General features: G+C 72.3%; 43 protein-coding genes, 1 tRNA gene and 1 pseudogene. 23 read left to right on the forward strand and 22 right to left on the reverse strand.

Features of this window, described 5'->3' with window-relative positions:
- The coding region (locus A3IG_RS0116220; protein WP_018384630.1) for an IS5/IS1182 family transposase at positions 1-244 on the forward strand (244 nt) is incomplete at its 5' end.
- A gap of 172 nt (positions 245-416) precedes the next feature.
- Complete coding sequence (locus A3IG_RS0116225) at positions 417-914, forward strand: GNAT family N-acetyltransferase (protein WP_018384631.1); 498 nt, start codon at positions 417-419, stop codon at positions 912-914.
- Here the strand turns inward: A3IG_RS0116225 and A3IG_RS29995 are convergent.
- From A3IG_RS29995 to A3IG_RS0116270, 9 genes are all read right to left on the reverse strand, one after another.
- Positions 812-1,864, reverse strand: coding sequence for a phenylalanine 4-monooxygenase (locus A3IG_RS29995; protein WP_018384632.1), 1,053 nt, complete (start codon positions 1,862-1,864; stop codon positions 812-814). The genes A3IG_RS0116225 and A3IG_RS29995 overlap by 103 nt on opposite strands.
- A 28-nt stretch (positions 1,865-1,892) precedes the next feature.
- A complete protein-coding gene (locus A3IG_RS0116235) occupies positions 1,893-3,287 on the reverse strand; it encodes a nucleotide pyrophosphatase/phosphodiesterase family protein (RefSeq protein ID WP_018384633.1) in 1,395 nt (464 codons plus the stop codon).
- Positions 3,284-4,453, reverse strand: coding sequence for a metabolite traffic protein EboE (eboE, locus tag A3IG_RS0116240; protein WP_018384634.1), 1,170 nt, complete (start codon positions 4,451-4,453; stop codon positions 3,284-3,286). The genes A3IG_RS0116235 and eboE overlap by 4 nt, the downstream gene beginning before the upstream one ends.
- Positions 4,454-4,456: 3 nt before the next feature.
- Positions 4,457-5,308 (reverse strand): TatD family hydrolase, encoded by an 852-nt coding sequence (locus A3IG_RS0116245; RefSeq protein WP_018384635.1) that lies wholly within the window; start codon positions 5,306-5,308, stop codon positions 4,457-4,459.
- On the reverse strand, positions 5,308-5,976 hold the full coding sequence (locus A3IG_RS0116250) for an EboA domain-containing protein (RefSeq protein WP_018384636.1): 669 nt from the start codon (positions 5,974-5,976) through the stop codon (positions 5,308-5,310). The genes A3IG_RS0116245 and A3IG_RS0116250 overlap by 1 nt, the downstream gene beginning before the upstream one ends.
- Positions 5,973-6,815, reverse strand: a complete 843-nt coding sequence (locus A3IG_RS0116255) for a sugar phosphate isomerase/epimerase family protein (RefSeq protein ID WP_018384637.1) — start codon at positions 6,813-6,815, stop codon at positions 5,973-5,975. The genes A3IG_RS0116250 and A3IG_RS0116255 overlap by 4 nt, the downstream gene beginning before the upstream one ends.
- Positions 6,812-7,987, reverse strand: coding sequence for an SCO3242 family prenyltransferase (locus A3IG_RS0116260; RefSeq protein ID WP_018384638.1), 1,176 nt, complete (start codon positions 7,985-7,987; stop codon positions 6,812-6,814). The genes A3IG_RS0116255 and A3IG_RS0116260 overlap by 4 nt, the downstream gene beginning before the upstream one ends.
- Positions 7,984-9,150, reverse strand: coding sequence for an inositol-3-phosphate synthase (locus A3IG_RS0116265; protein WP_018384639.1), 1,167 nt, complete (start codon positions 9,148-9,150; stop codon positions 7,984-7,986). Before A3IG_RS0116265 ends, A3IG_RS0116260 begins: the two co-directional genes overlap by 4 nt.
- Before the next feature lie 321 nt (positions 9,151-9,471).
- The gene (locus A3IG_RS0116270) at positions 9,472-10,563 is read right to left on the reverse strand and encodes a ScyD/ScyE family protein (RefSeq protein WP_104530778.1); all 1,092 of its coding nucleotides are present in this window, start codon (positions 10,561-10,563) and stop codon (positions 9,472-9,474) included.
- 308 nt (positions 10,564-10,871) lie between these two features.
- Between A3IG_RS0116270 and A3IG_RS0116275 the strand changes: the two genes are divergently transcribed.
- Positions 10,872-11,426 (forward strand): DinB family protein, encoded by a 555-nt coding sequence (locus tag A3IG_RS0116275; protein WP_026220320.1) that lies wholly within the window; start codon positions 10,872-10,874, stop codon positions 11,424-11,426.
- 67 nt (positions 11,427-11,493) lie between these two features.
- On the opposite strand, the gene A3IG_RS0116280 is transcribed toward A3IG_RS0116275, so the two are convergent.
- The 3 genes from A3IG_RS0116280 to A3IG_RS0116290 all read right to left on the reverse strand — a co-directional run bounded on the left by A3IG_RS0116280 (position 11,494) and on the right by A3IG_RS0116290 (position 14,254).
- On the reverse strand, positions 11,494-12,699 hold the full coding sequence (locus A3IG_RS0116280) for a cytochrome P450 family protein (protein WP_018384642.1): 1,206 nt from the start codon (positions 12,697-12,699) through the stop codon (positions 11,494-11,496).
- A 195-nt stretch (positions 12,700-12,894) separates the two neighbouring features.
- Positions 12,895-13,308, reverse strand: coding sequence for an SseB family protein (locus tag A3IG_RS0116285; protein WP_018384643.1), 414 nt, complete (start codon positions 13,306-13,308; stop codon positions 12,895-12,897).
- A 127-nt stretch (positions 13,309-13,435) separates the two neighbouring features.
- Complete coding sequence (locus A3IG_RS0116290; protein ID WP_018384644.1) at positions 13,436-14,254, reverse strand: crotonase/enoyl-CoA hydratase family protein; 819 nt, start codon at positions 14,252-14,254, stop codon at positions 13,436-13,438.
- Positions 14,255-14,392: 138 nt separating this feature from the next.
- Here A3IG_RS0116290 and A3IG_RS0116295 point away from each other — a divergent pair, with 138 nt between their 5' ends.
- The gene (locus tag A3IG_RS0116295) at positions 14,393-15,430 is read left to right on the forward strand and encodes a glutathione S-transferase family protein (RefSeq protein WP_018384645.1); all 1,038 of its coding nucleotides are present in this window, start codon (positions 14,393-14,395) and stop codon (positions 15,428-15,430) included.
- A 67-nt stretch (positions 15,431-15,497) separates the two neighbouring features.
- Here the strand turns inward: A3IG_RS0116295 and A3IG_RS0116300 are convergent, their stop codons facing one another.
- Positions 15,498-16,883 carry an FAD-dependent oxidoreductase gene (locus tag A3IG_RS0116300; protein WP_026220321.1) on the reverse strand — a complete coding sequence of 462 codons (1,386 nt, stop codon included), beginning with the start codon at positions 16,881-16,883 and terminating at the stop codon, positions 15,498-15,500.
- Positions 16,884-17,162: 279 nt separating this feature from the next.
- Here A3IG_RS0116300 and A3IG_RS0116305 point away from each other — a divergent pair, with 279 nt between their 5' ends.
- From A3IG_RS0116305 to A3IG_RS0116330, 6 genes are all read left to right on the forward strand, one after another.
- A complete protein-coding gene (locus tag A3IG_RS0116305; protein ID WP_018384647.1) occupies positions 17,163-18,473 on the forward strand; it encodes a MalY/PatB family protein in 1,311 nt (436 codons plus the stop codon).
- A gap of 127 nt (positions 18,474-18,600) precedes the next feature.
- Complete coding sequence (gene egtA / locus A3IG_RS0116310) at positions 18,601-20,169, forward strand: ergothioneine biosynthesis glutamate--cysteine ligase EgtA (protein ID WP_078500575.1); 1,569 nt, start codon at positions 18,601-18,603, stop codon at positions 20,167-20,169.
- 32 nt (positions 20,170-20,201) lie between these two features.
- Entirely contained in the window at positions 20,202-21,491 is a 1,290-nt protein-coding gene (gene egtB, locus A3IG_RS0116315) for an ergothioneine biosynthesis protein EgtB (protein ID WP_051087525.1), read from the forward strand.
- Positions 21,491-22,399: an ergothioneine biosynthesis protein EgtC gene (gene egtC, locus A3IG_RS0116320; RefSeq protein ID WP_018384650.1), complete on the forward strand. Its 909-nt coding sequence runs from the start codon at positions 21,491-21,493 to the stop codon at positions 22,397-22,399. The genes egtB and egtC overlap by 1 nt, the downstream gene beginning before the upstream one ends.
- Positions 22,396-23,367 carry an L-histidine N(alpha)-methyltransferase gene (gene egtD / locus A3IG_RS0116325; protein WP_018384651.1) on the forward strand — a complete coding sequence of 324 codons (972 nt, stop codon included), beginning with the start codon at positions 22,396-22,398 and terminating at the stop codon, positions 23,365-23,367. Before egtC ends, egtD begins: the two co-directional genes overlap by 4 nt.
- A gap of 164 nt (positions 23,368-23,531) precedes the next feature.
- Positions 23,532-23,605: transfer RNA gene (locus A3IG_RS0116330), tRNA-Pro, on the forward strand.
- 274 nt (positions 23,606-23,879) lie between these two features.
- Here the strand turns inward: A3IG_RS0116330 and A3IG_RS31970 are convergent.
- Positions 23,880-24,578: pseudogene (locus A3IG_RS31970) on the reverse strand (class I SAM-dependent methyltransferase); the annotation flags it as partial.
- A 117-nt stretch (positions 24,579-24,695) separates the two neighbouring features.
- Positions 24,696-25,154 carry a glycine-rich domain-containing protein gene (locus A3IG_RS0116340; RefSeq protein WP_026220322.1) on the reverse strand — a complete coding sequence of 153 codons (459 nt, stop codon included), beginning with the start codon at positions 25,152-25,154 and terminating at the stop codon, positions 24,696-24,698.
- Between the two features lie 183 nt (positions 25,155-25,337).
- On the opposite strand from A3IG_RS0116340, the gene A3IG_RS30000 reads away from it, so the two are divergent.
- From A3IG_RS30000 to A3IG_RS30010, 5 genes are all read left to right on the forward strand, one after another.
- Complete coding sequence (locus tag A3IG_RS30000; protein ID WP_051087526.1) at positions 25,338-26,699, forward strand: helix-turn-helix domain-containing protein; 1,362 nt, start codon at positions 25,338-25,340, stop codon at positions 26,697-26,699.
- Between the two features lie 552 nt (positions 26,700-27,251).
- Positions 27,252-28,697, forward strand: a complete 1,446-nt coding sequence (locus tag A3IG_RS30005) for an IPT/TIG domain-containing protein (RefSeq protein ID WP_078500579.1) — start codon at positions 27,252-27,254, stop codon at positions 28,695-28,697.
- 209 nt (positions 28,698-28,906) lie between these two features.
- Positions 28,907-29,404 carry an NUDIX hydrolase gene (locus A3IG_RS0116360; protein ID WP_026220323.1) on the forward strand — a complete coding sequence of 166 codons (498 nt, stop codon included), beginning with the start codon at positions 28,907-28,909 and terminating at the stop codon, positions 29,402-29,404.
- Between the two features lie 173 nt (positions 29,405-29,577).
- Positions 29,578-30,516: a hypothetical protein gene (locus tag A3IG_RS0116365; RefSeq protein WP_018384658.1), complete on the forward strand. Its 939-nt coding sequence runs from the start codon at positions 29,578-29,580 to the stop codon at positions 30,514-30,516.
- A gap of 235 nt (positions 30,517-30,751) precedes the next feature.
- Positions 30,752-31,564, forward strand: a complete 813-nt coding sequence (locus A3IG_RS30010; protein WP_018384659.1) for a phosphotransferase — start codon at positions 30,752-30,754, stop codon at positions 31,562-31,564.
- 77 nt (positions 31,565-31,641) lie between these two features.
- On the opposite strand, the gene A3IG_RS0116375 is transcribed toward A3IG_RS30010, so the two are convergent.
- The 3 genes from A3IG_RS0116375 to A3IG_RS0116385 form a co-directional block, all read right to left on the reverse strand.
- A complete protein-coding gene (locus tag A3IG_RS0116375) occupies positions 31,642-32,574 on the reverse strand; it encodes an NEW3 domain-containing protein (protein WP_040911687.1) in 933 nt (310 codons plus the stop codon).
- A 97-nt stretch (positions 32,575-32,671) separates the two neighbouring features.
- Positions 32,672-34,096: a Gfo/Idh/MocA family protein gene (locus A3IG_RS0116380; RefSeq protein WP_026220325.1), complete on the reverse strand. Its 1,425-nt coding sequence runs from the start codon at positions 34,094-34,096 to the stop codon at positions 32,672-32,674.
- A gap of 223 nt (positions 34,097-34,319) precedes the next feature.
- The gene (locus A3IG_RS0116385; protein ID WP_018384662.1) at positions 34,320-35,120 is read right to left on the reverse strand and encodes a DeoR/GlpR family DNA-binding transcription regulator; all 801 of its coding nucleotides are present in this window, start codon (positions 35,118-35,120) and stop codon (positions 34,320-34,322) included.
- A gap of 439 nt (positions 35,121-35,559) precedes the next feature.
- Here A3IG_RS0116385 and A3IG_RS0116390 point away from each other — a divergent pair, with 439 nt between their 5' ends.
- The 7 genes from A3IG_RS0116390 to A3IG_RS0116420 all read left to right on the forward strand — a co-directional run bounded on the left by A3IG_RS0116390 (position 35,560) and on the right by A3IG_RS0116420 (position 42,484).
- On the forward strand, positions 35,560-36,822 hold the full coding sequence (locus A3IG_RS0116390) for an extracellular solute-binding protein (RefSeq protein ID WP_018384663.1): 1,263 nt from the start codon (positions 35,560-35,562) through the stop codon (positions 36,820-36,822).
- 41 nt (positions 36,823-36,863) lie between these two features.
- Entirely contained in the window at positions 36,864-37,817 is a 954-nt protein-coding gene (locus tag A3IG_RS0116395) for a carbohydrate ABC transporter permease (RefSeq protein WP_018384664.1), read from the forward strand.
- Positions 37,817-38,734, forward strand: a complete 918-nt coding sequence (locus tag A3IG_RS0116400) for a carbohydrate ABC transporter permease (protein WP_018384665.1) — start codon at positions 37,817-37,819, stop codon at positions 38,732-38,734. Before A3IG_RS0116395 ends, A3IG_RS0116400 begins: the two co-directional genes overlap by 1 nt.
- A gap of 86 nt (positions 38,735-38,820) precedes the next feature.
- Positions 38,821-39,771 (forward strand): SIS domain-containing protein, encoded by a 951-nt coding sequence (locus tag A3IG_RS0116405; RefSeq protein WP_018384666.1) that lies wholly within the window; start codon positions 38,821-38,823, stop codon positions 39,769-39,771.
- Positions 39,764-40,735, forward strand: coding sequence for an ROK family protein (locus tag A3IG_RS30015; protein WP_018384667.1), 972 nt, complete (start codon positions 39,764-39,766; stop codon positions 40,733-40,735). Before A3IG_RS0116405 ends, A3IG_RS30015 begins: the two co-directional genes overlap by 8 nt.
- The gene (locus A3IG_RS0116415; RefSeq protein ID WP_018384668.1) at positions 40,732-41,670 is read left to right on the forward strand and encodes a 1-phosphofructokinase family hexose kinase; all 939 of its coding nucleotides are present in this window, start codon (positions 40,732-40,734) and stop codon (positions 41,668-41,670) included. The genes A3IG_RS30015 and A3IG_RS0116415 overlap by 4 nt, the downstream gene beginning before the upstream one ends.
- A complete protein-coding gene (locus A3IG_RS0116420; protein ID WP_018384669.1) occupies positions 41,648-42,484 on the forward strand; it encodes a class II fructose-bisphosphate aldolase in 837 nt (278 codons plus the stop codon). Before A3IG_RS0116415 ends, A3IG_RS0116420 begins: the two co-directional genes overlap by 23 nt.
- Before the next feature lie 72 nt (positions 42,485-42,556).
- Here the strand turns inward: A3IG_RS0116420 and A3IG_RS0116425 are convergent, their stop codons facing one another.
- The 3 genes from A3IG_RS0116425 to A3IG_RS0116435 form a co-directional block, all read right to left on the reverse strand.
- Positions 42,557-43,591, reverse strand: coding sequence for an ABC transporter permease (locus A3IG_RS0116425; protein WP_018384670.1), 1,035 nt, complete (start codon positions 43,589-43,591; stop codon positions 42,557-42,559).
- Complete coding sequence (locus A3IG_RS0116430) at positions 43,588-45,168, reverse strand: sugar ABC transporter ATP-binding protein (protein ID WP_018384671.1); 1,581 nt, start codon at positions 45,166-45,168, stop codon at positions 43,588-43,590. The genes A3IG_RS0116425 and A3IG_RS0116430 overlap by 4 nt, the downstream gene beginning before the upstream one ends.
- An 83-nt stretch (positions 45,169-45,251) precedes the next feature.
- Positions 45,252-46,295 (reverse strand): substrate-binding domain-containing protein, encoded by a 1,044-nt coding sequence (locus A3IG_RS0116435; RefSeq protein WP_018384672.1) that lies wholly within the window; start codon positions 46,293-46,295, stop codon positions 45,252-45,254.
- Positions 46,296-47,019: 724 nt separating this feature from the next.
- On the opposite strand from A3IG_RS0116435, the gene A3IG_RS0116440 reads away from it, so the two are divergent.
- Entirely contained in the window at positions 47,020-50,229 is a 3,210-nt protein-coding gene (locus A3IG_RS0116440; RefSeq protein ID WP_040911670.1) for a glycosyl hydrolase family 95 catalytic domain-containing protein, read from the forward strand.
- Between the two features lie 121 nt (positions 50,230-50,350).
- Here A3IG_RS0116440 and A3IG_RS0116445 read toward each other — a convergent pair.
- The coding region (locus tag A3IG_RS0116445) for an RNA-guided endonuclease InsQ/TnpB family protein (RefSeq protein ID WP_018384674.1) at positions 50,351-51,365 on the reverse strand (1,015 nt) is incomplete at its 5' end.

The following is a 51,365-nucleotide window of genomic DNA, read 5'->3' on the forward strand; positions in this document are numbered from 1 at the left end:
CTATCTCCGCGGCCGAGGCATCAAAGCAGCGATCCCTGAACGGATCGACCAGATCAACGGCCGCATCCGGCGAGGCGAGAGCAGGTGCCGACTCAACCGCGCGGCCTACCGCCGCCGCAACGTCGTCGAACGCTGCTTCAACCGGCTCAAGCACAACAAAGCCCTGGCCACCCGCTACGACAAACGCGCCCGCCACTACCAAGCCCTGGTCACCCTCGCCTGCCTGCGACTCTGGCTGCCCTGACTTTGCGGACACGACCTAGGACGTACGGGGCGGGGCGCCGGGGGACGCGGAGTGGCCGGCACCGCCGTGGCCGACGCCGCGGGCGCGACCGGAAGAACCCCACGGGAGCCGGAACCCCACGGGAGCCGGGAAACCAGTTGCCGATCCCCCGGACCACGGGCACCCTGCGGGCATGACCGAACTGCGGGTGCTGGGGCCGGACGACTGGCGGGTGTGGCGGGAACTGCGGCTGGCCGCGCTCGCCGAGGCGCCGCACGCCTTCGGCTCGACGTTGGCCGAGTGGCAGGGCGAGGGCGACCGGGCGGAGCGCTGGCGGAGCCGGCTGGACATCCCCGGCTCGCACAACACCGTCGCCGTTCTCGGTGGTCAACCGGTCGGGATGGCCAGTGGCGTGCCCGCCGACATGCCCCACACCGTGGAGTTGATCTCGATGTGGGTCAGTCCGAAGGTTCGGGGGCGGGGCGTGGGCGGCTCCCTGGTCGGAGAGGTCGAGCGGTGGGCCGGGCGCCTTCGGGCCACGACGCTGCGCCTGTCGGTGATGCCGGACAACGACGCGGCCATCGCCTTCTACGCGCGCCTGGGCTTCGAGGACACCGGGGAGCCGGGCGACCTGGCGCCGGACGGCGTGCGCCGGGAACTGGTCATGGCGAAGGTCGTGGACGCCGCGTGACGTCCGGGTCGCGGAGAGTGTTCCGCGGCGGCGCCCGCCACGGGTGACGCCGGTGCGCGCCACAGCTCGGTCCGCAGCACCTCCGGCTCGAGGCCGAGCCGGTCCGGCGTCCCGTCGTCGAAACCGTCGAGGAACCCCCGCAGGACGTCCTGGAGGTGCTCGGTGGAACGGACGGCGAACCGGACCGGTTGGTAACCGGTGACCTGGTAGGAGGCCCGGCCCATCGCCGCCGGGTCGAAGGGGCGGAGCTCCGCCTCGTGCAGCCGGGCCAGCTCCCCGTAGGAGGACAGCAGTGCGGCCCCGTAGGCCCGCACCGCCCCGCGCTCGTGCACCACGCCGTGCTCCAGGGTGAACCAGTACACCCGGCTGAGCAGTTCGAGCGCCTCCTCGGTCCGCACCCGGGTGGCGGCCTCGCCCACGGCCCGGTACAGCCCGGCGAACCAGGGGGAGGCCAGGTGGATGCCGTGGCCGCACACGTCGTGGATGATGTCGGGTTCCGGCGTGTACAGCGGCACTGCGGGGTGCCGGACGTACTGCACGGCGTGGAACCAGCCGTCCGCCAGCGACCGCAGGAACCGGTCGTTGGGCACCATCCCCCCGGCCAGGGTGAACCCGAACCCGGTCCGCTGCCGCAGCCCGTCCGCCACCTCCCGGTGCTGCGGAACGTGGTCGGCCGGCAGCGGGGCGTCCTCCCTCGCCTCCAGGACCAGGGAGCAGGCACGGGCCTCCTGCGCCGGCCACAACGCGGCGCGCACCGTGCGCCACAGCCGGTGCTCCGCGTCACGGTAGGTGACGTGTGGCGAGGGGCGTCCGACCTGGTGTCCGTCGGCGAGGGCGACCAGCGCGTCCCTGCGCCGCAGGTACTCCGGGTCCACCAGCCCGGGGTGGTCCCCGGCCGGGCCCAGGTCACCCCGGCCGGAGATCGGTGTGCGGTGACGGTTGCCGACCATGCGCAGCCGAGTACCCGCTGTCCGACGATTACCCCACGCCGAGCCCGGCGAGGCCGAGCAGCATCTCCTTGACCTCGGTGGCCTCCACGGGGCCGGTGACCGCGTCCGCGGCGGAGCACAGGATCACCGGCCCGTCGTCGGGGTCGTCCGGGAGACGGCCGTGGCTGCCCTGGATGGGTGACGGGTCCAGCGGCACCACCGCCATCCGGTAGCGCATGCCGAGTTTCTTGCGGGCCAGCGCGGTCGCCGCCCTCACCTTCACGTAGGGGTCGTGGGGGTCGAGGAAGAGTTCGACCGGGTCGTACCCCGGCTTGCGGTGGATCTCCACGAGCTGGGCGAAGTCGGGCGCGTGCGCGTCGTCCAGCCAGTAGTAGTAGGTGAACCAGGCGTCCGGCTCGGCGACCGCGACCAGCTCCCCGGACCGGGGGTGGTCCAGGCCGTGCTTCTTCTTGCCCTCGTCGTCCAGGAGGGTCTCGATCCCGTCCAGGCCGGCCAGTGCCGCGCGGGTGGCGGCCAGGTCCTCCGGACGGCGGACGTAGACGTGGGCGATCTGGTGGTCGGCGACCGCGAACGCCCGCGAGGCCATCGGGTCCAGGTACTCCATGCCGTCCTGGGTGTGCACCTCCAGCAGCCGCGCCCGGCGCAGCGCCCGGTTGATGTCCACCGCACGGGTGACGCGGGTGATCCCGTACTCGGAGAGCGCCACCACGGTGCGGCCCTCGGCCTGCGCGTCGTCGAGCAGGGGGGCGAGGGCGTCGTCCAGTTCGGTGGCCGCCCGGTGGGAACGCGGGTCGTCCGGGCCGTAGCGCTGGAGGTCGTAGTCGAGGTGGGGGAGGTAGCACAGGGCGAGGTCGGGGCGGCGGGTGGCGACGACGTGCCGGGTGGCGTCCACGATCCACCGGGAGGAGACGATGTCCGCCCCGGGCCCCCAGAAGTGGAACAGCGGGAAGGTCCCGAGCTTGGCGGTGAGCTCGTCGTGCAGCTCCACCGGCCGGGTGTAGCAGTCGGGTTCCTTGCGCCCGTCGGCGTAGTAGATCGGGCGGGGCGTGACGGTGACGTCGGTGTCCGCGCCCATCGCGTACCACCAGCAGATGTTGGCCACGGTGTAGCCGGGGTGGATCCGGCGGGCGGCGTCCCACAGCTTGTCGCCGGACACCAGGCCGTTGTGCTGGCGCCACAGCAGCACCTCGCCGAGGTCGCGGAAGTACCAGCCGTTGCCGACGATGCCGTGTTCCGCGGGCAGGGTGCCGGTGAGGAACGTGGACTGGGCCGCGCAGGTCACCGCGGGCAGCACGGTGCCCAGGGGGGCGCTCGAGCCCTCGCGGGCCAGGCGGGACAGCCGCGGCATGTGCTCGAGCAGCCGCGGGGTGAGGCCGACGACGTCCAGGACGAGGAGCGGTCGGGGGGTCGGTCCTTCGGTCATGGCGACTCCTTCAGGCCCAGCTCGGTCAGCAGGTCCCGGGCGAGGCCGAGTTCGGCGGCGATGCCGTCGGCGAGTTCGGCCGGGGTGCGGGGGCGCAGCGCGGGCGGCAGCGCCTGCCAGGTGTAGGTCTCCACCTCCAGGTGCCTGGTGCGCGGGACGGGTCCGGTGAGCAGCCGGGTCAGCGTGTCCCTGAGCACGGGCAGCGTGGAGGTGAGCGGGGCGGCCGGCGAGGCGTGCAGCGGGACGTGGACGTGGGTGCGCCACGGGCCGGTGTCCGGGAGGGCGTCGCCGGCCACGGCCTGGTCCAGGTCGTCGGTGCCGCACAGGCCGGAACCGGTCAGGGTGCGGGTCTGGTGGAGGAAGCGGGGCTCGTGGAACGCGGCCAGCGCGCGGCGCACCTCGGGCCGGTCGGGGTGTTCCGCGTGCAGGGCCGCGGACGCCTGGACCTTGACCACCGGGACACCAGCGGCGTCCAGCGCGGCGAGGGCGGCGCCGGGGTCCTCGAAGGACGTGGCCAGGTGGCAGGTGTCCACGCAGATCCCGATCTTCGGGTGGGCCACCGCGGTCAGCGGGGCGATGGCGTCCCCGGTGGTCTCCACCACGCAGCCCGGCTCGGGTTCGAGGCCGATCCGGACGCTGCGGCCGGTCCGCTGTTCCAGGTCGTCGAGGCGCTCCCCCAGGGTGGTCAGCGCGGCCCTGGCCGCGTCGCTCCGATCCTGGTCGAAGGGGGTGCGCCAGGCGATGGGCAGGGTGGAGACGGTGCCCTCGGTGACGTCGTCGGGGAGCAGTTCGACCAGCAGGTGCGCCAGGTCGGTGGTGTACCGCAGGCGCTCGGGTTCGGTCCAGTCCGGGCGGTAGACCCGGTGCTTGACCTCGGCGGCACCGAATCCCCGGTAGGGGAAGCCGTTGAGGGTGACGACCTCGAGTCCGCGCCGGTCGAGTTCGCCGCGCAGCGCGGCCAGGGCCGCGGGGTCCGCCCTGAGGGTGCGGGCCGCGGTGTCGGCGAGCCACAGGCCGACGCCCAGGCGTTCGACGCCCAGGCGCAGGCGCACCGGTTCGCAGTGCTCGGCGAGCTGGGCCAGCACCCCGTCGAGGGTCTCCGCCGGGTGGACGTTGGTGCAGTACGCCAGGTGCACGGTGGAGCCGTCGGCGTGGGTGAACCGCATGGTTCACTCCCCGCCGCGGAGTATGGAGTTGCCCTCGTGCTGGACGTCGGCGGGCTCGGCGCGCTCCAGGTCGAGCCGTCCGCTGAGCCCGTAGAACGCGACCGGGTTGCGCCACAGCACCTGGTCCACCACGTCCTCGTCGAAGCCGGCCCTGAGCATGGCGTCGCCGACCTTCCGGGTCTTGAGCGGGTCGCTCTTCCCCCAGTCCGCCGCGGAGTTCACCAGTACCCGCTCCGGGCCGTGGCTCTTCAGGATGGCGACCATGCGGTCCTCGTCCATCTTGGTGTCGGGGTAGACGGAGAAGCCCATCCAGCAGCCGGCGTCCTTGGCCTCGCCCACCGTGGTCTCGTTGAGGTGGTCGAGCAGCACGTGTTCCACCGGGAGCGCGGACTCGGCGACCACGTCCAGGGTGCGGCGGAGGCCGGCGAGCTTGTCCCGGTGCGGGGTGTGCACCAGGGCCGGCAGGCCGTGGTCGGCGGCGAGCTGCAACTGGGTGGCGAGGGCGGTGTCCTCGGCGGGGGTCATCGAGTCGTAGCCGATCTCTCCGACGGCCACCACGGAGTCCTTCACCAGGTACCTCGGCAGTTCGTCCAGGACGGGCACGCAGCGCGGGTCGTTGGCCTCCTTGGGGTTCAGCGCGATGGTGCAGTGGTGGACGATCCCGTACTGCGCGGCCCGGAACGGCTCCCAGCCCAGCAGCGCGTCGAAGTAGTCCACGAACGACTCCGGGGAGGTGCGGGGCTGGCCCAGCCAGAACGCCGGTTCGACCACGGCGCGGACCCCGGCGTCGTACATCGCCTGGTAGTCGTCGGTGGTCCGGGACGTCATGTGGATGTGCGGGTCGAAGATGCGCATCAGGACTCCTCGGCCTTCCCGGCCACGGCCAGGACGCGGGACAGGTCATCGGGGACGGGGCGGCCGGCGGCGGTGCGCTCGCTGGCGTAGTCGCCCAGCATGCGGGCGAGTTCGCCGTCGCCGTGGGCGCGTTCCTCGAGGGCGGCGACGGCGTCCACCGGGACGCCGGTGAACAGGCACTTCAGCACCGCGTGCCGCCAGGCGTGGGCGTCGAGGTGACGTCCGGCGTAGGGGCCCACGGCGGCGGCGACCAGGCGGGTGTCGTTGGTCCGCAGCGCGTCCTCGACCAGCGCGAGCCCGTCGGCGGGCGCGAGGTCGAGGTGGTCGAGGGCCAGCAGCACCGCACGGCGCTCCGCGGCGGTGCCCTGCCGGTAGAGGCGGGCGACCGCGGTGGCGTCCGGGCGGGCGGTGCGCAGCAGCAGCACGCGGGCCTGGTCGGCGGCGTCCTCGGCGCCGCAACGCCGCCCGGCCTCGGCGAAGCGCAGCTCCCACGCGGGCAGTGCCCGACCGGGTGGGGCGCCGGCTGGCGCGGCGGCGGCTTCGGCGGCGTCGGTCAGGGCGCCGTCCAGCCAGGCGTTCGCCGGCGGCGCGAGACACGCCAGGAGGGCGGCGCGCAGCTCGTCCACGGTGGGGGGCGGGGAGCTGGGTGATGCGGTGGTGTGGGTCACCTGGTGCCTCCGTTTCGCAGGAACCGCAGGGAGCGTTCGGCGAGTTCGGGGCCGGCGTGGGAGTGCCGGGGCAGTTCGACGACGGCCAGCCCCCGGTACCCGACGTCGGTCAGCGCCTCGAGCACCGGCGGGAAGTCGATCTCTCCGTCACCGAACGGGAGGTGCTCGTGGACACCTCGGCGCATGTCCTCGAGTTGGACGTGGCGCAGCCACGGCGCGGCGGACCGCACGCACTCGGCCGGCGGCTCGGGCTCCAGGCACTGGCAGTGGCCGATGTCCAGGGTGAGTCCGAGCGGGTCGGGGTCGCCGAGGTCGGCGCGGAGCCGGTGGAAGTCGGCGACGGTGGCCAGCAGGTGGCCGGGTTCGGGTTCGACCGCGACGGGGATGCCCGCCGCGTCGGCCGCCTCCAGGACGGGGGGCAGCGCCTCGCCGAGGCGTTTCCACCCGGTGCCCGGGTCGGTGCCTTCGGGCAGGACACCGCTGAAGCAGTGCACCGCGTGCGCCCCGAGGTCGGCGGCGACCTGCACGGCCCTCAGCAGCAGCCGGACGCGGGCCGCCCTGGCGTCCGGGTCCGGGTCGAGCAGGGAGGGCCCGTGCTTGCGCCGGGGGTCCAGGACGTAGCGGGCCCCGGTCTCCACGGTGACCTCGAGGCCCAGGTCGGCCAGCCGTCCGGCGACGACCCGGGTGCGGTCGGCGAGCCCGGGCGCCATCGGGTCCAGGTGCATGTGGTCGAGCGTCAGGCCGACCCCGTCGTAGCCGAGGTCGGCGAGGAGCGCCAGGGCGTCGTCGAGTCGCAGGTCGGTGAGCCCGTTGGTGCCGTACCCCAGCCGCGGGCTCATGTGGGGCTCACCTTCCGGGACAGCCGCCGGGCCAGCGGCACCAGCCCGGCGACGGCGACGGCGGTCCCGGCGGCTCCTGACCGGGCGGCGAGCGCGGCCTGGAGCGGGATCATCGCCCGGATGCCGCCGCCGACCGCCCGCTGGGTGAGCGGCGGCGAGGGGTTGAGCACGGCGTGGAACAGCGGTTTGGCGGCGGTGGCCGCGTAGCCCAGGGCCAGCGCCGCCCGGGCCAGGTCCGGGACGGAACGTGGCCGGCCTGGCGACCGCCGGACCGTGGCCGGGACGGTGTGGGCGCCGGGTGGTGCCGCGTGGTCACGGGCCGACGTGCGGGGGCGGTGCCGGCTGGTCCACGCCCCGAGGCCGGCGGTCACCCCCAGCGCGGCGAGCGGCGTCACCGGGGAGCCCCCCTGGGTTTCCCGGCGGGACACCAGGGTCACCGCGGCGGTGTGCGCGCCCAGGGCCGCCGCCGGGCCGAGCGCGCCGCGCCATCCCGCGGTGCCGGCCGGCGTTGCGCTGCTCCGCGCGGGGCGCGCGGTGGCCGCGGCACCCAGCAGGAGGTCGAGCGAACGGGCCGTGGCCATCACCGCCGGACCCGCGGGGGTGTGCTTCAACCGCAGGTCGTAGGCCCAGACCGTGCCGGCGAGCGCGGTGGCGAGGACCGTGGCGGAACGCCCGGCCCGGGAGGCGAGGGCCAGTCCGGCGACGGTCAGGCCCACTCCGGCGGCGAGCGCCGCCCGCGGGGCGATCCGGCCGGAGGGGATGGGACGGTGGGGACGTTCCGCGGCGTCCTCGTCCCGGTCCGCCCAGTCGTTGAGGGCCATCCCCGCCTGGTAGAGACACAGGGAGGCGGCGACGGCCAGCCCGGTGCGCCGGTTCGGTCGGCGCCCGGCGGCGGCCGCCCCGGCGAGGGCGTCGCCGGGCACCGTGAACAGCGCGGGCAGCCTGAGCAGTTCGGCCCAGTCCCGGAGCCTGACGGCGCGGGAACGGGACGCGGTGCCCGGCGCCGGCCCGCTCGCGGCGGTGGCGGGCCGCCCGGGCTCACGCCCGGGGGGTCTGGCCGGCGAGGCGTGGGCGATCAGGGGGCGCTGGGGCCTGGTGGCGGCCGGGGCCACCCAGGTGGGGCGGCGGCTCCGCCGCGCCGCCGCGTTCAGGGCGTCACGGACCCGGTTCACCGCGCCTCCTCCGTGTCGTTGCCGGCGGGCCGGTCGTCGCCGAGCCGTCCGGCGAAGTCCAGCAGGGCGCCGTACTGCTCGGCCAGGGCGGAGGGGCCGCCGTCCGGGTCCTTGAAGTAGAAGCCCAACTCGGGACGCGGTCCGGTCAGTCCCACCTCGTGGGCGCGGGCCACCAGCCGGACCAGGTCCAGGACCAGGGGCGCGGCCAGCGCGGAGTCGCAGCCCTGCCAGATGGTCTGCAGGACCATCCGGGTGCCGAGGAAGCCCTCGAAGGCGACGTGGTCCCAGGCGGTCTTCCAGTCGCCCAGGGCGGGGACGTCGTCGATGTGCACCTCGCCCTGCGGCACCGAACCGAGGTTGTCGTGCAGCACCCGGTCCTTGCCGGCGTTCTTGGCCGCGGCGGCTCCCGGGTCGGCCAGCGCCGCGCCGTCCCCGCCGCCCAGCAGGTTCGTCCCCGACCAGGCCCGTACGGCGAGCGCCCGCTGCGCGAACATCGGCGCGAGCACCGCCCGCAGCAGCGTCTGCCCGGTCTTGCCGTCCCTGCCGGCGTACGGCACTCCGCTGGCGGCGGCGGTGTCGGCCAGTCCCGGGTGGTGCAGGCCGGTGGACGGGGTGAAGTTGACGTAGCCGCAGCCGGCGCGGAGCGCGGCCGCGGCGTACAGGGAGCTGGCCGGCAGCCGCGGGTCGGTGGCGGCGGGCGCCGGCTCCGTTGACGCGACGTTGACCACGACGGCGCGGGCGAGGCGGTGCCGTCGGACGAAGTCCTCGATGTCGGCTGAGAGCGCGGCGACGAGTTCGGGCTCACCACGGGTGTCGTCGCCCGGGCGGACACCGGGGCGTATCTCGGCGTCGGCAGCGCGGAGTTCGTCCCGCACCGCGGACGGGAGGTCGTGCGGGAGCACACCGGCGCCGGCGAGCTCCTCGGCGCGCTTGGGCAGTGGACCGTTGGCGGTGTCGTGCCCCCCGAAGACCAGTGAGGACAGGGCCGGCAGTCCGCTGCCGGCGAAGGGCGGGGTCTCGGTCACGAGACCGGTGGGCGGGTGCAGGCCCGAGGCCGTCGCGGCGCATCCGGTGACCACCGTGGTGGCGACCGAGCCGCGGGCCCCGATGAGCCAGACACCGGTCCGGTGTTCGCTGTCGGGTGTGTCGGCGGGAAGAGACACGACCAGCCTCCTGGGTACGTCACTTCACGGGCGGATCCATCGTCAGGGGACGCTGAGCACCCCGCCCGGACGCCCGGCCGAGGGGTGCACGACCCCTGGAGCCGCTAATCGAGTCGTTTGCTGACTGGGTAGGGTATAGCGGTCACCACGACTCGGGATACGGCGGTTTCTGTAACCATCCGCGTACCGGGCGTGACAGTTTCCTGGTGGGGGTCGCCCGGCCGCGGGGGGCGGGACGGCCCCGCCGGGCACGGGTCCTGGCGGGGCCTTCGTCGCTGGACGGTGCGTCACCGCGGGAACGTCACCGCGGCGGACAGGCCGTCAGGGCGTGACCCGCAGCAGCTCACCGCCGAGACCGGCGCCCTTGTTGGAGACGTAGACGGCGCCGTCGGGCCCGAGGTCCATGCCCGTGGGGCCCTGGAGCTGGTCCCCGGTGGCGAGCTCGGTGGTCTGCCGGGTGAACAGGTTGATCTTGTAGATCGCCCCGGGCAGCGGCGGGCCCTGTACGAAGCCCTTGGTGTGGGACAGCGCGTACAGGTTGCCCGTGCCGTCCAGCTCGATGTCGATGATGTTGGACAGCCCGTCCACCAGCACCTGCGGTTTCTGACCCGGGACCACCTTCCAGATGCGGCTGGCGCCGGTCCGCAGACCGCTCATGTCGGCGACGTAGACGGTGCCGAACACGCTGCGGGCGATGCCGCTCGGCACGGCCTCCACCGACTCACCGGACGGCAGGGTGTGCTTCGGCAGCGCGAACGCCGTGCTGGTGCCGCTGTTGGAACCGCGCACCACCGTGTTGGCGCCCGCGTCGGTGACCAGGTAGTCGCCCGTCCAGGTCTTCTCGAACTGCCAGGGGTTGCTGAAGACCTCACCCCCGTCGGGGTTGTTGCGGGTCTCGTGGTCGGCGAGGTCGGCGATGACCTTCCCGTCCCTGGTGTCGTACAGCGTGCCCAGCCTGGCCGCGTCCGGGCCGAGCTGCGCCCGCTGGTCCGTGGTGCCGCCGAAGCCGGTCAGCACGGTGTAGCCACCGGCCGGGTTCGGCACCACCTGGCTGGGTCCTGACACCTCGACGGTGCCGCCGGAGCTGTCCGGCAGTTTGATGACGGACGGCAGGCCCTCGAGCACGCGCCCCTTCTGGTCGCCCCTGACCCGGTAGATGGCACCGGTCGGACCGGCGCAGGCGCGGCCGGGCTCGCACCCGGTGGGGCTGCCCGCCCCCGCCTCGGCGACCAGCACCGTCCCGTCGCCCAACGCGGTCACGTCCCGCGGGTTCTGCAGACCGCTCGCGACGACCTCGACGCTCACGCCCCGCTGGTCCGCCTGTGCCTGACCGGTGAGCAGCGGCGCCGTAACGCTTCCCACGGCGAGCGCCGCCACCGCGGCCCCCCTGAAGGACCTGCCTGATCTCGACATGGATCTCCCCCATCGTTGCGCTCCCCCGTCAGGAGAGCGGTACGAAACCCGGCAAACGATAGGAGCCGTCGGGCCATTCGTCCCGTGTGTTCAGGCGCCACCACCACTGGCCTAGGTGTTCTTGCACTCGTCTGACGTGGCGGCGACCGCACGCGGCCCGGCCGTTCCCCCACCGGACGGACCGGGGGAGCGGGCGGGCGCGGGGACGGTGTGCGACTGCGGTCCGCCCGCGGTTGCACGGCGGCGCCGCGTCACCGGGGCCGGGAGGCCACCTGGTGGACCGCTTGCCGACCCACCATCATCTCTCCATGAGCGATTCGCCCCGCAGGGCCCACATGTTCGTCAGCCCCCAGGACGACCCCCGCGAGAACGGCCCCCGCCTGGGGGACGAGCGGACCACGCTCCAGGAGTTCCTGCGCTGCCAGCGCCTCACCCTGGAGCTGAAGTGCTCCGGCCTCGGCCCCGCGGACCTCGCCAGACGTTCCGTCGAGCCGTCCACGATGTCGCTGCTGGGTCTGGTGCGGCACATGGCGGAGGTGGAGCGCATCTGGTTCCGGGTGCGTCTGTCCGGACAGGACGCCCCTCGGCTGTTCCAGTCCGAGGCCCAGCCCGACGGGGACTTCGACGGCGCGGTGCCGGACCCGGAGGTAGTCGCCGAGGCCTGGCGGGTGTGGCGGGAGGAGGTCGCGTTCGCCGACCGGTTCGTGGCGGAGGCACCGAACCTCGACGTCACCGGCCTGACCCCGAACGACGGGCCGGTCTCGCTGCGGGAGGTGCTGGTGCACATGGTGGAGGAGTACGCCCGGCACAACGGACACGCCGACCTGCTGCGCGAACGGATCGACGGGCGAGTGGGGCGGTGAACGCCCGCCCCGGGTCCTCTCCGCGTCCGCGGGGCTGCGGTCGGACCGCAGGGGGCGCGCCGGGCGGCTAGACCGTCACCGGCAGCGCCCGCACGCCGTTGCTCACCAGGGAGGCCACCGGGACCAGGTTCTCCGCCGGCTCGGCGAGGGCCAGCCGGGAAAAGCGTTCGAACAGCGCCTGGAGCGCGGTCTCCGCCTCGAGACGGGCGAGCGGCGCCCCGAGGCAGTAGTGGACGCCGTGGCTGAACGCCAGGTGCCGCGGGGCGGGGCGGGTGATGTCGAACTCGTCGGCGTCCGGGCCGTGGGCCCGGGGATCTCGGCCGGCAGCGGCGATGGAGGTGAGGATGGCGTCGCCCTTGCGGATCACCGTGCCGTCGATCTCGATGTCCTCCAGGGCGTAACGCATGGGGAACTGGTTGACCGGGCCGTTCCAGCGCAGGGTCTCCTCCACCGCGGCGCTCCAGGGCACCGTGGAGTCCAGGACCAGGGCGAGCTGGTCCGGATGGGTGAGCAGGGCCACCACGGCATTGGTGATCAGGTTGGCGGTGGTGGTGTGCCCGGCCACGAGCATCAGCAGCAGCGTCCCGACGAGTTCGTCACCGGTGAGCCGGTCGCCGTCCTCCTCGTGCGCGGCGATCAGCGCGGTGGTCAGGTCATCGGCCGGTGTCCTGCGTTTGGCCGCGACCAGGTCGGCCAGCAGCCCGTAGACCGCCCGCTGGTTGGCCAACGTCTCCTCGTGGTCCGTGGTGCTCGAGGTCAAGCTGGCCACACAGCCGCGCAGTTCCTCCCTGCGGTGGGCGGGAACGCCGATCAGCTCGCAGATCACGGTCATCGGCAACCGGTAGGCAAATCGTTCCCGCAGGTCGATGGGGCCCGGCGCCCCCTCGGCCACGGAGTCGAGCAGCTCGTGGACGACCTCGCGCACCCGGGGGCGCATCCGCTCCACCCGACGCGCGGTGAACCCCTGGGAGACCAGCCCGCGCTGCCGCCGGTGGGCCTCGCCGTCCGCGGTGATCATGCTGCGCACCGCGACGAAGTCGATCAGCGGCCAGCCCGGCGGGACCTCGCCCCGGGCCATCGCGGCCCAGTGCTCGATCCCCTTGGCGACGCGGGCGTCGCCAAGGAGGCGCTGCATGGCGTCGAAGCGGGTGATGGCCCACGCCGTCACACCGTCGGGTAACTCCACCTCGACCGCGGTGCCCAGCTCCCGGAGCTGCGCGTTCTCCCGGTGCTGGTTGCGCCCGTCGGGCTGGAGGCGAAAGGGGCAGCCCACGTGTGACCTCCTCGGGGGTGGCGACACCGGGCTACATGGTGAACGGGCACCGGTCGCGGGGGAAGACCGCGGCGGTCCCGTCCGCGTCACACCGCGGGAGGACGAGCGGCGCCCGACCCGGCCTCGACCGGGGGCCGGTCGCCGCCACCGGGCGCGACGACGCCGGCCGGTCGTCAGGCAGCGGGTCGAGGGGGTTCAGCCGCCTCCCAGACCAGGCAGCGTCCGCACCCCCTGGGCGGTGAGGGTCACCGCCTCGGGCGCGCCGGCGTCGATGGTCAGCGACAGGTCGTCCGACGGCCAACTGCCGGCCAGCACCGCCAGCGGGACCCGGTGGTACCGCTCGATCTGCGGCAGCGCCTGGGCCATGCGCACCTCCGAGGTGAACACCGGCACCAGCCGAGCGCCGTCCTGCTGTTCGAACACCGGGAGGCTCACGATGTGCTGCTCGCCCTCGGGCGGTTCGTGGCCCTCGGGGTCGCCCGGGTCGGGCAACAGCACCTCGCTGGTCGCCAGGGTGAACAGCGCCTCCTCGTCCGCGCCGTTCTCCGCGAGGGCCCGCAGCGCCTGCTGGGCCGAAGGAGGGGTGTCGCCGGTGGGGGAATCCGTCATGGCATGTCCAATCGTCGGGGCGCCGAGCGGCGGTTCCGCTCCGCGCCGGAGCGGCCCGCCTACCCGCGATGCCCTCAGCCATGCACCCGACGGCGGACCTCACGGCCCCGGCCGCCCACCCGGCGGGTCAGTCGGACGCCCCGGCCCGGCCCTGGGGCGGACCCTGGGTGAACGAGCCGTGACGCCCGGCCCCCGCGTTGAACCTCGCCACGCCCCGGTCCATCCCGGCCGCCAGCGACACCTGTCCGTGGCGCGCCTCCGCGGCGAGCGCCCGCGGCTCGTCCATGCCCCACTGACCGAGCAGCGACAGCCGGTCCTGCCGCATGCAGGTCTGCGGGAACGCGGCGAGCTCGGCGGCCAGCTCCTGTGCCGCGGCCAGCGCCCGACCCGCCGGGACCAGCCGGTTGGCCAGCCCCATCGCGTACGCCTCCGTCGCCTCGACCGGCCGGCCGGTCAGCACCATGTCCATCGCCCGGCTCTGGCCGATCAACCGGGGCAGCCGGACCGTGCCGCCGTCCACCAGGGGCACCCCCCAGCGACGGCAGAGCACCCCGAAGACGGCGGTGGCGTCCGCCACCCGCAGGTCGCACCAGAGCGCCAGTTCCAGGCCGCCGGCGACGGCGTGGCCGCTGACGGCGGCGATCACGGGTTTCCCCAGCCGCATCCGGGTGGGCCCCAGCGGGCCGTCGCCGTCCAACCGCACCCGGTCCCCGTCCGGTGCTCCCAGCGCCTTGAGGTCGAAACCGGCGCAGAAGGTGCCGCCCGCCCCGTACAGCACCGCCACGCTCGCCCCGTCGTCCTCGTCGAAGGCACGGAAGGCGTCGGCGAGCGCCCGCGCGGTGGGGACGTCCACCGCGTTGCGCACCCGACGGCGGTCGAGCACCACGGTGGTCACGGGACCGGCCCGACGCACGGTGACCGCCTCGTCGTTCACCTCGTCGTCCATCCCGGCACGGTAGCGTCTGGAGGGGTGGGTCACCATGGGTGCGCCGCCGAGGCCGAGGGCTGGCCCGCCACGATGTGTGTCGAACACGATGTGTGTAGGACCGTCATCACCACGGGTTCCAACGCAAGGGGAGCGCACATGGCCACCGAGGAACGGGACCGTTCGGAACGCGGTACCGCCGGGCAGGACCGGGGCGGGGCGAAGGCCGACGGCGAGTTCGTCCGGGCCGGCAACGCCTTCAAGGACCGCATCACCGACGAGGAGGGCGCCCGCTGGCCGGTCGAGCCGGGGCGTTACCGCCTGGTGGTGAGCCTGGCCTGCCCCTGGGCCAGTCGGGCGGTGCTGGTCCGCCGGCTGCTCGGTCTCGAGGACGTCATCTCGCTCGCCGTCACGGACCCCGTCCAGGACGAGCGGAGCTGGCGGTTCACCCTGGACCCGGGGGACGTCGACCCGGTCCTCGGCATCGCGTTCCTCTCCGAGGCGTACCACGCCGCCGACCCCGACTACGACGGCGGCATCAGCGTGCCCGCCGTGGTGGACGTGCCCAGCGGCAAGGTCGTGACCAACGACTACCCCCAGATCACCCTGGACCTGAGCACCCAGTGGACCAGCTACCACCGGGACGGCGCGCCGGACCTGTACCCCGAGCACCTGCGGGACGAGATCGACGAGGTGAACGAGCAGGTGTTCAGGGACGTCAACAACGGTGTCTACCGCGCCGGGTTCGCCAGCACGCAGACCGCCTACGACCAGGCGTTCCAACGGTTGTTCCGGCGCCTGGACGAGTTGTCGGAACGGCTGGGGCGACAGCGTTACCTGGTGGGCGACACCGTCACCGAGGCGGACGTCCGGCTGTTCACCACCCTGGTGCGGTTCGACGCGGTGTACCACGGCCACTTCAAGTGCAACCGGCACAAGCTGACGGAGATGCCCGTCCTGTGGGCCTACGCCCGCGACCTCTACCAGACCCCCGGGTTCGCGGACACCGTCAACTTCGACCACATCAAGCGCCACTACTACCAGGTGCACCGCGACATCAACCCGACCGGGATCGTGCCCCTCGGCCCCGACCTGTCCGCCTGGCGGACGCCGCACCGGCGCGAGGAGCTCGGCGGTCGCCCGTTCGGCGACGGGACCCCGCCCCCGGCCCGGACCCGCGGCCGGCTCGAGGCGTAGACCGACACCGCGCCGGCGCGCCGGGGGCGGACCCCCGGCGGCCGGCGACGAGCGCCGGGACGGCGCCCTACCCGTTGGCCCTCATGTCCTCGGCGACGGCACGCGTCGCCCTGCGCGCGGCCAGCAGCACCGGGTCCCACACCGGGGAGAACGGCGGGGCGTAGCCGAGGTCCAGCCCGGTCATCTGCTCCACCGTCATCCCCGCGGTGAGCGCGACCGCGCCGATGTCCACCCGTTTGCCGGCGTTCTCCCGGCCGACGATCTGCACGCCGAGCAACCGCCCGGTGCGCAGCTCGGCGAGCACCTTCACGGTCATCGGCGCCGTCGGGGGGTAGTAGCCGGCCCGGCTGGTGGACTCGATGGTGGCGGTGACGAAACGGAACCCGACCGCCCGCGCCTCCTCCTCGAGCAGCCCCGTCCGGCCGATCTCCAGGTCGCACACCTTGCTGATGGCGGTTCCCACCACACCGGGGAACGTGGCGTACCCGCCGCCCACGTTGGCACCGATGACCTGGCCGTGCTTGTTGGCGTGGGTGCCGAGCGGGATGTGCTGGGTGGCCCCGGAGACCAGGTTCAGGACCTCGACGCAGTCGCCGCCGGCCCACACCCCCTCGGTGCCGCGGACCCGCATCGACACGTCGGTCAGCAGCCCCCCGGACTCCCCGAGGGGCAGCCCGGCGGCCTCGGCGAGCGCGGTGTTCGGGCGGGAGCCGAGGCCCAGGACCACGATGTCCGCGGGGTACTCGCTCCCGTCGGAGGTCAGCACCGTTGTGGCCCGGCCGTCGCCGTCGGTGCGCAGCTCGGTGACGGCCGCGCCGTTGACCACCTGGATGCCGAACTCGGTCATCGCTTCCCGCACCAGGGCGCCCATGTCCGGGTCGAGCGTGGTCATGGGCTGGGGGGCGCGTTCCAGCACCGTCACCTCCAGGCCACGACGCAGCAACGCCTCGGCCATCTCCACCCCGATGTACCCGGCGCCGACCACCACCGCCCGGCGTGGGTTGCCGGCCAGGGACCGCAGCACGGCCTCACCGTCGTCCAGGGTCTGCACCCCGTGGACGTTCGACGCGTCGATGCCGGGCAGCGGTGGCCGGACCGGCACGGCGCCGGTGGCGATGACCAGGTGGTCGAACTCCGTCCAGGCGGTGTCGCCGCGTTCGAGGTCACGGCTGCGCACCCGGCGGCGGTCGAGGTCGATCTCGGTCACCTCGGTGCGCATCCGGACGTCGATGCCGCGACGCCGGTGCTGTTCGGGGCTGCGGGCGATGAGTCGTTCGGCGTCGTCCACCACCCCGCCGAGCCAGTAGGGGATGCCGCAGGCGGAGTAGGAGGTGCGGTTCCCGCGTTCGAACGCGACGATCTCCAGTTCTCCGGGGCCCCGGTGTCTGCGTGCCTGGGAGGCGGCCGACATCCCCGCGGCGTCGCCCCCGATCACCACCAGTCGTTCCGTCATCACCCAAGCCCTCCGCTCCAGAGTTCAGCCGATCGCCTCCTGGGTGTCACCCGTCCCAAGGGTGCCAGGAGGTTTCCTGCGTCAACGTCTCACCGATCGCGCCACTTCCCCGGCCGCGCCACGTCCCCGACCGGGGGGTGTCGCCGCCTGGTCGGCGCAGTTGGGGAGGGCACTGTCGGACCGACGGACTACCGTCGTCACACGGGAGCCACCTCCCTCGCACACCGGGCCCGGCTGGGTCCCCGTTGGAGCAGGGCACCACGACGGAAGGGGCACACGGTGCCGGAACCCCTCGATGTCCCCCACCACCCCGGGCCGGCGGCCGGCCTCGGACCGCCACCTGCCGCCCCGGTGCCGGCCCCGCTCCTCCCCGGCTTCCCCGAGGTGTTCGACCGTTCGGGTACCGGCAGCGTCAAATGGGCGCAGGCCGGCGCCGAGCAGGACCCGGGCCGCATACCGATGGGCGTCGCCGACATGGACCTCCCGGGCTTCCCCGGCGTCTTCCGGGCGCTGCGGGAGCGGGCGGCCCACCCCGTCCTCGGCTACACCCTGCCGGCCCCGGACGGCGACGCGCTCGTGGTGGCCTGGTACCGGGAGCGGTTCGGGGCCCGGATCGACCCCCGGTGGGTGGTGCGGCTGCCGTTCGGCCCGCGGAGCGCCATCCGCTTCGTGCTGGACGCGCTCCCGGGCGGCGGTCCGGTGCTCGCCCCCGCGCCGGAGTACCCGGGCTTCGAGCAGGTCGTCACGGCGGCCGGCGCGGAGTACCAGGCCGTCCCCCTGGAGCGTCACTCGAGCGGCCGTGGCTACCGGCTGCCGGTGGAGGAGTTCGAGGCGCGGGCAGCGGGCACGGGTGCCCGCGCCATCGTGCTCAGCAGTCCGCACAACCCCACCGGTCGGGTGTGGTCGGCCCCGGAGGTGCGCCGGCTGGCCGCCGCGGCGGCCGGCGCGGGCGCGGTGCTGATAGCCGACGAGGTCCACAGCGACCTGGTCCACCCGGGGCACGAGCACCCGGTGGCGGTGGACGCGGCGGGGCCCGAGCTGGCCGAGCACACCGTCACGGTGCACTCCGTCGGCAAGACGTTCAACGTCAGCGGCCTGGCCGACACCGTGGTCCTGGTGCCCTCCGCGGAGCTGCGGGGCAGGCTGGTGCGGGCGGTCGAGGGGCACGGCTTCTTCGCGGGCAGCCGGGTCCTGGCCGCGCTCGCCCAGGACGTGGCGCTGGCCCACGGCCTGGGCTGGCGCGACCAGTTGGTGGAGTACCTGGTGGGCAACCGGGACCTCGCCCTGGAGGTCCTCTCCGTGGTGCCGGGCCTGGTCGCCAGCGAGCCCCAGGCGTCCTACCTGCTGTGGCTGGACGGCTCGGCGCTCCCGGCCGACCCCGAGCACCGCCCCCTGCCGGGCAGGTTGCTCGACGCCTGTGGGATCGACCTCCAGGACGGCGCCAGGTTCGGCCCCGAAGGGGCCGGGTTCCTGCGGCTGAACTTCGCCCTGCCGCGCCCCCGACTCCGGGAAGCTGTGGAGCGTTTGGCTCGTTATGCCAGCCAGCGCTCCGGGCAGCACACGGTTCCCCGGCGCCAGCGGCAGGCATGACCGGCGAGGCACCGGGCAGAGAGCTTCGGGACGCGACAGGAGGCACCGACCGCACCGCAGACCGTACCGAGTCCTGCGTCCACGGACCGCCGTGGGCGCCCGGCGACATCGAAAGGACCGCAACGACATGCGCGCACTACCTCCACGACATCCGGCGCCGCCCCGGTCATCTCCCTCGGAGGTGCCGGGCTGGCTCCCGCCGCCCGAGCCGCTGACCGTCACCGACGCCGAAGCGTACGTCCGCGGCATCTGTTTCAAGACCGGGCCGCCCCGGCGTCTCGGTGTCGAGCTGGAGTGGATCGTCCAGGACCTGGCCGACCCGACGCTCCCCGTACCACCCGGCCGTCTCGCGGCGGCCCTCGCGTCCCTCCCCGGCAGCCCCGACCGACCCCCCGGGTCACCCCCCGGTCCGGGTCCCGGCACCACCCCCCGGTCCGGCCCCCCGGGCTCCGGGAGCTCGCTGCTCCCCCAGGGCTCGGTGCTCACCCGGGAGCCCGGCGGGCAGGTCGAGCTCAGCTCCCTCCCCGCCACCTCCCTTCCCGCCTGTGTGACGGCCACCGCCCACGACCTGCACACCCTGCGCGGTGCGCTGCACCGGCACGGTCTGGGTCTCGCCGGCCACGGCCACGATCCGTGGCGGCCCCCCAGACGCGTCCTCACCCTCCCGCGGTACACCGCCATGGAGCAGTTCTTCGACCGGACCGGGCCGGCGGGGCGCAGCATGATGTCGGCGACCGCGTCGGTCCAGGTCTGTGTGGACGCGGGCACCGAGGAGGCGGGGCCGTGGGGCTTCGCCCGTCGGTGGCGGCTGGCGCACCTGCTGGGTCCCGTGCTGGTGGCCGCGTTCGCCAACTCCCCGCTGTCCCGGGGGCGGCCCAGTGGCTGGCGGTCCACCCGGCAGGCCGTGTGGTCCCGGATGGACCCGAGCCGCACCCTGGCCCCGGCCTGGGACGGCGCCGAGGACCCCCGTTCGGCCTGGGCCTCTTACGCGCTGGACGCGGCGGTGATGTGTGTGCGCCAGGACGGCCCCGGTCCCTGGCCGGTTCCGGTGGGGCTCACCTTCCGCCAGTGGCTGACCGGCGGCCCGCGCGGGTGCGGCGGGGTGTCGCGCCCGCCCACCCTGGCCGACCTCGAGTACCACCTGACCACGCTGTTCCCGCCGGTGCGCCCCCGGGGGCACCTTGAGCTGCGCATGATCGACGCCCAGCCGGGCGAGCACGGCTGGACGGTGCCGGTGGCGGTGGTCGCCGCGCTGTTCGCCGATCCGGCGGCGGCACTGGTCGCCGAGCGGGCCGCCGAGGAACTGGTGGTGCCGGGCCCCACCGGCCCGCGGAACCGGCTCTGGCTGCGGGCCGCCCGGCACGGCCTCACCGATCCGGCACTGCACGGAGCTGCCCTGGCCTGCTTCGACGCGGCGGTGGGCGCGCTGCCGGGGCTCGGGGCCGACGACGCCGTCATGGCCGCGGTGACCGGTTTCCGGGAGCGGCACGTCGTTCCGGGGCGTTGCCCGGCCGAGGACCTCCTCGAGGCCGTGCGCCCCTCCCGGCCCTGTTCCGGGGCCCGCCCGCGGCCAGGTCCCGCGGTCGCCGACGGCCACCCGCCGGCTCCGGCGACCGCCGTGGCCCCCTCCTCCCCCTCCGCGCCCGCCGGGGCGCCGACCTCAGCCCGCACCGCGAAGGAGACACCCTCGTGCTGACCCCGGACCGCCCCGAACAGCTTCGGCAGCGGATGGCCGACGTGCTCGCGGCCTCCCGCCGTCGCACCGACCACCTGACCAGTTGCGTGGACGACCTGGACCTCACCGCCCAGCACTCACCGCTGATGTCCCCACTGGTGTGGGACCTGGCGCACATCGCCAACCAGGAGGAGCTGTGGCTGCTGCGCAACGTCGGCGGCCGTGACCCGATGCACCCGGAGATCGACTCGTTGTACGACGCGTTCCAGCACCCCCGGGCCAGCCGGCCGAGCCTGCCGTTGCTGCGTCCCACCGAGGCCCGCCACTACGGCGCGGAGGTGCGGGGCCGTGTCCTCGACCTGTTGGAGAAGGTGCCCCTGGAGGGCGGTCCGCTGCTCAGCGGCGGGTTCGCCTTCGGGATGATCGCCCAGCACGAGCAGCAGCACGACGAGACCATGCTCATCACCCACCAGCTCCGCCGGGGCCAGGCCGCGCTCACCGCCCCGCCGCCGGCTCCCGCCCACCGGCCTGCTGAAACGTTTACTCAGGTCGAAACGTTCGTTCCTGGCGGCCCGTTCACCATGGGCACGTCCACCGAGCCCTGGGCCCTGGACAACGAGCGCCCCGCACACACCGTGCGGGTCGAACCGTTCCACATCGACACCTTCCCGGTGACCAACGCCGCGTACCAGGAGTTCATCGAGGACGGCGGCTACACCGACCCCCGCTGGTGGACCGAACGCGGTTGGCAGCACCGCAACCGCGCCGACCTGCGCGCCCCCCTGTTCTGGACCCGGGAGGGCGGCCAGTGGCTGCGCCGCAGGTTCGGCGTCGTGGAACCGGTACCCCCCACCGAGCCCGTGCTCCACGTGAGCTGGTTCGAGGCCGACGCCTACGCCCGGTGGGCCGGGCGCAGGCTGCCCACCGAGGCCGAGTGGGAGAAGGCCGCCCGGCACGACCCCGCCACCGGCCGCTCCCTGCGTTACCCATGGGGCGACACCGACCCCGAACCCCGGCACGCCAACCTCGGCCAGCGCCACCTGCAACCGGCACCGGTCGGCAGCTACCCCGACGGCGTCTCCCCACTCGGGGTCCACCAGCTCATCGGCGACGTCTGGGAGTGGACGTCCAGCGACTTCCTGCCCTATCCCGGCTTCGCCGCGTTCCCCTACCAGGAGTACTCCGAGGTGTTCTTCGGCGGTGACTACAAGGTGCTGCGAGGCGGCTCGTTCGCCGTGGACCCCGTGGCCTGCCGTGGCACCTTCCGCAACTGGGACCACCCGGTGCGCCGGCAGATCTTCTCCGGCTTCCGCACCGCCCGCTCCGACCGGGGGGACGCCTGATGTGCCGGCACCTGGCCTACCTGGGCCCGCACACCCCGATCGGGGACATCCTGATCACTCCGCCCCACAGCCTCTACCGACAGTCATGGGCCCCCCGCATGCAACGCCACGGGACGGTCAACGCCGACGGCTACGGCATCGGCTGGTACGCGGCGGACGACCCCGTCCCGGCCCGCTACCGCAGGGCCATCCCCATCTGGTCCGATCCGTCGCTGCCCGACCTGGCCCGGGTCGTGCGCACCACGGCGCTGCTCGCCGCCGTCCGCTCGGCCACCGAGGGAACCGCGGCCGGCGAGGACTGCGCGGCGCCCTTCGCCGCCGACCGCTGGCTGTTCAGTCACAACGGCGCGCTGCCCGGGTGGCCGGCCGCCCACGCCGCGGTCGCCGCAACCCTGCCGCCCGAGGACCTGCTGGCCCTCGCGGCCCGTTGCGACTCGGCCCTGGTCTGGGCAGTGGTCCTGCGCCACCTGCGTGCGGGCGCCCCACCCGGCGACGCGCTGGCCCACGCGGTGGCGCTGATGCCGGAGGGCAGACTGAACCTGCTGCTCACCGACGGCACCACCATCGCCGCCACCACCTGGGGCGACACCCTCTTCCACCACCACGAGCCGGGCCACCACACCCTCGTCGCGTCGGAACCCACCGACGACGACCCGCGCTGGCAGCCCGTTCCCGACCACTCCCTGCTGCTGGCCACCACCGACTCGGTCACCCTGATCCCGCTGCGCCGACCCGGCCCCCCCGTCTCCGACACGGGTCGTCCCCTTCCCGGAGCGGTCCGCGCGCACCCGGCCCCCGGCCCGGCCACCTCTCCCGACCCCACCGCCACCCCCGACCCGATCCCCCACGGCGGCCCCGGTCCGACCACCGCCCCCGCACCCGTCGTCGAGAGGACGCCGAGCCCGTGAGCACGTACACCATCACCCGCAGACTCCCCGACGACGCCCAGGCCGCCGCCCTGCGCGACGACGCCCTGAACGGGTTGACCAGCACCCCCAAGTGGCTCCCGCCCAAGTGGTTCTACGACGCCCAGGGCAGCGAGCTCTTCGAGGAGATCACCCGTCTGCCGGAGTACTACCCGACCCGGGCCGAGCGGGAGATCCTCGACGCCCGCGCCAAGGAGATCGCCGACCAGACCAGAGCCCACACCCTGATCGAGCTCGGCTCGGGCTCGTCGGAGAAGACCCGCCTGTTGATCGACGCCCTCCGCGCCACCGGGACCCTGCGCCAGTACACCCCGGTGGACGTCAGTGAGTCCGCGCTCCGCCAGGCCGGCGAGGCCCTGGTGGCCACCTACCCCGAGCTCGACGTCCACGCCCTGGTCGCCGACTTCTCCACCCCGCTGGGCCTGGCGGAGACCCCTGGCCCCGCCCTGCTGGCCTTCCTCGGCGGCACCCTGGGCAACCTCCTGCCCGCCGAGCGCGCGGGCTTCCTCGCCTCCCTGCGCGGGCAGCTCCGCCCGGGCGACGCCCTGCTGCTCGGCACCGACCTGGTCAAGGACGAACCCACCCTGGTCGCGGCCTACGACGACGGCGCCGGCGTCACGGCCGCGTTCAACAAGAACGTCCTTTCGGTCCTCAACCGCGAACTCGGCGCCGACTTCGACCCCGACGCCTTCGACCACGTCGCGCTCTGGGACCCCGTGCACGACTGGATCGAGATGCGGCTGCGCGCCCGGCACTCGCACACCGTGAAGATCCCGGCCCTCGACCTCGCCGTCTCGTTCGACAGCGGCGAGGACCTGCGCACCGAGGTCTCCGCCAAGTTCCGCCGCCCCACCATCACCGAGGAGCTCACCCGCGCCGGCTTCACCCTCCGCCACTGGTGGACCGACACCGCCGGCCGTTACGCCCTGTCCCTTTCCACCCCGACCTGACCCCCTGACGGGCGGCCCGCCCCGGCGGGCCGCCCCGGTGAACACGTACCGTGACCGTCGCGTCACCCTACGGTCCCCAACCCCTGGTCGGCAGCACGCACCCCCCGAGATGCGGTACTGTTCTCTTGCTCGGCCAGCCAGCGGAAAGCAGGAAGCCCGAGCACCGGGACGTGGCGCAGCTTGGTAGCGCACTTGACTGGGGGTCAAGGGGTCGTGGGTTCAAATCCCGCCGTCCCGACAAACGAAGGGCTCGCTGATTTCTGGGAGAAATCCCAGGTCAGTAGCCCTTTCTTTGTGTTCACCTCGCAAGACGCAGACGTCGTCGTCTGCCGTCTTGGCAACCACGTGGGGACCGGACGTCGCCACGCTCCCCGTTCCGTCGTACCGACGCAGATGCTCACACCCCCGTCGGTGCCTCCTGGTGAGTGGCGTCGATGATCCGAGCCACACCTCGAGCGCGTCCGATAGCGGAGCAGTCGCACCCCGGACGGCCCGCCCGGGTGACCGGATAACGGCCGGCGGGCGCACAGCAGCAGCGTCTCGGCTGCACGAGGGCCGTCCGTCGCCGGGGGGAGCGTGTCCACGGTGATGTCTCCGAGCCCGGCGTCGGCGAGCAGCTTGGTCCACACCTGCTCCTGGAGGACCCACCTGCGCATCGTGGTGGGTGCCCCGGCGGGTGTCTTCGTGGCGATGTCCGCGTGGATGACGTCTGCCTCCGCGGGGTTGCCGTTGAGGTAGTGGCCGAGGGTGGAGATCACCAGGCGTCCTCCTCGGCGGAGGGCTTCGGCCGCGGCGGGGAGCACCGTGCGGGGGTCGGTGAAGTCCGCTGCCCCGAAGAGGCTGTACAGCACGTCGTAGGCGCCCGGCGTGGTGCGCAGGTGCCTCACCACATCGGCGTGGACCAAGCGCAGGCGCGGGGCCAGATGGCCGTACAGGTCGGTGGCCATCGCGTGCTGGGCGGGAGAGGAGTCGACGGCGTCCACCCGTTCCGGCTGGTGATGGACGGTGAGGTGAGCGGCGTGCCGGGCACTGCCCGCGCCGAGGTCGGCGACGCACCGGCCGGTCAGCTCTCCGAGGAGTTCCGCACCGGGACCGGTTCCCTGGTCCCAGGCCCAGCGGAAGCGGTCGGGGACTGTTCGGTCAGTGGTGGCCCTGGTGCGGCCGTAGTGGTGCCAGAGGTCTGTGGGTGTGGGGGTCGTCACGTGCCTCATCCTGGCGCGTGGGTCGCCACGATGATGGCAGGCGGAGGAAAGTCACTCCGTCGTGCCGGTGTGGACGTGCCGGTGTGGGCCCGGCCTGTCGGCCGGACCCACAGGTTCGGTCCGTGCTCAGTGCGAGTCGTTGCCGGGGTGGCAGGGGCCGCAGTCGGCGGCGTCGGTCCACAGCGGCAGGTCGATCTCCCAACCGTCAGCGGCGATCCGGTAGGCCGTTTTCATGACGGACCCGTCGTTCTTGAAGGCGACCTTGGGTACGTGGTGCAGGAAGTGACCCCCGTTGTGCCGGGTGCACAGATCGGCGTAGGCGACGGTGTCGAGGATGATCGTGTGGACGCCGATGTCGACGAGGCTGCTGGGCGCCAGGCCGAGGTGCTCGCCGCGGTGGGCCATCGCGGTCAACAGGTAGGCGTAGCCCTGGCCGAGGACCCGGGCGGCCATCACCGAGTCATACGGGTAGTCCCGCATCAGCAGCGCTACCTGCTTGTCCCACAGCTCGCCGGGGACGACGTCGCGCACCGAGCGGGTGCCAGTGACTGGAGCGGTGGTCAGGGGTGCGACAGCAGTTGCCATGATCCCTCCCAGTGGAACGCCCCGCGGTTCGGGGCGATGCTTCCATGACACCGTGGCGCCAGTACGTTTGGTGATCACTTGTCGCGGTGTGCATGGGGTTTGCACGTCGTGCAAGAGACCTCGACGGCCCCAGGACGGCCCCGTACCGTGGACAGCCCCCGGCTGTGCGGCGTGGGAGGGTCCATGCGTGTCGACCCGGTCTGGAGTTCCCCAAGAGCCCGCGAGTTAGCCGCCCGGCGGCATCTCGGGGCCTTGATCCGACTTGGCCGCGAGCACCACGACTGGACGCTGGCCCTGCTCAGCTCGCGGCTCGGCTGCTCGGCGTCCACCCTGTCCCGGCTGGAGCGGAGCCCGCGCGTTGTGGATCTGGCGCTGGTTCAGCGGGCCGCCCTTGAAGTCGGAGTTCCGCATCATATCCTGGTTTCCTCCCTTGCGCCGCCCGTCACGACAGCACCGGCGGTCACCGGAGGAACGGCAGGTCCACGCGCCGACGCCGAGGAGGCCCCGATGCGCCGCCGGACACTGATCGCCGCCACGGCAGCCGCCGGACCCACCTCACTGCTCCAGGGGCTCGACGAGGCGCTCGCCGCCACACCCGGACCCACCGCGGAGCCGGCGTCTCTGGACCACAGACTTGCCGAGGCCCGCGCCCTGTTCGACACCGGCTCGCACCAGGGTCTGCTGAGTACGCTGCCGGGGCTCATCGGCGACGCGCACGCCGCTGCGGCGTCCCGCCGCCCCCTCGACCAGGCACGCCTGTCCACGGTCTACAGCCTCGCCTCCGCTGTGTTGGTCAAGGTCGGCGGCTACGACCGCGCTCGCCTCACCGCTGACCGGGCCCGCACCTGGGCTGAGGTTTCCGGCTCCCCCCTGGCCTCCGCGGCAGCCTCCCGGGAGCTGGCGATCGTACTGCGCCACCAGGACCAGGGCGCCGCCGCGCACCGGCTGATGCACCTTGCCGCAATCGACATGGAGGCCACCGGGCTGCGCACCGACGCCTCGGCCGCGGCCTATGCCCAGGTGCTGTGCACCCTGGCCTACACCGCCGCCCGTGGCGGCCAGCGAACCGAGGCCCTGGCGATGACCGATGAAGCCCGCCGAGCCGCCCGCCGGCTCTCGGCCGCCGCACCCCCCGGGCGCCTGTTCACCATCACCCCGGCCGGCGTCGACCTGTACGCCGTTGGCGTGCACTGGGCACTCGGTGACGCCGGAGCAGCACTCGAGGCAGGCAAGTCCCTGAGACCCGACCAGTTCCCCACCCCGGAGCGTCGCGCCCGGATGAGTACGGACTTGGCCCGCGCCTGGTGGGCATGGGGACGCCCCGAACAGACCACCCGCGAGTTGCTAGCCGCCTACCGGGCCAGCCCGGGCGAGGTCCGCGACCGGCCGAGCATCCGCAGCATCGTCCATGAGCTGGCCGAACGACACCCACGTGTCGCCGGCGTGCGGGAACTGACGAACGCGGTAACGCGCCCGCGACAGCGAGATGCCGCCGGGACGGTGGGGAGGCTTCCCTTTCCGGCTTCGCGTGCCAGTCGGACCTGACTCACCGTCGCTGTCATTCTGGCTGGCTGAGTGGCGCTCAGCCAGCGGAGGGCACAAACGGTGGCTGGCCAAAGCGGCCCGTCCCCGCCTGCGACGCGTGCGGACCGCCCCCCTCGCCCGCTCAGTGACGAGCCCGCTCAGCGACGAGGGGACCTCATGACCGTGACCACATCCCCGACCCACCAGGCACCCCGGGCACGGCGCCCTGCCCCGCAACGGCTCCCATCGCTGTGAGCCCCGCGCACGCCCGCTGTGAGGATGCCGTGGGTTGGCTGTGACACCGGATTCGACAGAAGTCATGATTGCCCGACTGGGCTCGAATTCTCACCTACGAGGCGATTTGACAGGTTCGCCTAGGGTCGTCACCGAGTGCGCCGATCGGAATTCCGGGTACGCCGTGGTGAAGAAGCGGCCGGGAATGCGCCAGTTCACCCGATGACGGCAGCGGGGTGAGCTGCTGTACTGCTTGACATCTGTTCTGGGGTTGCCCCGGCCCAGCGGGTTCCCCTGCGCGGTCCGGACGCATCCTGGCTCGCGCGGAAGGAGTTCCTCATGTCCGCATCCGCGATTGTTGAGCGTCCTGTCGAGCCACCGGCCGAGCAAGCGATCCACATCTCCAAGGATTCCGCCTTCGTCAATGCCATGGTCGAGATCCCCGTGGGCAACGGGCCGATCGGTATCGCCCTGACTCCCGACGGGACGCGCGGTTACGTCACCAACTTCGGCGCCAGCTCGGTCAGCGTCATCGACACCGTTACCAAGACGACGATCGCCACGATCTCCACCGGCGCCGGCCCCTGGGGGGTCGCGGTGTCCCCGGACGGGACGAAGGCGTACGTGAGCAACTTCGGTCCCGACACCGTCAGTGTCATCGACACCGCCACGAACACGGTTTCCGCCACCATCACCGGCTTCAACAATCCCATCGACGTCGCGTTCGCCCCCGGCGGGGCGTTCGCCTACATCGTCAGCCAGGGCACGGACTCGGTGGTGAGGGTGAACGTGGCCACCGGTGCCGTCGTGGGGACGATCCCGGTCGGCTCCCGCCCGTACAACGTCTCGATCACGAACGACGGGGCCCGGGCCTACGTGACCAACTTCGGGTCCAACACCGTCAGCGTCATCGACACCGCCACGGACACGGTCGTCGCCACCATCACCGGGGGCTTCAACCTGCCCCGGGGGATCGGGATCAGTCCGGACGACACGCGCCTGTACGTCGCCAACTACGGGGGAGACACGGTCTCCGTCATCGACACGGCCACCAACAGCACCATCGCAACGATCCCCAGCCAGTCGATCCCGTACTTCCTCGCCGTCGACCCCCACGGCGCGCGGGCCTATCTGACCGCGAACGGGAACAGTTCCGTGGAGGTCATCAGCCTCAGCACCAACACCGTCGTGGGGACCGTGCTGGGCTTCAACGTCCCGCAGTGGGTCACCATCAGCCCGGACGGCCAGACCCTGTACGTGGTCAACAACGGCGGCAACTCGGTCAGCGTCCTGCGGCCACCCACCAGCATCAGCCCCAACCAGGGCCCCCTCGGCGGCGGCACCACCGTCACCATCAACGGCCGCTACCTCACCGGCGCGACCGCCGTGTACTTCGGCTCCCGCAAGGCCCGAGGCTTCACCGTCCTGGACGACAACACCATCACCGCGGTCACCCCCGCGGGGAGCGGCGCCGTGCGGATCACGGTCACGACCCCTGGAGGCACCGGCGTCCTGGGCTACTTCTACTACATCCCGCCACCCACGATCACCGACCTGTCCCCGCCGGGCGGTCCGACCTCAGGGGGCAACGCGGTCGTGATCAGCGGGAAGTACTTCACCACGGCGACGCGGGTGGTGTTCGGCGCCACCACCATCCTCCCCACACCGGACTCCGACCTCCAGATCACCGTGACCGCCCCGCCGGCAGCGGGACCGGGGGCCGTGGAGGTCCAGGTGGTGACGCCGGGGGGAACCTCGAACGCGGCGACGTACACCTACGCCTGAGGCGGGGCCCGCAAGGTCACCGCGTCACCGGGCACCGCGCGGCATGGGTCCGTACACCTGGTTCCAGGCCGCGGCCGGGCACGGGCCGGGGTCCTCCCGGTGCGGACCGGAGGGCCCGGGTGGTCCCCACGGGACCGTGGTCGGCGCCGGCCCCGTCAACGACCCGGTCGGTGGCGAGCAGTGTCCGGCCGTTCTGGCATGGTGAGCAGGTGCGCACACCCAGAGAAGCGGCCAGGGTCGCCGTGCTGGACCCGTCAGGGTCGGTCTTCATGCTCCGGTACGACAACGAGGAAGTCGGGGTCCACTGGGCGATGCCCGGTGGCGGCATCGACCCTGGTGAGACGCCGCTGCGGGCGGCCGTGCGCGAGCTGCGCGAGGAGACCGGGTGGACTGACATCGAGCTCGACGGCACCGTGCTGTGCGTGTGGGAACACGACTTCACCAGGGCCGGCGTCCCCGTGCGACAACACGAACAGATCTTCCTCGCCCACGGCCCCCGCCGTGAACCGGCCGGTGACCTCGTGGCAGCCCATGCCGCGGACAAGATCCTCGCCTGGCGGTGGTGGTCACCGGACGACCTGGCCGGTGCTGCTGAACCGCTGTGGCCGCCGCAGTTGCCGGAACTGCTCACCGGCACGCGGAGGGACCCGCCGCCCGCACCGATCGAACTCGGCTACGTCCCGAACGGAAGCCGGGGTTCGAGCTGACCCACCCGTGTCCGCGGCGCCGGCTCCCTGGCGGGCCCCAGCGGCGGAGAGCCCCGTCCGTGGGCGCACCGCCGAGCGGGGCCGTGTGGCGCGGCAAAGGTGAGCGTCGGTCACCACAGCAGCATGCCGACATGTGCTCCGCTGCCCCGGAGCGCCACCCAGTGAGGAGAATCGTGGTCGAGACGGCACCCGACGGTCAGACATGGACCCTGCGGCCCGGCGATCGCATTGAGCGCAAGGTGCTGCACCGTCGGTACGGAGGGCGTACCCAAGGTGGCATCGGGCCGTCGGCGAAGACCCCCAACGTCTTCGTCTTCACCGACCCCGTCGCTGGTGAGAAGCACGGTTACTACGACGACTGGATGCCCGACGGCTGCTTCCACTACAGCGGGGAGGGCCAGCACGGGGACCAGCGGATGGTCTCAGGCAACGCCAGCATCCTCGATCACCGGGCCGAAGGGCGGGCGCTGCGCGTCTTCCAGGGGGCGCGTGGGACCGTGACCTACCGCGGCGAGTTCGTCGTGGACCAGGACGACCCCTGGTACGAGGCCGACGCGCCCGAGACCGATGACGGACCTCTCCGGAGGGTCATCGTCTTCCGGCTCAGGCCCGTGGACACCGAGCCACAGGAGCCGGCCACCAGGCTTGGACGTCTGCTCGGCAGCCACCCGGGGCGCGTCGAGGAACGGCCCCTGGAGCGGAACGAGACGGAAAGGGCGTTCGTCGAGCCGAACCGGGAGGCCCGTGCAGCCGAGCGTCGGGAGGCCGCACTGGTCCTGGCGTTCGCGGACTACCTGCTGGGGAAGGGACAGCGGTCCTGCCGGCACCGGATACTCCCGCCCGGCGAATCCCGCCCCCTCTTCACCGACCTGTACGCCGAGCGGCTCGGGCTGCTGGTCGAGGCGAAGGGGAGCGTCACGAGGGAGAACGTGCGCATGGCCATCGGCCAGCTCGCCGACTACGGCAGGTTCGTGGACCACACGACCCGCGCCATCCTCGTTCCGTCGAGGCCGCGAGAGGACCTGCTGTCACTCGCCATCAGCCAGGGGTGCGCCGTGATCTGGCCCGAGGGCGGGGGGTACGCGAGCACCGGTTCCGGCGTCATGCCGTAACGCGCGGGGGCCCGCGACGGCCGGGGCGCGCGCCGTCCGCCCCTGGCCCCTGCTCCGGCGCACCCGCGGGGCGCCGCCGCGGGTGCCGGAGGCGATCCCGTGGGGTCGCGCGGCTCCGTGCGGTGCCACCATGGAGCCGCGACACGACGGAGGAGAGCGCCATGGCCGAATGCGATCACGACTGGGTCGGGTGGAGCGGCAAGACCCGCTGCCGGAAATGCGGAGTGACCCAGGGATGACCCACACGTCCTGGGCCCACCTCCCCGAGACCGTCCGCGCCGCCGTGACCGCCCGCACCGGGCCCGTCGCGGCGACGCGCCACATCCCGGACGGACTCAGCAGCGACCACGCCTCCATCCTCGCGACGGCGGCGGGCGCGGTGTTCGTCAAGGCCACGCGGAGCCCTGCCGACCACGTGCGGGAGGCCTCCGTGGCCCCGCACGTGATCGGGGTGGGCCCCCCGATGCGTTGGCACGCGCGGGCCGGCGAGTGGGACGTCATCGGGTTCGACGCCCTCACCGACGCACGCCACACCCGCCTCGCCCCCGGCTCCGCGGACTTACCCCTCCTCGCCGACCTGCTGGCCCGCAGCACCACGCTGACCGCCCCGGTGCCCCTGCCGCCCCTGGCCGAGCAGTGGGCCAGGTACGCCTCCCCCGCCGAACTCGCCCATCTGGACGGGGACGCCCTGGTCCACGGGGACATCAACCAGCACAACGTCCTGGTCTGCCGCTCCGGCGGACGGTCCTGGCTCGTGGACTGGGCCATGGCCCGCCGGGGCCCCGTCTGGGCCGACGTCGCCGAGGCCGCGGTGCGGCTCATCGAGGACGGGCACACGGCGGACGACGCCCACGCCTGGGCCTGCCGCATCCCGGCCTGGCGTGTCGCCGACCCGGCGGCCGTGGCCGCCTGGGCGGCCGTCCGCTGCCGCCCGATCACCGCGGCCCTCGGTGAGCACGGTGCCCGACACACCACCGCGCGCCACCGGGCGCTGGTCTCCTGCGTCACCGGCGCGGCACGCCGGCGGTCCGCCGGTCGGCGCGCCTGACCGGCCCGCGACCGCTGGCGCGCGGGTGCCCCCGGGCCGCTGGCCGGCCCGGGGGCACCTCTGCGGGTGTCCAGCCGTCAGGGGGCGATGGCCACGTCGAAGACGTGGACGGTCCCGTTGGCGGGCAGGACGACCAGCTCGACGGTCTTGGCGGGGTCGAGCGGGATGGAGTTGGCGAAGATGCGGTACGCGATGCCGGCGTTGCCGTACCCGTCGGGGCGGTTCCGGCCGTCGGTGGACTTGATGAGCGTCGCGCCGTGGGCGTCGGCCGGGGCGAACGACCAGTTGGGGAAGCCGAACCAGCCCGTGGTGGTGGTGCCGTCGGTGTAGTAGACGGTGGCGTTGCCGGCCGCGCCGCTGCCGACACCGGACCCGAGGAACACCAGCTTGCTCCCGTTGCCGTTCAGCGCGATGGCCTGTCCGGCGCTCGACACGTTGTTCTTGGTGCCGGCGGGCACGTTCGGCCAGGTCAGCTTGGCACCGAGGGCGTCGACCTGGGCCCCGGGGGTCAGGCCGACGTCGGCGAGCTTCTGCGCCGAGAAGCTGTTGCCCTCACCGTCGTAGTTGCCCGGCAGCGTGTTCGACTCGTCGGTGATCGCCACGTTGTTGAACGCGGCCTGGATGTTGGGCAGCGGCTCCCCGGTCTTCTGGACCCGGGTCGCGGTCGCCGTTCCCAGGCCGTCGCCGCCCTGGTAGGTCGCGGTCGCGGTGAAGGTGCGCGTCATGAAGCCAGGACGCATCTCCGGGACCTGAATCCGGAACGTCGTCGCGGCCTCCGCACCGGTCCCCAGGGTGCCCTTCACCTCGCGGACGGGCGGCTCCACCGCCCATCCGGTGGGCCCGGCGAAGGTGACCTTGAGGTGGTGCAGGCGCTGTTCGTCGGTGTTCTTGACGGTGACCTCCACCGTCGAGATGGTCGGACCGTCGAGGTCCACGGGGGAGATGGTCACCTCGGTCCCGGGCTGCGGTTCCTCCGTGGTGGCGGCGACCGACTGGGTGGGGACGAGCATGATCATCCCCACCGCTACTCCCGCCATGACTCTGAGGCGGTTGACCAGCCGTTGTGATCTCACTTGCTTCCTCCGGGAAGGGTCGAAGGGGCCGTGCTCAGGCGACGGGGGGCATGTCGGTGGGACGCGAGTCGAGGCCCTGCCGCAGGGTGGCCCAGTCGCCGCGGGTGAAGTCGGGTATCTCGACCGGGCGCCCGTTCTTGGCCAGGGAGGCGACGCTCAGGGGGACCGGCGAGCACCAGGCCGCCGAGTCGTAGACGTCGATGTCGGGCACCAGGCCGGCGCGGATGAGCTGGACCGTGCGCCACTGCAGGACGTAGTCCATGCCGCCGTGACCCCCGTTGTTCGCGGCGTCGTCGCCGACCTTCTTCCACAGCCAGTGGTCGAACTCGTCGCGGTAGGTGCTGAAGTCGCGCCAGGCGTGGCCGCTGTGGTCCGGTTCGAGGTAGATGCGCCCGCCGGTCGGCGCGGGCCCCGCGTAGTCCTCGAAGATGCCCCGGCTGCCGGCGAGGGTGTTGATCCGGCTGTACGGCCGGGGCGAACTCACGTCGTGCTCCGCCCGGATGACTCTCCCCTTCGCCGTGTCGATCATGCAGGTGACCAGGTCCCCGTTGATGTACGTCTCCTTCCAACTGGGGTGGTCCTTGGGCATGAAGCGCGCACGGTAGTCGGCCAGTCCCCTCGGTGCCGTCGCGGTGGCGCGCAGCAGGGTCATCCGGTCACCGCGGTTGATGTCCATGGCGGCTGCGATGGGAGCCAGTCCGTGCATGGGGTAGAACGACGCCGTGCTGCGGGTGTGCCAGAGCCGACGCCAGGAGTCGGTGTAGTACGTGTCGGAGAAGAGCAGTTCACGCAGGTCGTGCAGGTAGCCGCCGTGCCCGTTGGTGACGTCTCCGAACATGCCCTCGTGGGCCATCTTGAGCATGGCCAGCTCGTTGCGGCCGTAGCTGCAGTTCTCCGCCAGCATCAGGTGCTTGCGGGTCAGCTCGGAGGTGTCGACGAGGTCCCACAGCTCGTGGAGTTCGGTGGCGATGGGGAGTTCGACCATGACGTGCTTGCCGCTCAGCAGCGACGCCTTGCCGTGCTCGTAGTGGAACTCCCACGGGGTGGCGATGTACACCAGGTCGATGTCGTCGCGCTTGAGCATCTGGGCGTACGAGTCGGCGGAGCCTCCGAACTCGGCGGGGCGCGGGTAGCCCTTGGCCTCCAGCCGGTCGGCTGCGCTCTTCACCCGGTTGGCACGGATGTCGCAGACGGCGGCCACGACGCAGCCGGGGACGGCGGACCATCCCATGATCATGCCGCCGCCCCGGTTGCCCAGCCCGATCACGCCGACGCGGACGGTCCTGCGGACGTCGAAGGGGACGCCGATCATCGACTTCTGACCGGGCCTGCGGCTGGGCTCCTGCCCGGACGACGCCACGGCGTTCTGGGCCGAACCGATGAGCCCGGCCGCGAGCGCCCCTGTGGCGACGGCTCCGCCCAACAGCATTCGTCGGGAGACAGCGGGGATTTCGGACATGGCGGCAACGCTCCTTGATGGGGGGCCTGCATCACTGTCGGGGACGACTCTGCGGGCTCCCCCAATGCCATGTCAATACATGTTCACACTGAAGGAACTTCGCACAAGAACACACATAGCCTTCTCGGTCGCCGTGCCCGGGCCCGTCCGTGCACGTCCGCGGCCCGACGCCCGCCCCACCCGCCCGTTCCCGCCCGCACGTGGTCGGCGGGTGGGCGGGGCCTCAGACGGTGATCACCTTGATGCCGGCGTCGGCCAGGCGGTCGGCGGCCTGCGCGGAGATCCCCGAGTCGGTCACCACGACGTCGATGCCGTCGAGGCCGCAGATCCTGGCGAACGCGCGCTTGCCCATCTTGGAGGAGTCGGTGACCACGATCACGCGCTGCGCACGCTCGGCGAACAGCCGGCTGATGCTCGCCTCGTCCTCCTGGTGGGTCATCACCCCCAGCTTGGGATCGACCCCGTCGACACCGAGGACGGCCACGTCCAGGACGACCTGGTTCAGCACGCCCACGGTCAGGGGGCCCACCAGCTCGTAGGTCTGGGAGCGGATCACCCCACCGGTGACCACGATCTTGATCTGTGGACGCACGGCCAGTTCGCTCGCGATGTTGAGGGCGTTGGTGACGACCGTCAGGGTGGGAGCGGCCGGGGCCACTGACGGTTCCCGCTGGTCACCGCCCGCCCGCAGCGCCAGGGCCCGCGCCACCTCGGTCGTGGTGGTACCCCCGTTGAGCCCCACCACTTCCCCCCGGCCGATCAGGTTGGCCACCGCCGCGGCGATCCGCTGCTTCTCCGCCGCGTGGCGGGAGGACTTGTACCGCAGCGGCAGCTCGTAGGAGACGCCGTGCGCGATGGCCCCGCCCCTGGTCCGCACCAGCAACTGCTGCTCGGCGAGCTCGTCGAGGTCCCTGCGGATGGTCGCGGCGGAGACCTCGAGTGCCGTGGCGGCGTCCTCGACCTCCACCCTGCCATCGGCGGCCAGCAGCTCCAGCAGCTTGCTCCACCGCTCATGTTTGGACATGCGTCGGACTCCTCACAGTGCTGGTGTTCTCACGTTCTCGCCACGCTAAGGGAGGCCGGCGCCGCGTGACCCCCTTTCCCACCGTGACAGGGACGTCATCCGGGCCGCGCTGCGCCTCCGAGCCGGGAGACCGAGTGCTCGGCAACGGTCCCATAACGGTGCCTGGACCGCGAACCCAGCCTCGTAGATACTTCACGACACCCGCAAGAAGATGCTTAAAAATGTTTGCGCTACGAATGTTGTAATCATCTTCGATCATCTGTAATGCTCGGCGTGCACGCGCTGTCGACGACAGCCGACCGGTCCGCCGACGTCCAGTCACGGTGCCCGTCAACGGTGCTGTCACTTTCACAACAGCGACCCGAGGCCGCCCCCGGCTCCCCGACACAGGTGCGGGAGCGACCGGGACGCGCCCTCCCAGGCAAAGGTGGTAACGGCAGTGAACAAGCGGAAGCTCGCACTCTCAGCAGCCTGTGCGCTCGGCGCGCTCGTCCTGACCGCGTGCGGTGGCGGTGGAGGAGAGTCCGGCGACGGGTCCGTGACCCTCAAGCTCGTCGCGGCCGACTACGGTGACAAGGCCTCCAACAGCTCCAACGTCTACTGGAAGGACGTGGCGAAGAGGTTCGAGGACGCCAACCCCGAGATCAAGGTGGACGTCCAGGTCATCAACTGGAACGAGATCGACGCCCAGGTCAAGACGATGATCCAGAGCGGCAACATGCCGGACGTCCTGCAGACGGGCGGCTACGCGGACAAGGTCGCCGACGACCTCCTCTACAAGGCCGAGGACGTCCTCTCGCCCGAGACCAGGCAGAACCTGGTGGACAGCTTCGCGCAGGCGGGCGAGGTGGATGGGGTGCAGTACGGCATCCCGTTCGTCTCCTCCGCCCGCGTCATGTTCTACAACAAGGAGCACTTCGCCAAGGCCGGGATCACCGCGCCGCCGAAGACCTGGGACGAGGTCCGGCAGGCCGCCGAAACCCTCAAGAAGAAGGTGCCCGGCGTCACCCCGTACGCGCTGCCCCTCGGCCCGGAGGAGGCCCAGGGCGAGTCGCTGATCTGGGAGCTGGGCAACGGCGGCGGCTACACGGACGCCGAGGGCAAGTACACCATCGACAGCGACGCCAACGTCGAGACGTTCCAGTGGCTGAAGACCAACCTGGTCGAGCCGGGACTCACCTACGCCAACCCCGCCACCACCGACCGCAAGACCGCCTTCGCCGACTTCGCCGCCGGCAAGGTCGGCATGCTCAACGGGCACCCCTCCCTCCTCCAGATGTCCAAGACGGGCAAGGTCGAGTACGGCGTGGCACCCATCCCCGGCAAGGCCGGGCCGCTCGACTCCACGCTCGGCGTCGCCGACTGGACGATGGCCTTCAAGGACAACGGCCACCAGGAAGAGATCAAGAAGTTCCTGGACTTCGCGTACTCCAAGGAGAACACGCTGAAGTTCACCACGATGTACAACCTCATGCCGGTCACCAAGGACACGCTGGAGGAGACGAAGGCCAGCGCGGACGACGACATGAAGCTCTTCTACGACCTGCTGCCGAAGGCCCGCTTCTACCCGCTGGGCGACACCTCCTGGGACGCGGTCTCCGCACAGATCAAGCAGAGCGGCGGCACCGCGGTCAGCGACGACCCCGCCAAGGTGCTGGGTGAGCTGCAGAAGACGGCCGAAGAGATCCTGGCCGACCAGTAGGCCCTCCGACAGCCCCACCGCAGACACCCGGAAGGCACCCCGTGTCCACCAACACCGCCCACACGCCGCAGGAGCGGCCCGCGCACCCCGCGCGGGCCGCCCGGGGCAAGGGCCGCGGCAGGAGGTTCCGGCTCGACAGGCTGGGCCCCCTGCCCTGGATCGGCCCGGCCGTGGCGCTCATCGTGCTCGTCGTGCTCTGGCCCGTCTACGAGATGGTCCGCACCTCGTTCCTGAAGATCAGCGTCAGCGGTTTCGTCCGTGGCTCCGCCGGACTGGACAAGTACCGGCAGCTCTTCGACGACCCTGACCTCGGCTCCGTCCTGCTCGCCACGGTGGTCTGGACCGTGGCCGTGGTCACCTGCACGATGGTGGTCTCCCTGGCCCTGGCCCAGCTCTTCCACCAGCAGTTCCCCGGAAGGCGGCTGACGCGCTGGGCGCTGATCGCCCCCTGGGCGGCGTCCGTCCTGATGACCGCCGTCGCCTTCCGGTGGATGCTCGACCGCACCGCCGGCGTCCTCAACACCCTCATGGCCGACCTCGGTCTGATCGACGAGCCCAAGGACTGGCTCGGCGACCCCTCCACCGCCTGGCCCTGGATGATGGCCGTCGCGGTGTTCGTGTCGCTGCCCTTCACCACCTACACGCTGCTGGCGGGGCTGGGAACGGTGCCCGACGAGGTGTACGAGGCGGCCCGCGTGGACGGCACCGGCACCTGGCAGACGTACCGGCTGATCACACTGCCCCTGCTGCGCCCGGCCTTCCTGGTCGGCGTGGTGATCAACCTGATCAACGTCTTCAACTCCTTCCCCATCATCTGGGCCATGACCCGTGGCGGCCCCGACAGTCAGACCGCGACCACGACCGTCTTCATGTACCAGCTCAAGAACAACGACATCGGCCAGTCCGCCGCCATGTCCGTGGTGAACTTCGCGCTGGTGGTCGTCCTCGTGGTGGTCTTCCTCTGGGTCAGTCGCTGGAACAAGGAAGAGGCATGATGTCCACGCACACCACGACGACAGCCGGGGCCAGCCCCGCCACCGTCCGGCCGGTGGGCGGGAAGGCGTCCCCCCGGCGTCGGTCGGCGCGTGCCGAGCGCCGGCTCCGACCCCGGACCCTGGCCCTCGCGGCCGTGGCGTGGCTGCTGGCGATCACCTTCCTGCTGCCGTACGTCGAGATGGTGATCACCGCGCTGCGCCCCGCGGGCGAGCTCCGCGACGCCACCTACCTCCCCGACGAGTTCGTCTGGTCGAACTTCGTCAACGTGTGGCGGGACTCCAACCTCGCCGACAACCTGAAGGTGAGCCTGCTGGTGGCCGGCGGGTCGACCGTGCTGGTGCTCCTGGTGGCACTGCCCGCCGCCTACTACACGGCCCGCATCCGCTTCCGCGGCAGGAAGCTGTTCCTGCTGCTCGTGCTCGTCACCCAGATGTTCCAACCGACCTCGCTGCTGGTCGGCCTCTACCGGCAGTTCTACCAGTTGGACATGCTCAACTCGGTCTGGACGCTGATCCTGTGCAACGCCGCCTTCAACCTCGCGTTCGCCGTGTGGATCCTCACCGCCTACATCGGTTCCATACCGGTGCAGTTGGAGGAGGCCGCGATGATCGACGGGCTCAGCAGGTTCGGCGCCCTGCTGCGCGTGACCCTGCCGCTGGCGATGCCCGGCGTCGTCACGGCGGTGGTGTTCACCTTCATCGCCGCGTGGAACGAGTTCGTCATGGGCCTCACCCTTTCCACGCTTCCGGAGAGCCAGCCGCTGACGGTGGGCATCAACAACTTCATCGGTAACTACAGCGTCCAGTGGAACTACCTGTTCGCCGCCTCCGTGATCGCGATCGTGCCCGTCATCGTGCTGTTCGCCTTCATCGAGCGTCACGTGGTGTCCGGTCTGACCGCCGGATCGGTGAAGTGACGCCCACGGCCGCGGCAGGTGGCGGCCTCCGGCCCCGGGGTGCCCCACCGACGCCCGTCCCCTCCCACGTCTCCCAAGGAGTTCCGATGTCCGGCACCGGTCCCTCGCGCACTGCGGTCGAGATCACCTCCCAGCCCGAGTGCTGGCGGCGGGCGGCCCAACTGCTCCCGACCCGGGCCTCGGCCCTGCCGCGCCGCGGTGAGCGCGTCGCCGTCGTCGGCTGCGGAACGTCGTGGTTCATGGCCCAGGCCTACGCGGCGCTGCGGGAGACCGGCGGCCACGGGGAGACCGACGCCTTCGCCGCCTCCGAGTTCCCCACCGGGCGGGTCTACGACCGGGTCCTGGCCATCACCCGCTCCGGCACCACCACCGAGGTCCTGGAGCTGCTGGGGCACCTGCGGGGCACGACGCGAACCTGCGCGGTCACCGCCGACCCGGGCACGCCGGTGATGGGCACGGCCGACGACGTCGTGGTCCTGGACTTCGCGGACGAGGAGTCCGTCGTCCAGACCCGTTTCGCCACCACCACCCTGGCGCTGCTGCGGGCCCACCTGGAAGCCGAAGGGGCCATGCCGCCGGGTGTGCGCACCCTCGCCGCCGCCGCGGACGACGCCGGGGCGGCGATCGCAGCCCCGCTGCCCGCCGCGGCGCTGGCCGCCGAGCAGTTCACGTTCCTCGGAACCGGCTGGACCTACGCGCTGGCGCTCGAAGCGGCGCTGAAGATGCGGGAGGCCGCCGGCGCCTGGACCGAGGCGTACCCGGCGATGGAGTACCGGCACGGCCCGATCAGCATCGCCGGCCCCGGCCGGGTGACGTGGATCTTCGGGACGGCGCCGCGGGGCCTGGCCGGTGAGGTCGGCCGCGTCGGCGGCTCACTCGTCACCGACGCCCTGGCGGACGGCGACACCCTCGACCCGATGGCCGACCTCGTTCGGGCCCAACGTCTCGCCGTCGCCGTCGCGCAGGCGCGCGGCTGTGACCCGGACCGCCCCGCGAACCTCACCAGGTCCGTCGTCCTGGACGGCTCCCGTGCCTGACCGTCCGTGGGCCTCCGCCTGCGTGGCGGCGCTCGACGTGGGGGGCACCGGAATGAAGGGGGCGCTGTTCGACGGGGACCTGCGCCCGCTGGCCGTCCTGCACGAGCCGACGCCCGCGGCGGCCGGGCCCCAGGCCGTCGTGGACACCGCCGCGCAGGCCCTGCTCCGACTCACCGGGCAGGCCGCCGACCATGGCCTGCGGGTCCACGGGGCGGGCGTGGTCGTGCCCGGCATCGTCCGTGAGGACGCACAGCTCGCGGTCCGTTCGGTCAACCTCGGCTGGCGGGACCTGCCGCTCGCCGAGGTCCTCAGCGAACGCACCGGGCTGCCGGTCGTCCTCGGCCACGACGTGCGCGCCGGCGGTCTTGCCGAGTCCGTCCTGGGTGCCGCCCGCGGCGTGCGGAACGTCCTCTTCGTCGCCATCGGCACCGGTATCGCCGGGGCCCTCGTGTGCGACGGGGAGCCCACGCAGGGCCAGGGGTACGCGGGCGAGCTCGGTCACCTCGTCGTCGACCCTGGTGGCGCGCGCTGCGCGTGCGGCGGTCGCGGCTGCCTGGAGACGGTCGCTTCCGCGTCCGCTGTCGCCGCCGCGTTCACCGCGCGGACCGGTAGGTCCGTGGAGGGCGCCGCCGGGGTCGCGGCCCTCGTGGCGCGCGGGGACGCCGACGCGGTCAGCGTGTGGCAGCGGGCCGTGGACGCGCTGGCCACCGCGCTCGCCACGACCGTCACGCTGTTCGGCTGTGAACGCGTGGTGCTCGGTGGGGGGCTCGCCGAGGCGGGCGAACTGCTCCTCGGGCCCGTCCGGCAGCGTCTGGACGAGAAGCTGACGTTCCAGCGGCGTCCCTCCGTGGTCGCCGCGGAGCTGGGCGACCGGGCGGGCTGCCTGGGGGCCGGGCTCCTGGCCCGGCGGGCGGCGGCACGGGCGCCGGGGACGTTCGCGACGGCCGAGGGTGTGCGCCGGTGATCCTCACCGTCACCCTCAACGCGGCGCTCGACGTCACCTACGTCGTCGACGACCTGACTCCCCACGCCTCGCACCGGGTGCTGACCACGCACGAGCGCGCCGGGGGGAAGGGCGTCAACGTCTCCCGTGTGCTGGCCTCGCTGGGGCGTCCCACCGTGGTGACCGGACTGTGTGGCGGCCCCACCGGCGACGCCATCCGCCGTGACCTGGCCGACGCCGGGCTCCCCGACCAGTTCGTGCCCGTCGCCGGGGACTCCCGCCGCACGCTCACCGTGGTGTGCCGGGACGACGGCGACGCCACCGTGTTCAACCCGGCCGGGCCGCACGTCGGCACCGACGAGTGGGAGGCCTTCACCGCGCGTTTCCAGCGCCTGGCCGAGCGGGCGGCGGTGGTCGTCCTCAGCGGGAGCCTGCCGCCCGGGCTGCCCACCGACGCGTACGCGCGGCTCGTCCGGCTGGCCGCCCGGGCCGGGGCCGCAACCGTCCTTGACACCAGTGGCCCGCCGCTGCTGGCGGGGGTGGGTGCCCGTCCCGACGTCGTCAAACCGAACGCCGTCGAACTCGCCGCCGCCACCGGTCTGTCGGACCCCGCTGCCGCCTCCGCCGAGCTGCGGGAACGCGGCGCGGGAGCCGTGGTCGTCTCCCGCGGTCCCGAGGGGCTGCGCGCGACCACCCCCCTCGGGAGCTGGCGCGCGGTCCCGGCGGAGAACCTGACCGGGAACCCCACCGGCGCCGGGGACGCCTGTGTCGCGGCCCTCGCCGCCGGGATCGCCTCGGGCGCCGCCTGGCCCGACCTGCTGCGCGAGGCGGTCGCCCTGTCGGCCGCCGCCGTCCCCCGCCCGGTCGCCGGTGAGTTCGACCCCGCGACCTACCACCGCCTTCGCACGTCAACCCTCGTGGAGGAGATACCCGATGCCCCTGGTGCCGAGCGATGAGCTCTTCCGCCGCGACCTCCAGCAGGGCGCGGCGGTGGGCGCGTTCAACGTCCTGCAGATCGAGCACGCCGAGGCGATCGTCACCGGCGCGGAGGCCGCGGAACGCCCGGTGATCCTGCAGATCAGCGAGAACACGGTCCGGTACCACGGTGCGCTGGCGCCGATCGGTCTCGCCAGCCTCGCCATCGCGCGGGCCGCGCAGGTGCCGGTCGTCGTCCACCTGGACCACGCCGAGTCCGCGGACCTGGTGCGTGAGGCCGTCGAGCTCGGCCTGAACTCGGTGATGTTCGACGCGGCCGTCCTCCCGTACGGGGAGAACGTGGCCGCCACCCGGGACGTCACCGCCCACTGCCACGCACGCGGCGTGTGGGTCGAGGCCGAGCTCGGCGAGGTGGGCGGCAAGGACGGCGCGCACGCCCCCGGTGTCCGCACCGACCCCGACGAGGCGCGCGCCTTCGTGGCGGCGACCGGCGTGGACGCCCTCGCGGTGGCCGTGGGCAGCTCCCACGCCATGCACACCCGCACCGCCCGCCTCGACTTCGACCTCGTCGCCCGGCTGCGCCAGGCCGTGCCGGTGCCCCTGGTCCTGCACGGCTCGTCCGGTGTGGCGGACGCGGACCTGGCCCGTGCGGTGGCGGCGGGCATGCGGAAGGTGAACGTCTCCACGCACCTGAACCGGATGTTCACCCGGGCCGTCCGGGACCACCTGCTCGCCCACCCGGACGTGTCGGACACCCGCAGGTACTTCGCCCCGGCCCGGGCTGCGGTCGCGGCCGAGGTGACCCGCCTCATCGGCGTCCTGTCGGGGGCCTGAGCCCCGCGGCCGGCCAGACGGGCGGTCGGGGTCCCGCGGCCGGACCCGGGCGGTGCCGCGGGTCCGGCTCCGCTACGTCGGGAGGCCGACTGCCCGTTCTCCACTGCGCCGCTGCTGGATGACGACGGCGATGACGAGCAGTGCGCCCTGGGCGACGTTCTGCCAGAAGGAGTTGATGCCCTCGACGGTGAGACCGTTCTCCAGGCAGCCGAGCAGGGCGACGGCGAGCAGGGTCCCCCCGATGCCGCCCTTGCCGCCCCTGAGCGCGCAACCACCGAGGGCGGCCGCGGTGATGGCCTTGAGTTCGAGGCCCTCGCTGCCGGAGGTGGGCTGGCCGGAGCCGGTGCGGGCGGTGAGCAGGATTCCGGCGATGGCGGCGACGACACCGATGAGGGCGTAGACGGCGACGAGGTACTTGTTGATGTTGATGCCGGCGAGCCGGGCCGCGGTGTCGTTGCCCCCGATGGCGTAGATGTTGCGCCCGATGTCCGTGCGGGTCAGGAGCAGGTGCACGGCGACGGCGACGGCGATGAGGATCCAGACCATGGCCGGGATGCCGGCGACCTTGCCGCGTCCGAGGAAGACGAAGATGTCGTCGTTGAGGACGTAGCCCTGGGCGCGTCCGTCCGAGAGGAGCTGGGCGAGTCCCTTGTAGGCGGCGAGGCCCGCGAGGGTGGCGATGGTGGGGTTGACCCGGCCGTAGACGATGACCAGCCCGTTGAGGACCCCCACGAGGACACCGACGCCGACGGCGACGGCCACACCGAGGAGGGCGTTGTCCCCCGTGCTGGTGAAGACCATGGCGCTGACCACGGACGCCACGCCCACCTGGGAACCGACCGAGATGTCGAGACCGCCACAGATGATGACCACGGTCTGGACCACGGCGAGCAGACCGGTGATGGTCGCGGCCTCGGCGATCACCTGCATGTTCGACACGCTGAGGTAGTTCTCGTTCAGGATGCCGAACAGCGCGAGCACGACGGCGAGGGCGCCGATGAGGCTGAGGTTCTGCCCGCCGACGAACGACAGGAGCGTGCGGGAACCGCCGACGGCGCCCTGTCCGGGCGGGGCGTCCTTGGTTGCCTGTGGGGTGATGGTGGTCATGAGCTTGCTCCAGCGGGAGTCACGCCGGCGATGTCGTCGGCCATGGCAAGGGAGAGGACCGCTTCCTCGGTGGCGTCCTCGTGGCCCAGTTCTCCGGTGACCCGACCGTTCTGCATGACGACGACGCGGTCGGCGAGGCCGAGGAGTTCCGGGAGCTCGGAGGAGATCACCAGCAGGGCGACGCCCTCCTCGGCGAGGTCGGCGATGATCTGGTAGATCTCCGCCTTCGCGCCGACGTCGATGCCCCGGGTGGGTTCGTCCAGGATGAGGACCTTGGGTTTGCGGGCCAGCCAGCGGGCGAGGACCACCTTCTGCTGGTTGCCGCCGGACAGCTTGCGCACCTCGTGCTCGATCGACGGCGCCCGCACCCGCAGGCGGTCGGCGTACTGCTGGACGAGTTTCCGCTCGGCCGCCCGGCTGACGAACCGGAGGCGGCGGAGCCGTTCCAGGACGACGAGGGAGGAGTTGTCCCGGATCGAGCGGTGCAGGAAGAGCGCCTGGGCCTTGCGCTCCTCCGGTGCCAGACCGAGGCCCGCCCGGATGACCTCGCCGGGCCTGCCGTGGCGCAGGCGCTGCCCGTCCAGAGTGACGGTGCCGCTGAGGACTGGGCGGTCCCCGGCGAGGGCGAGGGCCAGTTCGGAGCGTCCGGCACCGACGAGTCCGGCCAGGCCGACGACCTCGCCGGCGTGCATCTGCAGGTTGACGTTCCGGACGTCCTCGGTCGTGAGGTCCTTGACGTCGAGGACCAGGCGACCGCGGTCGGCGCGCCGGCGGGTGAACATCGTCGAGAGGTCGCGGCCGACCATCAGGCGCACGAGTTCGTCAACGCTGGTTGACCGGGCGTCCTGGACCCCGACGAGGTTCCCGTCTCGCAGCACGGCGATCCGGTCCGCGAGTTGGAAGATCTCCTGCATCCGGTGGGAGACGTAGATGACGGCGGTCCCCTGGTCGCGCAGACGGCGTATCAGGCGGAACAGCGCGTCCACCTCGTGTTCCGACAGGGAGGACGTGGGCTCGTCGAAGGCGACCACCTTGGCCTCGCCGGTGACCGCCCGCATGATCTCGACCAGTTGCCTCTGGGCGGGGGTGAGCTGGGAGCCGAGCAGGTCGGGGTCGAGGACTCCGGTGAAGCCCAGCCGGTCGAGGTCCGCGGTGACGCGGCGGCGCAGTTCCGTCCGGTCCAGGCGGCGGCCCGCGCTCGTGGGCAGGGCGCCGGCGTAGACGTTCTCGGCGACCGAGACGTACGGGATGATCTCGGGTTCCTGCGGGATGATGCGGATGCCGGCGGCCCGTGCCCGTGCCGGTGACTCCAGGGTGAGCGGTTGGCCCTCGAGCGTGATCCGGCCCCCGGTCGGCTGGTGGTCACCGGTGAGGATCTTGAGCAGGGTGGACTTGCCCGCGCCGTTCTCGCCCATCAGGGCGGTCACCTGACCGCCTGGGAAGTCGAGCGTGACGCCGCCGAGGGCCTGCACCGGTCCGAAACGTTTCGTCAGGTCGTGTACCGCGGCCCCGCTGGTCACGTTCTGGCCGGTGGCTGGTGGGTCGGGCTCGGGGGTGGGGCTGGGTGCTGGGCACATGGTGGTTCACCTCGGGGGCGTGGGCAGGTGGGAACGTCCCGGTCGGTGGAGGCCGGGACGTGCCTTCGGCGGAACGTCGGGAGTCAGTTGCAGGTGACGCCCGCGGACTTCCAGGTGCCGGCGTCCACCATGGTGGTGGGCGCGAAGGACTCGCTGGGGAACTCCTTGCCGTTCTTGAGCTTGTCGTACATGGTCTGCACCGCGAGGGCGCCGACGTCCCTGCCGTTGATGAACAGCGCCGCCTTCATGCCCGAGGGCTTGCCACCGCTCCAGTCCTTGCAGGCGAGGTAGGCACCGAGTCCGACGCCGATGACGTCGTCGGCGCCCACCCCGGCGTTCTTCATCGCGGTCACGCCGCCCTGGACGTTCTCGTCGTTGCACCCCCAGATCACCCAGTGCTTGACCTTCGGGTTCGCGGTGATCGTCGCGGCGATCTTGTCCTGGGCGCCGGTGGGCGTGTTGTCCGTGGCGACGTCCGTCTTCTCCACCCCCGGGACTGCCGCGTCGAACGCCTCCTTGGCGGCCTTGACGCGGTCGCCGCAGACCGTGACGTCCTGCTTCCAGGCGGAGATGACCCGGGTGTCCGCCGCACGCCAGCCCGCCTTCTTGAACTCCTCAGCGGCTCGCTTGCCGACCTCACCGCCCATCTGCGACCCGCTGAAGCCGATCCGCGGGATCAGGTCGGCCTTGTCGCAGGCGGACGGATCGGGACCCGTGGCGCAGATCTGGTCGTCGGAGGTCAGCAGCGGCACCTTGGCGTCCTTGGCCGTCCTGACGACCTGCGGGCCCACGGCGGGATCGGGGACGACGATGATGATGCCGTTCGTCTTCTGCGCGATCGCGGACTGCACCTCGCTGACGGTCTTGTTCGCGTCGTTACCGAGGTTGACCACCTTGAGGTCGACGCCCAACTCGGCCGCCTTCTCCTTCGCGCCCTCAGCCTCACCGACGAAGTACTCCTGGTCCCCCTGCTTCTGGAGGTACGTGAGGGAGATCTTGCCGGTGACCGGAGCGGCGGGGCCGTCGTCGTCGGCTGACTCCTTGCCGCTGGAACATGCGGTGGCGGCCAGCCCCATGGTCAGGACGAGGGCTGCGGCGGCAACGTGACTGCCGTACGTGCGGGACATAGGGGTTGCTCCTTGGTGCCGCACCGAGGGCGGTGCGGGCTCTGTAAGGCGACATGGCGAAGCTGCTGGGGCGCCCGGGGTGGCGGGCGAACGCGCGGCGAGCGTCCGCCAGAAGCCGGTGTGAGGGTTTGGAGCGCCGGGGTGACGTGAAAAAAGCAATCAGAAGTCGTCAAGTTTCAACGGGATAGAACATCATGACACCGCAGGCGTGCGCCGGCGTCAAGCGTGAGGACAAAGAGATCGCTGCGACACCGAGTTCGATACCGCCTCATACGCGCACAGATGACACTCCGACGGTGCATCAGACGCCAACACGGCGGACCGCGCGAACCGATCAGCGCCACAGTGGAACCGCTCCGGCGAGGGCCCGGAGCACCCAGGGCCCGACTTCGGTGTCCGCGTCCGGTGGGTGATGACCCGGCGTGTCAGCAGGGACTGGCCGGCCGGAGGGGAAGTCGCCGACCCCGTCGTCCCCGGCCGCGGGGACGGGCCGACCCACGGCCCCACCCATCCCCGGGGCGGGACCACCCAGCGGGCGGGCCCCAGTGGCGCCGAGGGACGCACCCCTCGCGGCTCACATCAAACAAACCCGCACGCGGAGTGTAGACATCCCATCTTTTTGCTGCCAAGCTCCCGTCACATTGCATTCGAACAGGAGATGCGTCTACTTCATCCTGATTGCCCCGATGAAGAGACCCGATCACTGATGCCTAGGAGTTCGTCGATGGCCCCGAGCCAACCCAACCGGCGCCAAGTCCTCAATCTCGGTGGCGCACTGGCCCTGACCCCCTTCCTGGCGAGCCTCGCCTCGGCGCCGGCGTCAGCCGCTCCTGCGTCGGCGGCGGCGGCACCGACCACGTTCGGACCAGCCGTGGCGTCGGTGCGTCCGCGCTCGCTCGCCCGCCACTCGCTGTGGTACCGACTCCCGGCCCGGGACTGGCAGTCCGAGGCACTGCCGGTCGGCAACGGCCGTCTCGGCGCCATGCTGTTCGGCCAGCCCGACCGCGAGCGCGTCCAGTTCAACGAGCAGAGCCTGTGGGGAGGGGTCAACGACTACGACAACGCGCTGGCCGGCCAGCCCGACTCGGCGTTCGACACGAGCATGACCGGCTTCGGTTCCTACCGGGCCTTCGGTGACGTCGTGCTCGCCTTCGGCGCGCGGTCCGAGGTCACCGCTCCCGGTGGCCCCTACAGCACCTCCCCGAGCGAGGGGCCGGACAAGACCATCGACGGCGACTCCAGGACGAAGTGGTGCATCGCGGGCCCTCCGGATGAGGTGATCTGGCAGGTGGCCGTGTCCGCGCCCGTCGCGGTGTCCACCTACCGGTTCACGAGCGCCAACGACGTGCCTGACCGGGACCCCCAGGTGTGGGCCTTCCAGGGCTCGACGGACGGGTCGGCGTGGACCACGCTCGACACCCGGTCGCTGTCCGCACCCTTCGAGAACCGGTTCCAGACCAAGGAGTTCACCTGCTCCAACAGCACTGCCTTCGGCTTCTACCGCTTCGTCTTCACGCCCCGCCCGGGGGTGAGCCACTTCCAGGTGGCCGAGATCGCGCTCGCCGGGGTGGACCTCAACGGGCGGCGCTTGTTCTACGTCTCCTCGCCGTCCGGCCATGCCGACGGCGCCGATCAGGGGCAGGACGTCTCCCGGAGCGTGGACGGGGACGACTCCACCGTGTGGCGGGCGGCCGGCGTGACCGCGGGAGCGGTGTGGCAGGGCGACCTGCCGTCGGCCGCGACGGTCACCGGCTACAGCGTGACGGCCGCGCCGGACACCGCCGAGGAGGACCCGGGTTCGTGGGCCCTCGAGGGCTCCACCGACGGCCAGGCGTGGACGCTGCTCGACGAACGCGACGTCCAGCCCGCGCTGGAGCGCGGTGAGCGCCGGCAGTTCACCGTCAACGCGCCCGGGGCGTACACCAGCTACCGGCTGACGCTGCGCCCCAAATCCGGATCGTCGGTCGTGCGCGTCGCCGGGATCCGCCTCACCGGCACCGGGTTCGACACGGCGACGCTGGGCCCGGTGATCGAATACCGCCGGGCACTCGACCCTGAGTCCGGGGTTCACACCACGTCGTTCGGCGCCCCCGGGCAGCAGGTCCGGCGGGAGGCGTTCGCCAGCCGAGCCGCCGACCTGCTCGTGCTGCGCTACGAGGCGGAGCACGCCGGCGCGCTCGACTGCGACATCACCCTCACCTCCGCGCAGGGTGCGCCCGCCTCGGCCAACGCGACAGCGGGAACCGTCGCGTTCAGCGGCACCATGGGCAACGGTCTGAAGCACGCCGCCGTGCTCCGGGTGAGCGACACCGACGGCACCGTGACCGCCACGGGTTCCGGACTCCGGCTCCGATCGGCGACGCACGTGACCCTGCTCCTCGACGCGCGCACCAACTACAAGCTCGACGCCGCCGCGAAGTGGCGCGGACCGGACCCCCAACCCGCCATCACCGCGGCCCTCGACACCGCGGCCGGGCAGTCCTACGAGGCGCTGCGCTCGGCGCACGTCACCGAGACCCGCGCAGTGACCCAGCGCGTCTCCGTGGACTGGGGGAGCAGCGACGACGCGGTCACCGCGCTCCCGACCAACGCCCGGCTCGCCCGTTACCGCGCCGGCGCTCCCGACCCCGGGCTCGAGCAGGGCATGTTCGTCCTCGGCCGCTACCTGCTCCACAGCTCGTCCAGGCCGGGCGGGCTGCCCGCCAACCTCCAGGGGCTCTGGAACGACAGCAACCAGCCCCCGTGGGCGTCGGACTACCACACGAACATCAACGTCCAGATGAACTACTGGGGCGCGGAGACCACCAACCTCAGCGAGAGCCACGAGGCACTCGTCGAGTTCGTGCGGCAGGTGGCCGTCCCCAGCCGCGTCGCCACCCGCAACGCCTTCGGCGCCACCACCCGGGGCTGGACGGCACGCACGAGCCAGAGCATCTTCGGCGGCAACTCCTGGGAGTGGAACACCGTCGCCAGCGCCTGGTACGCGCAGCACCTGTACGAACACTTCGCCTTCACCCAGGACCTCACCTACCTGCGCACCGTCGCCTACCCGATGATCAAGGAGATCTGCCAGTTCTGGGAGGACCGGCTCGTCGAGGACGCGGCCGGCCAACTCGTGTCCCCCGACGGGTGGTCCCCCGAGCACGGCCCGCGCGAAGACGGCGTGATGTACGACCAGCAGATCGTCTGGGACCTCTTCCAGAACTACCTCGACAGCGCGACGGTACTCGACGTCGACGCCGAGTACCGGGCCACCGTCGCCGACATGCAGGCGCGGCTCGCGCCCAACAAGATCGGCAAGTGGGGTCAGCTCCAGGAGTGGCAGACCGACCGCGACGACCCGAACGACGTCCACCGCCACACCTCCCACCTGTTCGCGGTGTTCCCCGGCCGCCAGATCACGCCCGACACCTCGCCCGCGTTCGCGGCGGCGGCTCTGGTGTCGCTGAAGGCGCGGTGCGGCGAGAAGGACGGGGTCCCGTTCAGCGAGTCCTCCGTCACCGGTGACAGCCGCAGGTCCTGGACCTGGCCCTGGCGGGCCGCGCTGTTCGCGCGCCTCGGTGACGCCGAGCGGGCGCGGTACATGGTCCGGGGGCTCCTGCGCTACAACACGCTGACGAACCTCTTCTGCAACCACCCGCCGTTCCAGATGGACGGCAACTTCGGTATCACCGGTGCGATCGCCGAGATGCTCCTGCAGAGTCACGAGAAGGTCATCCACCTCCTGCCGGCGCTGCCGGAGGACTGGGCCGACGGCTCGTTCACGGGTCTGCGAGCCCGCGGCGGCTACGAGGTCGGTTGCACCTGGCGCGGGGGGCGGGTCACGGACTTCACCGTCGTCGCCGACCGGGCGCGCAACCAGGGCACCGTCATCGTCCGCGTCAACGGCAGGGACGTGCGGGTCAAGCCGGCGAAGCGGCGCACCGAGCGCTGACCCGCGGCACGTACCCCGCGCCGGGCCTGTGGTCGCGCTCCTGCGGCCACAGGCCCGTGCCCCAACTCGAAGCTCCCCGGGCTCGTCCCAAGAAGGACACACTCTTGACTTCCTCCCCCGCCTAGAGGCGGGGGATTCCAGCGGTCGCCCGCTGGGGTTCCTGCTTCACCGACGACCGCCCCGTCCGGGAGGACTCCCGTTGAGGTCTTACACCGTCTCCACAGGCAGACGCCGCCAGCCCGGCGGCCAGGATGTTGCGTGCCGCGTTCACATCACGGTCATGCACCATGCCGCAGTCACACGTCCACTCCCGGACGTTCAGCGGCATCTTCGCCGCGACCGTGCCGCAGGTCCCGCACAGCTTGGAGCTGGGGAAGAAGCGGTCGATCACGACGAGTTCACGCCCGTACCAGGAGCACTTGTACTCCAGCATCGACCGCAGCTCCGTCCAGGCCGCATCCGAGATGGCGCGCGCCAGCTTGCCGTTCTTCAGCAGGTTGCGGACGGTGAGGTCCTCGATCACGACCGTTTGGTTCTCACGGACGAGTCGAGTCGACAGCTTGTGCAGGTGGTCACGCCTGCGGTCAAAGATCCGCGCGTGCACCTTGGCGACGCGGCGTCGGGCCTTCTCCCGGTTGGCCGAGCCCTTCGCCTTCCGCGACAGCTCCCGCTGCGCCTTGGCGAGCCGGGCGCGGTCGCGGCGCTCGTGCTTNGGGTTGGCGACCTTCTCACCGGTCGACAGGGTCACCAGGGAGGTGATGCCCGCGTCGATACCGACCGCGTTCGTGGTGGCCGGGGCCGGGGTGATGCGGTCATCGCACANCAGGGACACGTACCAGCGCCCGGCGCTGTNGCGGGACACGGTCACCGTCGTCGGTGCCGCACCCTTCGGAAGGGGACGCGACCAGCGGATGTCCAGCGGGTCGGCCATCTTCGCGAGCGTCAGCTTCCCNTCGCGCCACTTGAACGCGGAGCGGGTGTACTCGGCCGACGCGCGGGACTTCTTCCGGCTCTTGTACCGGGGGTACTTGGCGCGCTTGGCGAAGAAGTTCGTGAACGCCGTCTGAAGGTGGCGCAGTGCCTGCTGGAGCGGGACGCAGGACACCTCTGCCAGGAAGGCGAGTTCCTCGGTCTTC

The organism is Wenjunlia vitaminophila DSM 41686, assembly GCF_000380165.1.
GTDB classification, from domain to species: Bacteria; Actinomycetota; Actinomycetes; order Streptomycetales; family Streptomycetaceae; genus Wenjunlia; species Wenjunlia vitaminophila.

Bases quoted from the DNA above. Each gene is read 5' to 3' on its own strand.
- A3IG_RS0116225 (WP_018384631.1), top strand. From the start codon at position 417: ATGACCGAACTGCGGGTGCTGGGGCCGGACGACTGGCGGGTGTGGCGG.
- A3IG_RS29995 (WP_018384632.1), bottom strand. From the start codon at position 1,864: ATGGTCGGCAACCGTCACCGCACACCGATCTCCGGCCGGGGTGACCTG.
- A3IG_RS0116235 (WP_018384633.1), bottom strand. From the start codon at position 3,287: ATGACCGAAGGACCGACCCCCCGACCGCTCCTCGTCCTGGACGTCGTC.
- eboE (WP_018384634.1), bottom strand. From the start codon at position 4,453: ATGCGGTTCACCCACGCCGACGGCTCCACCGTGCACCTGGCGTACTGC.
- A3IG_RS0116245 (WP_018384635.1), bottom strand. From the start codon at position 5,308: ATGCGCATCTTCGACCCGCACATCCACATGACGTCCCGGACCACCGAC.
- A3IG_RS0116255 (WP_018384637.1), bottom strand. From the start codon at position 6,815: ATGAGCCCGCGGCTGGGGTACGGCACCAACGGGCTCACCGACCTGCGA.
- A3IG_RS0116270 (WP_104530778.1), bottom strand. From the start codon at position 10,563: ATGTCGAGATCAGGCAGGTCCTTCAGGGGGGCCGCGGTGGCGGCGCTC.
- A3IG_RS0116275 (WP_026220320.1), top strand. From the start codon at position 10,872: ATGAGCGATTCGCCCCGCAGGGCCCACATGTTCGTCAGCCCCCAGGAC.
- A3IG_RS0116285 (WP_018384643.1), bottom strand. From the start codon at position 13,308: ATGACGGATTCCCCCACCGGCGACACCCCTCCTTCGGCCCAGCAGGCG.
- A3IG_RS0116290 (WP_018384644.1), bottom strand. From the start codon at position 14,254: ATGGACGACGAGGTGAACGACGAGGCGGTCACCGTGCGTCGGGCCGGT.
- A3IG_RS0116295 (WP_018384645.1), top strand. From the start codon at position 14,393: ATGGCCACCGAGGAACGGGACCGTTCGGAACGCGGTACCGCCGGGCAG.
- A3IG_RS0116300 (WP_026220321.1), bottom strand. From the start codon at position 16,883: ATGACGGAACGACTGGTGGTGATCGGGGGCGACGCCGCGGGGATGTCG.
- egtA (WP_078500575.1), top strand. From the start codon at position 18,601: ATGCGCGCACTACCTCCACGACATCCGGCGCCGCCCCGGTCATCTCCC.
- egtB (WP_051087525.1), top strand. From the start codon at position 20,202: ATGGCCGACGTGCTCGCGGCCTCCCGCCGTCGCACCGACCACCTGACC.
- egtC (WP_018384650.1), top strand. From the start codon at position 21,491: ATGTGCCGGCACCTGGCCTACCTGGGCCCGCACACCCCGATCGGGGAC.
- A3IG_RS0116340 (WP_026220322.1), bottom strand. From the start codon at position 25,154: ATGGCAACTGCTGTCGCACCCCTGACCACCGCTCCAGTCACTGGCACC.
- A3IG_RS30000 (WP_051087526.1), top strand. From the start codon at position 25,338: ATGCGTGTCGACCCGGTCTGGAGTTCCCCAAGAGCCCGCGAGTTAGCC.
- A3IG_RS30005 (WP_078500579.1), top strand. From the start codon at position 27,252: ATGTCCGCATCCGCGATTGTTGAGCGTCCTGTCGAGCCACCGGCCGAG.
- A3IG_RS30010 (WP_018384659.1), top strand. From the start codon at position 30,752: ATGACCCACACGTCCTGGGCCCACCTCCCCGAGACCGTCCGCGCCGCC.
- A3IG_RS0116375 (WP_040911687.1), bottom strand. From the start codon at position 32,574: ATGCTCGTCCCCACCCAGTCGGTCGCCGCCACCACGGAGGAACCGCAG.
- A3IG_RS0116380 (WP_026220325.1), bottom strand. From the start codon at position 34,096: ATGTCCGAAATCCCCGCTGTCTCCCGACGAATGCTGTTGGGCGGAGCC.
- A3IG_RS0116385 (WP_018384662.1), bottom strand. From the start codon at position 35,120: ATGTCCAAACATGAGCGGTGGAGCAAGCTGCTGGAGCTGCTGGCCGCC.
- A3IG_RS0116400 (WP_018384665.1), top strand. From the start codon at position 37,817: ATGTCCACGCACACCACGACGACAGCCGGGGCCAGCCCCGCCACCGTC.
- A3IG_RS0116405 (WP_018384666.1), top strand. From the start codon at position 38,821: ATGTCCGGCACCGGTCCCTCGCGCACTGCGGTCGAGATCACCTCCCAG.
- A3IG_RS0116420 (WP_018384669.1), top strand. From the start codon at position 41,648: ATGCCCCTGGTGCCGAGCGATGAGCTCTTCCGCCGCGACCTCCAGCAG.
- A3IG_RS0116425 (WP_018384670.1), bottom strand. From the start codon at position 43,591: ATGACCACCATCACCCCACAGGCAACCAAGGACGCCCCGCCCGGACAG.
- A3IG_RS0116430 (WP_018384671.1), bottom strand. From the start codon at position 45,168: ATGTGCCCAGCACCCAGCCCCACCCCCGAGCCCGACCCACCAGCCACC.
- A3IG_RS0116435 (WP_018384672.1), bottom strand. From the start codon at position 46,295: ATGTCCCGCACGTACGGCAGTCACGTTGCCGCCGCAGCCCTCGTCCTG.
- A3IG_RS0116440 (WP_040911670.1), top strand. From the start codon at position 47,020: ATGGCCCCGAGCCAACCCAACCGGCGCCAAGTCCTCAATCTCGGTGGC.